At 45.1% G+C, this 57,671-nt stretch carries 61 protein-coding genes (2 of these 61 only partly in view); 11 read left to right on the forward strand and 50 right to left on the reverse strand.

Annotated elements, in window-relative coordinates; translation table 11 throughout:
• Positions 1–747, forward strand: the 3' portion of a protein-coding gene (zwf, locus tag NYE56_RS11575) for a glucose-6-phosphate dehydrogenase (protein ID WP_341283875.1). Its footprint begins 723 nt before the window's first position; only the last 747 of its 1,470 coding nucleotides appear in the window; its start codon lies off the left edge, out of view; the stop codon is at positions 745–747.
• 123 nt (positions 748–870) lie between these two features.
• Here the strand turns inward: zwf and gndA are convergent, their stop codons facing one another.
• Positions 871–2,280: an NADP-dependent phosphogluconate dehydrogenase gene (gene gndA / locus NYE56_RS11580; RefSeq protein ID WP_123373109.1), complete on the reverse strand. Its 1,410-nt coding sequence runs from the start codon at positions 2,278–2,280 to the stop codon at positions 871–873.
• A 109-nt stretch (positions 2,281–2,389) separates the two neighbouring features.
• Positions 2,390–3,634 carry a DNA polymerase IV gene (locus tag NYE56_RS11585; RefSeq protein WP_341283876.1) on the reverse strand — a complete coding sequence of 415 codons (1,245 nt, stop codon included), beginning with the start codon at positions 3,632–3,634 and terminating at the stop codon, positions 2,390–2,392.
• 72 nt (positions 3,635–3,706) lie between these two features.
• On the opposite strand from NYE56_RS11585, the gene mifM reads away from it, so the two are divergent.
• From mifM to NYE56_RS11600, 3 genes are all read left to right on the forward strand, one after another.
• Positions 3,707–3,994 (forward strand): membrane protein insertion/folding monitor MifM, encoded by a 288-nt coding sequence (mifM, locus tag NYE56_RS11590; RefSeq protein ID WP_129092867.1) that lies wholly within the window; start codon positions 3,707–3,709, stop codon positions 3,992–3,994.
• 29 nt (positions 3,995–4,023) lie between these two features.
• The gene (locus tag NYE56_RS11595; RefSeq protein ID WP_123373107.1) at positions 4,024–4,851 is read left to right on the forward strand and encodes a membrane protein insertase YidC; all 828 of its coding nucleotides are present in this window, start codon (positions 4,024–4,026) and stop codon (positions 4,849–4,851) included.
• Between the two features lie 181 nt (positions 4,852–5,032).
• Positions 5,033–5,761 (forward strand): YqjF family protein, encoded by a 729-nt coding sequence (locus tag NYE56_RS11600; protein WP_341283877.1) that lies wholly within the window; start codon positions 5,033–5,035, stop codon positions 5,759–5,761.
• A gap of 40 nt (positions 5,762–5,801) precedes the next feature.
• Here NYE56_RS11600 and NYE56_RS11605 read toward each other — a convergent pair whose 3' ends face one another.
• From NYE56_RS11605 to mce, 3 genes are read right to left on the reverse strand one after another with little or no spacing between them, the layout of a single operon-like run.
• Positions 5,802–6,917 carry a tripeptidase T gene (locus NYE56_RS11605; protein WP_003230352.1) on the reverse strand — a complete coding sequence of 372 codons (1,116 nt, stop codon included), beginning with the start codon at positions 6,915–6,917 and terminating at the stop codon, positions 5,802–5,804.
• Between the two features lie 17 nt (positions 6,918–6,934).
• Complete coding sequence (locus NYE56_RS11610; RefSeq protein ID WP_335451197.1) at positions 6,935–8,458, reverse strand: acyl-CoA carboxylase subunit beta; 1,524 nt, start codon at positions 8,456–8,458, stop codon at positions 6,935–6,937.
• On the reverse strand, positions 8,451–8,873 hold the full coding sequence (mce, locus tag NYE56_RS11615) for a methylmalonyl-CoA epimerase (protein WP_335450727.1): 423 nt from the start codon (positions 8,871–8,873) through the stop codon (positions 8,451–8,453). The genes NYE56_RS11610 and mce overlap by 8 nt, the downstream gene beginning before the upstream one ends.
• A gap of 89 nt (positions 8,874–8,962) precedes the next feature.
• On the opposite strand from mce, the gene prli42 reads away from it, so the two are divergent.
• Positions 8,963–9,055 (forward strand): stressosome-associated protein Prli42, encoded by a 93-nt coding sequence (gene prli42 / locus NYE56_RS11620; protein WP_003226489.1) that lies wholly within the window; start codon positions 8,963–8,965, stop codon positions 9,053–9,055.
• A gap of 19 nt (positions 9,056–9,074) precedes the next feature.
• On the opposite strand, the gene NYE56_RS11625 is transcribed toward prli42, so the two are convergent.
• The 6 genes from NYE56_RS11625 to brxB form a co-directional block, all read right to left on the reverse strand.
• Positions 9,075–9,605, reverse strand: coding sequence for a L,D-transpeptidase (locus NYE56_RS11625; RefSeq protein WP_134156383.1), 531 nt, complete (start codon positions 9,603–9,605; stop codon positions 9,075–9,077).
• Positions 9,606–9,656: 51 nt separating this feature from the next.
• Entirely contained in the window at positions 9,657–10,625 is a 969-nt protein-coding gene (locus NYE56_RS11630; protein WP_123373104.1) for an aromatic acid exporter family protein, read from the reverse strand.
• A gap of 70 nt (positions 10,626–10,695) precedes the next feature.
• Positions 10,696–11,418 (reverse strand): arginine ABC transporter ATP-binding protein ArtR, encoded by a 723-nt coding sequence (gene artR, locus NYE56_RS11635; RefSeq protein WP_003230342.1) that lies wholly within the window; start codon positions 11,416–11,418, stop codon positions 10,696–10,698.
• Complete coding sequence (gene artQ / locus NYE56_RS11640; RefSeq protein WP_003230340.1) at positions 11,411–12,070, reverse strand: arginine ABC transporter permease ArtQ; 660 nt, start codon at positions 12,068–12,070, stop codon at positions 11,411–11,413. Before artQ ends, artR begins: the two co-directional genes overlap by 8 nt.
• A gap of 79 nt (positions 12,071–12,149) precedes the next feature.
• Entirely contained in the window at positions 12,150–12,917 is a 768-nt protein-coding gene (gene artP / locus NYE56_RS11645; protein WP_004398706.1) for an arginine ABC transporter substrate-binding protein ArtP, read from the reverse strand.
• 266 nt (positions 12,918–13,183) lie between these two features.
• On the reverse strand, positions 13,184–13,621 hold the full coding sequence (gene brxB / locus NYE56_RS11650; protein ID WP_003226477.1) for a bacilliredoxin BrxB: 438 nt from the start codon (positions 13,619–13,621) through the stop codon (positions 13,184–13,186).
• 160 nt (positions 13,622–13,781) lie between these two features.
• Between brxB and NYE56_RS11655 the strand changes: the two genes are divergently transcribed.
• From NYE56_RS11655 to bmrR, 3 genes are all read left to right on the forward strand, one after another.
• Complete coding sequence (locus tag NYE56_RS11655) at positions 13,782–14,675, forward strand: diacylglycerol kinase family lipid kinase (protein WP_268555495.1); 894 nt, start codon at positions 13,782–13,784, stop codon at positions 14,673–14,675.
• A gap of 100 nt (positions 14,676–14,775) precedes the next feature.
• A complete protein-coding gene (gene bmr / locus NYE56_RS11660) occupies positions 14,776–15,945 on the forward strand; it encodes a multidrug efflux MFS transporter Bmr (protein WP_341283878.1) in 1,170 nt (389 codons plus the stop codon).
• A 72-nt stretch (positions 15,946–16,017) separates the two neighbouring features.
• Complete coding sequence (gene bmrR / locus NYE56_RS11665; protein ID WP_341283879.1) at positions 16,018–16,854, forward strand: multidrug efflux transcriptional regulator BmrR; 837 nt, start codon at positions 16,018–16,020, stop codon at positions 16,852–16,854.
• A 54-nt stretch (positions 16,855–16,908) separates the two neighbouring features.
• On the opposite strand, the gene bfmBB is transcribed toward bmrR, so the two are convergent.
• From bfmBB to NYE56_RS11705, 8 genes are all read right to left on the reverse strand, one after another.
• Positions 16,909–18,183, reverse strand: coding sequence for a branched-chain alpha-keto dehydrogenase complex dihydrolipoyllysine-residue (2-methylpropanoyl)transferase (gene bfmBB / locus NYE56_RS11670; protein ID WP_341283880.1), 1,275 nt, complete (start codon positions 18,181–18,183; stop codon positions 16,909–16,911).
• Between the two features lie 22 nt (positions 18,184–18,205).
• Positions 18,206–19,189, reverse strand: coding sequence for a 3-methyl-2-oxobutanoate dehydrogenase subunit beta (bfmBAB, locus tag NYE56_RS11675; RefSeq protein WP_004398638.1), 984 nt, complete (start codon positions 19,187–19,189; stop codon positions 18,206–18,208).
• A gap of 13 nt (positions 19,190–19,202) precedes the next feature.
• Positions 19,203–20,195, reverse strand: a complete 993-nt coding sequence (gene bfmBAA / locus NYE56_RS11680; RefSeq protein ID WP_004398565.1) for a 3-methyl-2-oxobutanoate dehydrogenase subunit alpha — start codon at positions 20,193–20,195, stop codon at positions 19,203–19,205.
• Positions 20,196–20,216: 21 nt separating this feature from the next.
• Positions 20,217–21,641, reverse strand: coding sequence for a dihydrolipoyl dehydrogenase (gene lpdA / locus NYE56_RS11685; protein ID WP_273797510.1), 1,425 nt, complete (start codon positions 21,639–21,641; stop codon positions 20,217–20,219).
• A gap of 20 nt (positions 21,642–21,661) precedes the next feature.
• A complete protein-coding gene (buk, locus tag NYE56_RS11690) occupies positions 21,662–22,753 on the reverse strand; it encodes a butyrate kinase (protein WP_049141231.1) in 1,092 nt (363 codons plus the stop codon).
• A gap of 18 nt (positions 22,754–22,771) precedes the next feature.
• A complete protein-coding gene (gene bcd, locus NYE56_RS11695; protein WP_003230309.1) occupies positions 22,772–23,866 on the reverse strand; it encodes a branched-chain amino acid dehydrogenase in 1,095 nt (364 codons plus the stop codon).
• A gap of 11 nt (positions 23,867–23,877) precedes the next feature.
• A complete protein-coding gene (yqiS, locus tag NYE56_RS11700) occupies positions 23,878–24,777 on the reverse strand; it encodes a phosphate butyryltransferase (protein ID WP_341283881.1) in 900 nt (299 codons plus the stop codon).
• A gap of 124 nt (positions 24,778–24,901) precedes the next feature.
• Positions 24,902–26,980: a sigma 54-interacting transcriptional regulator gene (locus tag NYE56_RS11705; protein WP_341283882.1), complete on the reverse strand. Its 2,079-nt coding sequence runs from the start codon at positions 26,978–26,980 to the stop codon at positions 24,902–24,904.
• Positions 26,981–27,132: 152 nt separating this feature from the next.
• On the opposite strand from NYE56_RS11705, the gene NYE56_RS11710 reads away from it, so the two are divergent.
• Positions 27,133–27,369: a DUF2627 domain-containing protein gene (locus tag NYE56_RS11710; protein WP_003230304.1), complete on the forward strand. Its 237-nt coding sequence runs from the start codon at positions 27,133–27,135 to the stop codon at positions 27,367–27,369.
• A gap of 40 nt (positions 27,370–27,409) precedes the next feature.
• On the opposite strand, the gene prpB is transcribed toward NYE56_RS11710, so the two are convergent.
• The 9 genes from prpB to NYE56_RS11755 form a co-directional block, all read right to left on the reverse strand.
• Positions 27,410–28,315, reverse strand: coding sequence for a methylisocitrate lyase (gene prpB, locus NYE56_RS11715; protein ID WP_268555501.1), 906 nt, complete (start codon positions 28,313–28,315; stop codon positions 27,410–27,412).
• A gap of 16 nt (positions 28,316–28,331) precedes the next feature.
• On the reverse strand, positions 28,332–29,750 hold the full coding sequence (locus NYE56_RS11720) for a bifunctional 2-methylcitrate dehydratase/aconitate hydratase (RefSeq protein ID WP_268555502.1): 1,419 nt from the start codon (positions 29,748–29,750) through the stop codon (positions 28,332–28,334).
• 14 nt (positions 29,751–29,764) lie between these two features.
• The gene (gene mmgD / locus NYE56_RS11725) at positions 29,765–30,883 is read right to left on the reverse strand and encodes a citrate synthase (RefSeq protein WP_268555503.1); all 1,119 of its coding nucleotides are present in this window, start codon (positions 30,881–30,883) and stop codon (positions 29,765–29,767) included.
• Between the two features lie 33 nt (positions 30,884–30,916).
• On the reverse strand, positions 30,917–32,056 hold the full coding sequence (locus NYE56_RS11730) for an acyl-CoA dehydrogenase (RefSeq protein ID WP_341283883.1): 1,140 nt from the start codon (positions 32,054–32,056) through the stop codon (positions 30,917–30,919).
• 27 nt (positions 32,057–32,083) lie between these two features.
• Complete coding sequence (locus tag NYE56_RS11735; protein ID WP_268555505.1) at positions 32,084–32,947, reverse strand: 3-hydroxybutyryl-CoA dehydrogenase; 864 nt, start codon at positions 32,945–32,947, stop codon at positions 32,084–32,086.
• Between the two features lie 24 nt (positions 32,948–32,971).
• The gene (locus NYE56_RS11740) at positions 32,972–34,153 is read right to left on the reverse strand and encodes an acetyl-CoA C-acetyltransferase (protein WP_341283884.1); all 1,182 of its coding nucleotides are present in this window, start codon (positions 34,151–34,153) and stop codon (positions 32,972–32,974) included.
• 126 nt (positions 34,154–34,279) lie between these two features.
• On the reverse strand, positions 34,280–35,011 hold the full coding sequence (locus NYE56_RS11745) for a glycerophosphodiester phosphodiesterase (RefSeq protein ID WP_268555506.1): 732 nt from the start codon (positions 35,009–35,011) through the stop codon (positions 34,280–34,282).
• A gap of 78 nt (positions 35,012–35,089) precedes the next feature.
• Positions 35,090–35,710 carry an N-acetylmuramoyl-L-alanine amidase family protein gene (locus NYE56_RS11750; RefSeq protein ID WP_341283885.1) on the reverse strand — a complete coding sequence of 207 codons (621 nt, stop codon included), beginning with the start codon at positions 35,708–35,710 and terminating at the stop codon, positions 35,090–35,092.
• A gap of 19 nt (positions 35,711–35,729) precedes the next feature.
• Positions 35,730–36,026: a hypothetical protein gene (locus NYE56_RS11755; RefSeq protein WP_014480225.1), complete on the reverse strand. Its 297-nt coding sequence runs from the start codon at positions 36,024–36,026 to the stop codon at positions 35,730–35,732.
• 307 nt (positions 36,027–36,333) lie between these two features.
• Here NYE56_RS11755 and NYE56_RS11760 point away from each other — a divergent pair, with 307 nt between their 5' ends.
• Together NYE56_RS11760 and NYE56_RS11765 are read left to right on the forward strand one after the other, a co-directional pair.
• A complete protein-coding gene (locus NYE56_RS11760; protein ID WP_014480226.1) occupies positions 36,334–36,486 on the forward strand; it encodes a hypothetical protein in 153 nt (50 codons plus the stop codon).
• A gap of 72 nt (positions 36,487–36,558) precedes the next feature.
• Positions 36,559–37,677: an NADH-dependent flavin oxidoreductase gene (locus NYE56_RS11765; protein WP_341283886.1), complete on the forward strand. Its 1,119-nt coding sequence runs from the start codon at positions 36,559–36,561 to the stop codon at positions 37,675–37,677.
• Between the two features lie 465 nt (positions 37,678–38,142).
• Here the strand turns inward: NYE56_RS11765 and spo0A are convergent, their stop codons facing one another.
• From spo0A to spoIIIAA, 22 genes are all read right to left on the reverse strand, one after another.
• The gene (gene spo0A / locus NYE56_RS11770) at positions 38,143–38,946 is read right to left on the reverse strand and encodes a sporulation transcription factor Spo0A (RefSeq protein WP_003226427.1); all 804 of its coding nucleotides are present in this window, start codon (positions 38,944–38,946) and stop codon (positions 38,143–38,145) included.
• Positions 38,947–39,221: 275 nt separating this feature from the next.
• Entirely contained in the window at positions 39,222–40,502 is a 1,281-nt protein-coding gene (spoIVB, locus tag NYE56_RS11775; protein WP_004398697.1) for a SpoIVB peptidase, read from the reverse strand.
• 174 nt (positions 40,503–40,676) lie between these two features.
• On the reverse strand, positions 40,677–42,407 hold the full coding sequence (gene recN / locus NYE56_RS11780) for a DNA repair protein RecN (protein WP_014477300.1): 1,731 nt from the start codon (positions 42,405–42,407) through the stop codon (positions 40,677–40,679).
• Positions 42,408–42,443: 36 nt separating this feature from the next.
• Entirely contained in the window at positions 42,444–42,893 is a 450-nt protein-coding gene (gene argR, locus NYE56_RS11785) for an arginine repressor ArgR (protein ID WP_015384067.1), read from the reverse strand.
• A gap of 97 nt (positions 42,894–42,990) precedes the next feature.
• The gene (locus NYE56_RS11790) at positions 42,991–43,836 is read right to left on the reverse strand and encodes a TlyA family RNA methyltransferase (RefSeq protein WP_326209661.1); all 846 of its coding nucleotides are present in this window, start codon (positions 43,834–43,836) and stop codon (positions 42,991–42,993) included.
• Complete coding sequence (gene dxs, locus NYE56_RS11795) at positions 43,833–45,734, reverse strand: 1-deoxy-D-xylulose-5-phosphate synthase (RefSeq protein WP_014477302.1); 1,902 nt, start codon at positions 45,732–45,734, stop codon at positions 43,833–43,835. The genes NYE56_RS11790 and dxs overlap by 4 nt, the downstream gene beginning before the upstream one ends.
• A gap of 174 nt (positions 45,735–45,908) precedes the next feature.
• Entirely contained in the window at positions 45,909–46,799 is an 891-nt protein-coding gene (locus NYE56_RS11800; protein WP_341283887.1) for a polyprenyl synthetase family protein, read from the reverse strand.
• Positions 46,789–47,043 (reverse strand): exodeoxyribonuclease VII small subunit, encoded by a 255-nt coding sequence (locus NYE56_RS11805; RefSeq protein WP_003226409.1) that lies wholly within the window; start codon positions 47,041–47,043, stop codon positions 46,789–46,791. The genes NYE56_RS11800 and NYE56_RS11805 overlap by 11 nt, the downstream gene beginning before the upstream one ends.
• Complete coding sequence (xseA, locus tag NYE56_RS11810) at positions 47,040–48,386, reverse strand: exodeoxyribonuclease VII large subunit (protein WP_268555511.1); 1,347 nt, start codon at positions 48,384–48,386, stop codon at positions 47,040–47,042. The genes NYE56_RS11805 and xseA overlap by 4 nt, the downstream gene beginning before the upstream one ends.
• Positions 48,387–48,523: 137 nt before the next feature.
• Positions 48,524–49,375 (reverse strand): bifunctional methylenetetrahydrofolate dehydrogenase/methenyltetrahydrofolate cyclohydrolase FolD, encoded by an 852-nt coding sequence (folD, locus tag NYE56_RS11815; RefSeq protein WP_003230259.1) that lies wholly within the window; start codon positions 49,373–49,375, stop codon positions 48,524–48,526.
• Between the two features lie 11 nt (positions 49,376–49,386).
• Positions 49,387–49,782, reverse strand: coding sequence for a transcription antitermination factor NusB (gene nusB, locus NYE56_RS11820; RefSeq protein WP_003230256.1), 396 nt, complete (start codon positions 49,780–49,782; stop codon positions 49,387–49,389).
• Between the two features lie 263 nt (positions 49,783–50,045).
• The gene (yqhY, locus tag NYE56_RS11825; protein ID WP_003230254.1) at positions 50,046–50,453 is read right to left on the reverse strand and encodes a fatty acid biosynthesis protein YqhY; all 408 of its coding nucleotides are present in this window, start codon (positions 50,451–50,453) and stop codon (positions 50,046–50,048) included.
• 20 nt (positions 50,454–50,473) lie between these two features.
• The gene (accC, locus tag NYE56_RS11830) at positions 50,474–51,826 is read right to left on the reverse strand and encodes an acetyl-CoA carboxylase biotin carboxylase subunit (RefSeq protein ID WP_003230253.1); all 1,353 of its coding nucleotides are present in this window, start codon (positions 51,824–51,826) and stop codon (positions 50,474–50,476) included.
• Between the two features lie 11 nt (positions 51,827–51,837).
• A complete protein-coding gene (accB, locus tag NYE56_RS11835) occupies positions 51,838–52,317 on the reverse strand; it encodes an acetyl-CoA carboxylase biotin carboxyl carrier protein (protein WP_341283888.1) in 480 nt (159 codons plus the stop codon).
• A gap of 155 nt (positions 52,318–52,472) precedes the next feature.
• Complete coding sequence (spoIIIAH, locus tag NYE56_RS11840) at positions 52,473–53,129, reverse strand: stage III sporulation ratchet engulfment protein SpoIIIAH (RefSeq protein WP_003230250.1); 657 nt, start codon at positions 53,127–53,129, stop codon at positions 52,473–52,475.
• The gene (gene spoIIIAG, locus NYE56_RS11845) at positions 53,130–53,819 is read right to left on the reverse strand and encodes a stage III sporulation protein AG (RefSeq protein WP_217019500.1); all 690 of its coding nucleotides are present in this window, start codon (positions 53,817–53,819) and stop codon (positions 53,130–53,132) included.
• Entirely contained in the window at positions 53,812–54,432 is a 621-nt protein-coding gene (gene spoIIIAF, locus NYE56_RS11850; protein ID WP_003230233.1) for a stage III sporulation protein AF, read from the reverse strand. The genes spoIIIAG and spoIIIAF overlap by 8 nt, the downstream gene beginning before the upstream one ends.
• 13 nt (positions 54,433–54,445) lie before the next feature.
• Positions 54,446–55,645 carry a stage III sporulation protein AE gene (gene spoIIIAE, locus NYE56_RS11855; protein ID WP_003230230.1) on the reverse strand — a complete coding sequence of 400 codons (1,200 nt, stop codon included), beginning with the start codon at positions 55,643–55,645 and terminating at the stop codon, positions 54,446–54,448.
• A gap of 18 nt (positions 55,646–55,663) precedes the next feature.
• Positions 55,664–56,065, reverse strand: a complete 402-nt coding sequence (gene spoIIIAD, locus NYE56_RS11860; RefSeq protein WP_003230228.1) for a stage III sporulation protein AD — start codon at positions 56,063–56,065, stop codon at positions 55,664–55,666.
• 6 nt (positions 56,066–56,071) lie between these two features.
• A complete protein-coding gene (gene spoIIIAC, locus NYE56_RS11865; protein WP_003153142.1) occupies positions 56,072–56,278 on the reverse strand; it encodes a stage III sporulation protein AC in 207 nt (68 codons plus the stop codon).
• A 22-nt stretch (positions 56,279–56,300) separates the two neighbouring features.
• On the reverse strand, positions 56,301–56,816 hold the full coding sequence (gene spoIIIAB, locus NYE56_RS11870) for a stage III sporulation protein SpoIIIAB (protein WP_014477309.1): 516 nt from the start codon (positions 56,814–56,816) through the stop codon (positions 56,301–56,303).
• Positions 56,810–57,671 carry the 3' portion of a stage III sporulation protein AA gene (spoIIIAA, locus tag NYE56_RS11875; protein WP_144483064.1) on the reverse strand. Its footprint extends 62 nt past the window's final position, so only the last 862 of its 924 coding nucleotides appear in the window; its start codon lies off the right edge, out of view — the gene reads right to left on this strand; it ends in the stop codon at positions 56,810–56,812. Before spoIIIAA ends, spoIIIAB begins: the two co-directional genes overlap by 7 nt.

The following is a 57,671-nucleotide window of genomic DNA, read 5'->3' on the forward strand; positions in this document are numbered from 1 at the left end:
ATTATGCAGATGGTTGCCCTTCTAGCAATGGAGCCGCCGATTAAATTGAACACAGAAGAAATCCGCAGCGAAAAAGTGAAAGTGCTGAGAGCACTGCGTCCTATTGCAAAAGACAAAGTGGATGAATACTTTGTGCGCGGACAATATCAAGCCGGTGAAATTGACGGTGTACCTGTTCCTTCTTATACAGAAGAAGATAATGTCGCTCCTGACTCCAATACAGAAACCTTTGTTGCCGGCAAGCTCTTGATTGACAACTTCAGATGGGCTGGTGTTCCATTCTATATCCGTACAGGAAAACGAATGAAAGAAAAGACCACAAAAATTGTCGTTCAATTTAAGGACATTCCGATGAACCTGTACTACGGCAATGAAAACAACATGAATCCGAACTTGCTTGTCATTCATATTCAGCCTGACGAAGGCATTACGCTTTACTTAAATGCTAAAAAGCTTGGCGGAGCAGCACACGCACAGCCAATCAAACTCGATTATTGCAGCAATTGCAATGACGAGTTGAACACCCCTGAAGCATATGAAAAACTAATTCACGACTGTCTTCTTGGCGATGCAACAAACTTTGCACACTGGGATGAAGTTGCCCTTTCTTGGAGCTTTGTCGACTCTATTTCTGAAACATGGGCAGCAAACAAAACCTTATCTCCTAACTACGAATCAGGCTCAATGGGACCGAAAGAATCTGATGATCTTTTGGCGAAAGACGGCTTACACTGGTGGAATATATAATAAGAAGAAAAAAGCCGAAAATGTTTACAAGCATTTTCGGCTTTTTTACGCTGTCACAAAGGTATAACAATCTCTTTAATAACAAAACCCCCAAAGCTTAAGAGCTTCGGGGGTTTCTATTGATTACTTCATCCATTCAGTATGGAAGATGCCTTCTTTGTCAGTACGCTCATAAGTATGAGCGCCAAAGTAGTCGCGCTGTGCTTGGATTAAGTTTGCAGGCAGTACGGCTGTGCGGTAGCTGTCATAGTAGGCTAAAGCGCTTGAGAATGATGGCACCGGCACACCTTGGGCAACTGCAAGTGAAATCACTTGGCGAAGCGCTCCTTGGTAGCTTTCTACAATATTCTTGAAATAGCTGTCAAGAAGCAGGTTGTCAAGCTCAGGCTCGCGATCGTAAGCTTCTTTGATCTTCTGAAGGAATGCCGCGCGAATGATGCAGCCACCGCGGAAGATCATAGCGATTTCACCATATTTCAGATCCCAGTTGTATTCTTCAGAAGCAGCTTTCATTTGGGCAAATCCTTGCGCGTATGAGCAGATTTTACTCATGAACAACGCTTTTCTGACCGCTTCAATCAGCTCTTCTTTATTTTCTGTAACAGGCTTCAATTCTGGTCCTGAAAGAAGTCCGCTCGCTTTCACACGCTCTTCCTTCATAGCTGAGATAAAGCGTGCGAATACAGATTCAGTAATAATCGGAAGCGGAACGCCTAAGTCAAGTGCGCTTTGGCTTGTCCATTTTCCTGTTCCTTTTTGCCCTGCTTTATCAAGAATCACATCAACAAGCGGTTTGCCTGTCTCTTCGTCTTTTTTTGTGAAGATGTCAGCCGTAATCTCAATCAGGTAGCTATCAAGCTCACCTTTATTCCATTCAGCGAAAACTTCATGAAGCTCATCAGCAGAAAGGCCCAGCACCTGTTTCAGAATGAAATATGATTCAGAGATCAGCTGCATATCTCCGTATTCAATTCCGTTGTGCACCATTTTTACGTAATGGCCGGCGCCGTCCGGACCGATATATGTCGTACAAGGTTCTCCGTCAACTTTTGCAGAAATGGCTTCAAGAATCGGTTTTACAAGCTCATGTGCTTCTTTTTGTCCGCCAGGCATGATAGAAGGTCCTTTAAGTGCCCCTTCTTCTCCGCCGGAAACGCCTGTTCCGATAAAATGAATGCCGCTTTCAGCGAGTTCTTTGTTACGGCGCTGTGTATCTTTATAGTATGTATTACCGCCGTCAATTAAAATATCATCCTTCTCTAGATGAGGAAGAAGAGATTGAATTGTCGCATCTGTTGCAGTTCCCGCTTTAACCATTAATAAGATTTTGCGCGGTGTTTCCAAGGATTGGACAAATTCTTCAATGCTGTATGTGCCAACAACATTTTTTCCTTTTGCCTCCTGTAAAAACTCCTCAGTTTTACTGCTTGATCTGTTGTAAACAGAAACAGAAAATCCCCGGCTTTCGATATTTAAAGCCAGATTTTTACCCATGACCGCAAGTCCGATAACGCCGATTTGTTGTTTTGACATATTCTAACGTCCCTTCTGCAAACGTTTAATCATTTTAAAATTTAAATTAAAATAAAATGATATTTATAATAAAGAAATTACCATACATTCACCCTTTTTTTCAAGCGATTCAGCTTTTCTTTTCATCTTGAAAAAAATCTTTATTAAAGCTTGTTCCCTTTGTTTTGCTCTCCTCTTTTTTTAACGTTGCCCCTTTTCTGATCAGTTTGGTACCATACTTTTTATTCAGCTTTTCCATCATCTGCTGAATGGGCTCATCCTTCGCATCCTCATTAAAGCTGAACAAATCGAGCTGCTTATAGGCCTGCTCTTTTTCTACTAAATCCGTTCCGGTAATGCCAAGCAGCCTGACAGGATTTTTATTCCAATGTTTAAAAAAGAGGTGCTCCGCTTCTTTCAAAATGTCATTTTTTTGATCAATCGGGTTTCTCAGCGTGGTGCTTCTTGTGATGGTTTTCCAATCCGCATATCTAATCATGATAAAAAGCTTCGAAGCCATGACTTCCTTGCGCTGTAAACGGTCACTCACAGAAGCGGCAAGCTTTCTAAAGACACCTAACAGCTCTTCTTCATCACTGGAATCATGGGAAAGTGTCGATGAGTTGCCGACGCTTTTAAATTCGTAAATGCGCTCCGGGTCAACCGGCGCATGGTGAATGCCATTTGCTTTATTTTTAAGGCGCGGACCGTTGATGCCAAGCAGGCGCTTCAGCGAGTGTTCATCAGCTGCAGCTAGCTCTCCGATTGTATGGATGCCGAGTCCCTTCAGTTTTTCCGCTGTCTTTTTGCCGATTCCGTGCATCTCTCCAACAGGAAGCGGCCACAGGATATCAGGCACTTGCCTCTTTCTTAAGATCGTAATTCCAAGCGGTTTTTTCATATCAGACGCCATCTTAGCAAGAAATTTATTCGGCGCGATCCCTATGCTTGACGGGAGCAGCAGCTCTTTTTGCAGCCTGCTTTGGATTTCTTTTGCCGTCTCCAGAGCGCGGCTGCTGTACGGTGTATCGGTCATATCCATATAGCCTTCGTCGATGGAGACAGGCTCCACCAGGTCAGTATATTCACGAAGAATGGTAAACATCGCTCGTGAAGAGTTTCTATAGCGGTCAAAGTTCGGCGGAAGAACGATGAGCTCAGGACAATGGCGCTTCGCTTGCCAAACCGGCATCGTTGTTTTGACGCCGCGCGCTCTTGCTTCGTAGCTGCATGTTACCACAATGCCCTTTCGCTCCTTTACGTTTCCGGCAACTGCGACCGGCTTTCCCCGGAGAGCCGGATCATATGCCATTTCAACCGACGCATAAAAGCTATTCATATCAATATGGAAAATAATTCGGCTCTTTCCCGGCATAAACAAATCTCCTTTTCGGTCATTAGACAACAGCTTGTACATATAGTAAAATGAAGCTATTGAATGGATGTGATGACAATGTTTGTGGAATCGATAAATGACGTTTTATTCTTAGTCGATTTTTTCACAATTATTCTTCCTGCTCTGACGGCAATCGGGATTGCATTCCTATTACGAGAGTGCCGTGCCGGCGAGCACTGGAAATCTAAACGAACAGATGAACATCAGACGGTCTTTCACATTAACCGAACAGACTTTCTTATTATTATATATCATCGCATTACAACTTGGATACGTAAAGTCTTCCGCATGAATTCGCCTGTGAACGATGAGGAAGACGCCGGTTCTCTTCTTTTATAAACCGCATTTATAAAAAGGAGGAGAACAAATTGGTAAAAACATATCAAAAACTTTTGGCTATGGGTATCTTTTTGATCGTATTATGCTCGGGCAATGCTGCATTTGCAGCGACTAATCAGGTGGGAGGCCTCAGCAACGTAGGTTTTTTCCACGATTATTTAATTGAACCGTTTTCCGCTCTGCTTAAGGGTGTTGCCGGGCTGTTTCACGGAGAATACGGACTCTCTATTATCCTCGTAACCATTATTGTGCGTATGGTTGTACTGCCTTTGTTTGTTAATCAGTTCAAAAAACAGCGCGTGTTCCAAGAGAAAATGGCCGTTATTAAACCTCAGGTTGACAGCATTCAGGCCAAATTGAAAAAAACGAAGGACCCTGAAAAACAAAAAGAACTGCAAATGGAAATGATGAAGCTGTATCAAGAGAACAACATCAATCCGCTTGCTATGGGATGCCTCCCAATGCTGATTCAGTTTCCTATTGTGATTGGGTTTTATTACGCGATTCGCTCTACACCTGAAATTGCGTCACACTCGTTTTTATGGTTCAGTTTAGGACAATCTGACATTCTCGTGTCTCTTAGTGCGGGAGCAATGTACTTTATCCAGGCCTATGTCGCTCAAAAACTGAGCGCGAAATATTCCGCTGTCCCGCAAAACCCAGCGGCACAGCAATCCGCAAAATTGATGGTGTTCATCTTCCCTGTGATGATGACGATTTTCTCGCTTAATGTTCCGGCAGCCCTTCCGCTGTACTGGTTTACAAGCGGACTGTTTTTGACAGTGCAAAACATCGTCCTTCAGATGACGCATCATAAAAGTAAAAAAACAGCCGCTCTTACTGAGTCGGTGAAATAAAAAAACAACCCCGCGCGAAAAGCCGGGGTTGTTTTTTGTTACTTGCAAAGCATACCGCGCCAAACAGTCTTGTTTATCATGGCTGAAGCAGAAATGGCCATCCTAAAAAATAGCCGTATCGTTTAAAAAGAAGGAAATCGGGAATACCTTTACTCACCTCCAAACGAAAGGAGCATATACGTTGACGGAACACTTTCAGCAAAAAAACATTTCTGTACCTGAAGGAATCTGGATCATGAGACAAACCTGGAATGATGTCTTATTTGCTCACTGGCCTGTTGATGTTTCTATCCTTCGCGCTTTGGTACCGTCCGTTTTAGAATTAGATACATATAACGGGCAAGCTTGGATCAGCATGCTTCCCTTTATGCTCACGAACCTGAGGGCGCGTTATCTTCCTGCCATTCCCGGTGCGCGTGCATTTCCTGAGCTTAACCTCCGCACCTATGTCACGTATAAAGGCAAGCCCGGCATTTATTTTTTTAGCTTAGATGCCGATCATCGTCTGGCGGTCCTTGGCGCTCGCACATTCTTTCATCTGCCTTATTTTTACGCGGATATGAAAGCCGAAAAAAACGGTGATGCCATTGACTATGTCAGCAAGCGGAAAGATGACAAAGAAGCAGCATTCCACGCCGCATACCGGTCCCTTTCAGCGCCTTTTACAGCAGAAAAGGATTCGCTCGATTACTGGCTGACAGAACGGTATAGACTCTATACTACCAATCAAAACAAACTCTATTCCGAAGACATCCATCATCATCCATGGCTGCTGCAAAACGCCGAAGCAGAAATTCCAGTCAATACGGTGACTGATGCTCACGGCATTACATTGCCAGAGTCAGACCCCTTGCTTCATTACGCTAAAAAACAGGATGTGTTATTTTGGCCGCTTAGGAAATGGAGCTAAAAAAACCCGATGCGGGAAATCGCACTCGGGTTTTCTTTGTTTATTTTGCCGCCTCTTCAATAATGGCAACAACCATTTCTGCCGTTTTAACGAGCTCTTCGATCGGCATTTTTTCATTTTTTGTATGGATTTGCTCATAACCGACAGCAAGATTGACCGTCGGGATGCCATGACCAGCGATTACGTTCGCGTCGCTTCCGCCGCCGCTCGTTTGCAGCTCGCTTGGACGTCCGATTTTAGCAGCCGCTTTTTTCGCGATTTCAACAACTTGGTCGCCGTCTTGATATTTAAAGCCCGGATACATAACCTCAATTTCGACTTCTGCGCGTCCGCCCATATCAGCAGCTGCCTCTTCAAAAGCAGCTTTCATTTTTTGAACCTGAGCTTCCATTTTCTCAGGAACTAAAGAGCGCGCTTCAGCAAGAATATGAACTTCGTCGCACACAATGTTTGTTTGTGTGCCGCCTTCAAACCGGCCGATATTAGCGGTTGTTTCTTCATCGATACGGCCCAATGGCATTTTTGAAATGGCTTTGCTAGCGATTGTAATCGCTGAAATGCCTTTTTCAGGTTCAACCCCGGCGTGAGCGGTTTTCCCGAAAATTGCCGCTCTTACCTTCGCCTGTGTCGGCGCGGCCACAATGATATTTCCAACTTTTCCGTCTGAATCAAGGGCATAGCCGTAGGATGCAGTGATCATAGAACGGTCAAGAGCCTTCGCTCCGATCAGACCCGATTCTTCCCCTACTGTGATGATGAATTCAATCGTGCCGTGTTCAATGTTTTCTTCTTTCAGCACCTTAATCGCCTCAAACATTGCAGCCAATCCCGCTTTATCATCAGCGCCTAAAATCGTCGTGCCGTCAGTTTTGACGTAACCGTTCTCTACAACTGGTTTTACGCCGTTTCCGGGTACAACTGTGTCCATATGAGATGTAAAATAGATCGTATCTGTTTGTTTTGTCCCTTTTAGCGTGCAAATCAGGTTACCGGCTCCGTGGCCCGTGATATCCATTGTATCGTCTTCTTTAACGTCCACACCTAAATCAGAAAATTTTCGTTTCAGCACTTTGCAGATTTCAGCTTCGTGCTTTGTTTCTGAGTCAATTTGGACAAGCTCTAAAAATTCTTCCAGCAGGCGTTTTTCATTCACCATTTGTAAGTCCCTCCATATTAAAGCGGTATGTTACCGTGCTTTTTTTTCGGTCTCTCTTCTGTCTTATGTGCAAGCATATGAAAAGCTTGAATCAGTCTTCCCCTTGATTCTTCCGGCAAAATGATGTCATCGACCATTCCACAAGCGGCCGCTTTGTATGGGCCGGCGTTTTGCTTTTTGTATTCAGCTGTTTTTTCGCGTTTCGTCTTTTGCGGGTCAGCTGAAGCTTTGATTTCCTTTTCATACAAAATCGATGCCGCACCTTCTGGACCCATCACTGCGATTTCAGCATTCGGCCATGCAAACACAAGGTCCGCTCCGATCGCTTTGCTGTTCATGGCCACATAGGCGCCGCCGTACGCTTTTCTAATGATGAGTGTGACTTTTGGGACAGTCGCTTCAGCATAAGCAAACAATAATTTTGCTCCATGCCTGATGATTCCATTGTGCTCTTGCTGAATCCCCGGCAGAAACCCCGGGACATCTTCGACAGTCAATAGCGGGATATCAAATGCGTCACAAAAACGGATGAACCTTGCTGCTTTATCAGCAGCGTCAATCGTCAGGCTTCCCGCCAGATGCTTCGGCTGGCTCGCCACGATGCCGATTGCTTTTTCACCCAGCCTTGCAAACCCAATGACAATGTTCTTCGCAAAAAATGGCTGAATCTCAAAAAAAGACTGTGGGTCGGCTAGTTCCCTAATCACCTTCCGAACATCATAAGGCTTTGTCGTATCAGCAGGGACAAGTTGGTTTAATAACGGTCTGGACGCCTCTTTCTCTGGCTTCGGCTCTGTTGTCCGGCCATTCAGCGGCAAATAAGACAGCAGTTTTCTCACCCCTGTCAGAACCTCCTTCTCCGTATGCCCGGAAAAGTGGGCGTTTCCGCTGACGGCATTATGTATCCCCGCTCCGCCTAAGCTCTCCGCATCAACCTGTTCCCCTGTCACTTTTTCAATCACCTTCGGGCCGGTAATAAACATCCGGCCGGTCTGTTCAGCCATAAATATAAAATCTGTGAGTGCCGGAGAATATACAGCGCCTCCAGCGCACGGCCCTAAAATAACCGATATTTGCGGAATGACTCCGGAATATAAGACGTTTCGGTAAAATATGTGACCGTATCCATCTAATGATACCACACCCTCTTGAATTCTCGCACCACCTGAGTCATTCAGCCCGATAATCGGCGCCTTATTTTTTGCTGCCAGATCCATCAAAGCGCAGATTTTCCTGGCATGGGTTTCGCCAAGCGCCCCTCCGAACACTGTGAAGTCTTGCGCAAATACATAAACTGAGCGGCCGTCAATTGTGCCGTACCCTGTCACGACCCCATCCCCTAACATGCGCTGTTCTCTTGTTAACACTTGACTTTCCATGAAGGGATGTAATTCGATAAAGCTGTCCTGATCTAGAAGAAATATAATCCTTTCCCGAGCAGTGAGCTTGCCCTTTTGCCGCTGCTGAGCCAGCTTTTCCTGTCCTCCGCCTTCTTCTGCCTGCTTGCGTTTCGTGTATAAATGATCCATGTGCTCATTCATGTTCATTGTGTTGGTCTCCTTTCGGTTCACAAAGCTCTACAAGAACACCGTTTGTTTCCCGAGGGGAAAGAAACGCGATCTTTTTCCCATTTGCCCCCTGTCTTGGATACCTGTCAATCAATCGAACATGCCGGTCAGACAATGCTTGAAGCTGTTCAGATAGGCCGTTGCACAAAAACGCAATATGATGCAGTCCCTGCCCTTTCTTCTCCAAAAATAAACGGACGGGGCTGTCAGCTGTCAACGGCTCTATCAGCTCAAGTTTGACGCTACCAGCTTGAAAAAAAGCAACATTCACCTTTTGCTCTTCAACCGTTTCTTGATGAAGAAATGCAAGCCCCAATACATTTTCATAAAAGCTTCTTGCATCTTTTATCGAAAAAACGGCTATCCCGATATGGTCAAGCCTGTTCATTTGCATCCCTGCTTTCGCTAATAGATATCGCTTGTCCGCCCATTCAAAACACGCTAAAATATAGACAGATTGTTTAAGGAGTGAAAATCATGTCTCAAAAACTGATGAAAAGCGTTTTGATCGTGATTTTGGGAGTTTTTATTCTTTCAACTGTACTCTCAGGAATCGTCATGTTTCTATAACGATAAAAAAGCAGGCGCCTTATTCATTGGGAATATCCTGCTTTTTTATCAGAGCTTTATGCTCGATGGCAATCTCCTCAAAAGAGCGGTTGTCGTCCGTGATCAGCACTCTCGTTCCTACTGGTATCGTTTGAAACAAATGAACAACCTCATCGTTATGCATACGTATACAGCCGTTAGACACAAATTTTCCTACTGATTCTTCTCGGTTTGTCCCATGAATTCCATAAATCCGCCCGTCCGTTCCTTTCGCGTCAAATCCGATCCATCTTGCCCCAAGCGGGTTATCAGGAGATCCCCCTTCAATATTTTTCTTTCTGTAGTAAGGATTTTCCGCTTTTACCGTTACCGAAAACTCTCCTTCAGGCGTCAAATCATCTGTTTTTCCAGTCGCCACACTGTACACGCCTTCTACTTTGTTGTCGAGGATAACAGCAAGTTCATTTGTTCGCTTGTTGACAATAACATATGGATCACCCGGCAGCGGATTTTCGCCGAGCGGCCAAATCGGTGAAATCATCATGAAAATCGAACATAAGAAAAAACGCATAAGCTCCTCCTTTTTCATTAGGTTGACCAATGAAGGAAGAGCTCATGCGAATTATCCGAGTGATTTTTGCGCTTTTATTCCTTTAAAATAACTTTTAATCACTAAATATTGTTCCATTTCGCCGAGAAGGTGGAAGAGAGCGGCCCTCGCTTCAAATTCCTCTCTAGTCGCCGGAAGCGGCATCTCCTCAAATTCTTTTCTCATGTCAGCAAGTCTTTTCAGAAATTTGTACGCTGTATTCCCAGGGTGTATCGCCTCCCGCAAATCATGAATAAATTCAGCGATCATTTTTCCCTGATCTACCGTGATGGAGATCGATGTCACTTTAGGGAGAAGGCGTTCGATAATTTCAAATTGCTTTTCTCTCATTTTAAAATAATGATAATGCAGATTTTCATAACGCAAAATGTGGTTTTGCACATCTCGATATGCCAGGTTTTTAGCCTCCGTAATGAGCTGGTGCGTTTCCGGAATTTCTTTTCCTGACCAATCTTGCTCACCAGTTAACAAATACCGTTCGATTTCTGCAAAAATGACAGCAAAGTTATCCTCTATCTTTTTGCGGTAGGCAACCAGTTTCCGGTCAAGACTAGGCATATACAAATTCATCAATAGAGCGACGCCGATGCCAACCGTAATCAGCTGAACTTCATTCCAGATGAAAGCAAGCGTAATGCCGCCGGACATGTATAAATGAAGGATAATAACGGAACTGGTGACAATACCCTCGTTAATTTTTAACAGAACCGTTATCGGAATGAATATCAAAAGAAGCGCTCCGATCACAAACGGGTGGTAGCCAATAAGCTCGAAAAAGAGATAAGAAAAAACAATTGCCAGACAGCATGCCGCAAAGCGGGCCCATGAGGCCTGAAGCGACCGTTTTTGTGTGATTTGTATGCACAAAATGGTGATGATTCCTGCTGATGCGAAGTTTTGCAAATGCAATAACTGGCTTATATAAATAGCCAAAGCTGTTCCTAGCGCGGTCTTTATTGTGCGATAACCAATTTTAAACATGTCGGACTCCATTTCTATTTGTTTCTTCAATAAAAAAGAAGAGGCGGCCAGCCTTCTTCTTTTTTATATTCTATAATATTTTCTCTAAAAAGTCCTGCGCTCTTTTGGATTTTGGCGACATAAAAAATTCCTTCGGATTGCCGTCTTCGACAATCATTCCTTGGTCCATAAACAGCACGCGGTCTGCCACTTCTTTTGCGAAGCCCATTTCATGTGTGACAATCACCATGGTCATGCCGGTTTCGACCAGCTCTTTCATCACCTGTAGCACTTCTTTAACCATCTCTGGATCAAGGGCGGAGGTCGGCTCGTCAAACAGCATGATGTCCGGATTCATCGCAAGAGCCCTGGCAATCGCGACACGCTGTTTTTGTCCGCCAGACAAACGGTTTGGATAGTCATTTCGCTTTTCAAACAAACCGACTTTGCGGAGCAGGTCCTCAGCTTTCTCCTGTGCAGCCTGTTTTGTTTCTTTTTTTACATTGACAGGCGCGTACATGATGTTTTCGAGAACCGTTTTGTGCGGAAAGAGATGAAAATGCTGAAAAACCATCCCGATGTTTTCCCGGACCTTTAATGTGTTGGTTTTTGGCTTCGTAATCTCTGTGTCTTTTATTGTAATGGTTCCGCCGTTAGGCTTTTCCAACAGGTTTAAACAGCGTAAGAACGTTGATTTGCCTGAGCCTGAAGGACCGATCACGGCAACAACCTCACCCTCAGCGATTGTTGTTGAAATGTTTTTTAATACTTCGTGTTTCCCAAATGATTTTGACAGCTTTTCAACCTTAATCATTGGATTTCAGCTTCCTTTCTACAGCCTTGCCGATAAACGTTAAAATCAGGACAAGCACATAATAAATCAATCCCGCGATAATGAGCGGCTCAAGGTAATTGTAAGTGGCGGCGCCAGCTTGATATGCGCGTCTCATGACATCACCAAGCCCGATGACGGTAACGATCGCCGATTCTTTTGTTAACGTAATTAATTCATTCACAATTGCAGGTGATATATTTTTGAAGGCCTGCGGCAGCAGCAGATCCTTCATCATTTTTCCATACGGGACACCGAGTGCAACAGCAGCTTCTTTTTGCCCTTTATCAATGGCATTGATTCCGGCTCTGATAATTTCCGATACATAAGCGGCGGAATTCAAAGACAATGCGACAACCGCAGCCCAAAACTGGTCAATTTGAAATCCGAGCAGCTGAGGAAGGCCAAAATAGACAATCATAAGCTGCAGCACTAAAGGCGTGCCTCGGAACACTGATGTATAAAAATCAGCGATCCAGATAAACGGGCGGAATGTGCTGATCTTGCATAAGCTTAGCACAATACCGAGTATAAGTCCGATAATAGCAGATACAACAACAATTTTTAATGTAATTGCCAAGCCTTCTAATATAAAAGGAATTTGGGGGATCGTTGCTGAAAAATCCAAATTCATAGCCTTTGTCTCCTTTTCTTACAGGAAAAAAGTTTCCTATTCAATAAAAAGGCTCAACGAAAAAGTTGAGCCGCTTTTTTTACTTCTCGCCAGTGAACCATTTTTTCTTCAATTTCTCAAGCTCTCCGTTATCTTCCATTTCCTTGAGCGCTTTATTGAATTTGTCTGTCAGTTCACTGTCCTTTCTGAAAGCAATTGCTGAACCGGCTTCTTCCGCTTTCGCATCAGGAATCACAAAGCCTTGCAGGTCATCATTTGATTTGAAATACCCTTCTGCAACAATGTCTTCAATAATCGCGGCATCGAAGCGGTCAGATTTGATTTCCTGCACCAAATCAGAAATTCTGTTGCGGTCTTCTGTTTTAAAACCATATTCCGGAGAAAGCTCTTTCCCCTTCTCTTCCTGAATAGAGCCAAGCTGAACGCCAACTGTTTTTCCTTTCAGGTCTTTCAAAGATTGAATGCCGCTGTCTTTTTTGCTGACAATCATATGGTTCGCTGTGTAATACACATCTGAAAAATCAACTTGTTTTTTACGCTCAGGCGTTGGTGTCATTCCTGACAGAACGAGATCCACCTGTTTTGATTTAAGCGCTGTAATTAAGCTGTTGAAGTCCATATCCTGCACTTCAATTTCATAGCCTGCCTTCTTTGCCAGAGCTTTTGCCAGCTCTACATCAAAGCCGACAATATTATCTCCTTCTTTATATTCAAACGGTTTGTAATCCGCCGAAGTACCCATAATTAATTTTTTCTTTCCGCTTTCTGAACCTGAATTGCTTGAGCCGCACGCAGTTAATGCAAAGGTGATGCAAGCAGCTACAAGTAATAAGAGCCATTTTTTCATGATCCATTTCCCCCGTATTCATTACTTTTGGTGTATTTGAATATTTATTCGTTAATTTGTATTTTAAACAGTTTCTCATTTTTATGCAATACTATTTTTAAAAATTATCTTTAAGCTTATCTTTCCAGTGATCTCTTCTGATATTACTAGATAAAAATTAAATCGCTGTACAATCCGATTGAATAATCCCTTAATATTTATTCATATATCCTTGGAAATTTATGCACAAAAAAACCCGGGCCGCTTGGGCATCCGGGTTGTTCGTCTTATACTTCTTCACAATATTCTTCAAAGGCTTCCTGCAGCTTTGCCACTACGGCCATCGGCTCGTGGCCTTCAATTTCATGGCGCTCTACCATTTTCATGATCTTTCCGTCTTTCAAAATCGCAAAGGACGGAGAAGATGGCGGATAACCTTCAAAATAGTCACGCGCACGCGCTGTCGCTTCTTTATCCTGTCCGGCAAAAACGGTGACGAGCTGATCAGGTCTTTTATCATAGTGAACGGAATGGTAGGCTGCCGGTCTTGCAATTCCTCCGGCGCAGCCGCAAACAGAGTTTACCATGACAAGCGTCGTTCCTTTTTTCGTAAGTGCCTCATCCACCTCTTCGGCTGTTTTAAGCTCGGTGTATCCGGCAGCTGTTATTTCTTGTCTCGCTTGGCGGACAATATCATTCATAAATAAATTAAAGTCCATGTTCAATGAAGACCTCTCCTTTTTCATCATCTGTTCTTATGATAGCAAGGAAACGTCCATATCGGCAAATGACTTTGCTTCGCCGTGCACTTTTTTTGCTCTTCGTTTACTGCTTACAGAAAAAGGGGATTATATAACCAGAAGTAAAATAAAGGAGCAGTTGTATATGAGCCACCGGAAAGCGTTACTGATTCATAACGGAAATGCCGGCAACAAAAATATAGAAAAAGCACTTGGTGCTGTGGTGCCGGTTTTATCTCACCATTTAGATGAGGTGATTATTAAGCAGACAAAGAAAAAGGATGATGCGTATCATTTTTGCCAATCCATTGATGATTCTATCGACACCGTCTTCATTCTCGGCGGCGACGGCACGATCCATCAATGCATAAATGCTATCAGCGCTCTAGAAAGAAAACCCGCTGTCGGAATTTTGCCAGGCGGCACGTGCAACGACTTTTCAAGAGTGCTTGGCATCCCTCAAAATCTTGCAAAGGCTGCGGAAGCACTTATGGCAGGAAAAAAAACCAGCGTAGACGTATGTCAGATGAATGACCGTTATTTTTTGAATTTCTGGGGGATCGGCTTAATTGCAGAAACGTCGAATCAAATCAACGAAACGGAAAAAGCATTATTGGGAAAAATCAGCTATTTTACAAGTGCCTTGCGAACCGTCTCATCCGCTGCATCGTTTCCGATGACATTAAAAATTGATGGAGAAGAAATTAAAGAAGAAGCCGTTATGCTGCTTGTGATGAATGGCCAATACATTGGAACGAATCGAATTCCTCTGCCTGATGCCAGTATTGAAGACGGCTTACTTGATGTTCTCATATGCCGCAATACCAACCTCACCGCGCTGCGGGAGCTGATGAGCATGGAACAGGGTTCAATTGATCGTTTTACCGGAGAGTTGTCCTATGTCCAGGCTTCCCGTATCGAGATTGAAACAGACACTGCCAAAAAGGCGGATATGGATGGAGAAGTTTATACACATACACCCGCAGTCATTCAGGTCCTGCCGCAGCATATCGACATGCTTGTTCCCGCAAATGAATAACTGTCATAAGGCTTTAGAAAGATTTTGCAAATCCGTTGACTCTCCCCTAGGAGGAGGTCTTACAGTATAAGGGATACACACTTGAAAAAGGGGAAGTCATATGGAGAAGAAAAATATTACCTTAACTATATTATTAACCAATTTATTTATTGCTTTTTTGGGGATCGGGCTTGTGATTCCAGTAACGCCGACCATTATGAATGAATTGCATTTATCGGGGACCGCGGTCGGCTATATGGTTGCCTGCTTCGCTATTACACAGCTCATTGTCTCACCAATAGCCGGACGATGGGTTGATCGCTTCGGGCGCAAGATCATGATCGTAATCGGCCTGTTGTTCTTTAGTGTGTCGGAGTTTTTGTTCGGCATTGGAAAAACAGTTGAGATGTTATTTATCTCCCGTATGCTGGGCGGTATCAGCGCAGCCTTCATTATGCCCGGGGTCACGGCTTTTATCGCAGATATCACGACCATTAAAACACGGCCAAAAGCGCTCGGTTATATGTCAGCCGCTATTTCAACAGGATTTATTATCGGCCCCGGCATCGGGGGATTTTTAGCAGAAGTCCATTCCCGGCTGCCTTTTTTCTTTGCGGCAGCTTTTGCACTGTTAGCAGCCCTTTTATCAATCCTCACGCTGCGCGAACCGGAACGAAACCCTGAAAATCAGGAAATAAAAGGGCAGAAGACAGGCTTTAAACGAATTTTTGCCCCCATGTATTTCATAGCTTTTCTTATTATCTTAATTTCGTCTTTTGGTTTAGCATCATTTGAATCTTTATTTGCATTATTCGTGGATCATAAATTCGGATTTACGGCCAGCGACATTGCCATTATGATTACAGGAGGAGCGATTGTTGGCGCCATTACGCAAGTCGTCTTATTCGACCGCTTCACAAGATGGTTTGGCGAAATCCATTTAATTCGGTACAGCTTAATTCTCTCGACGAGTCTGGTATTCTTGCTGACAACGGTCCATTCATATGTTGCGATTCTGCTGGTTACAGTCACCGTATTTGTCGGATTTGATCTCATGCGGCCTGCGGTAACGACTTACCTGTCAAAGATTGCGGGAAATGAACAAGGGTTTGCCGGCGGTATGAATTCAATGTTTACAAGTATCGGCAATGTATTCGGGCCTATTATCGGCGGAATGCTGTTCGATATTGATGTAAACTATCCCTTCTACTTTGCAACGGTCACCTTAGCCATAGGGATTGCACTGACCATTGCTTGGAAAGCGCCTGCACATCTTAAAGCCAGCACGTGATAAGAAGCGTATTCTTTGTGTACTGCAAAGAATGCGCTTCTTCTTTATACTGATGACAGAAGGAGTGATGGCATGAAGGAATCGTATTACTCAATTGGGGAAGTTTCAAAACTGGCAAACGTGTCGATTAAAGCGCTCCGTTATTACGATAAAATTGATTTATTTAAACCAGCCTACGTCGACCCGGATACCAGCTACCGCTATTATACAGATTCTCAGCTCATTCATCTGGATTTGATCAAATCATTGAAATATATCGGCACACCTTTAGAAGAGATGAAAAAAGCACAGGACTTAGAGATGGAAGAACTGTTTGCTTTTTATACCGAGCAGGAGAGGCAAATCAGGGAGAAATTAGACTTTTTATCAGCACTGGAGCAAACCATTTCATTGGTGAAAAAGCGGATGAAACGGCAGATGGAATATCCCGCGCTCGGTGAGATTTTTGTTTTAGATGAAGAAGAAATACGGATTATTCAGACAGAGGCAGAAGGAATCGGGCCTGAAAACGTGCTCAACGCCTCCTACAGCAAATTAAAAAAATTTATCGAGTCAGCAGATGGATTTACGAACAATAGCTACGGCGCTACTTTCTCTTTTCAGCCCTACACCAGCATTGATGAAATGACTTACCGTCATATTTTCACGCCTGTATTGACGAATAAACAGATTTCATCAATTACGCCGGATATGGAAATCACAACGATCCCTAAAGGGAGGTATGCGTGTATCGCGTATAATTTTTCGCCTGAACATTATTTTCTCAACTTACAGAAGCTTATCAAGTATATCGCAGACCGCCAATTAACAGTTGTCAGTGATGTATACGAGTTAATTATACCGATTCATTACTCCCCGAAAAAACAAGAAGAATATCGTGTCGAAATGAAAATACGAATCGCTGAATAATAGAAAAAGAGCATTTTTTGAAACAAAACTTCAAAAAATGCTCTTTTTTCTTATTTAGTAAACAGATGTCTTCTCGTCAATCGATTCTAAAATTTGTTTCACTCGTCCGAGGAATCGTCCGCACACGAGACCGTCAAGCACTCTGTGATCTAAGGACAGACACAGATTAACCATGTCTCTGACAGCAATCATGCCATTCTCCATGACAACCGGGCGTTTGACGATGGATTCTACTTGAAGAATCGCAGCCTGAGGGTAGTTGATAATGCCCATCGACTGAACAGAGCCGAACGAACCTGTGTTGTTGACGGTAAACGTGCCTCCCTGCATGTCATCTGCAGTGAGTTTTCCGTCTCTTACTTTTTTAGCTAGGCCGGTAATGTCTTTCGCAATGCCTTTAATTGTTTTTTCATCAGCGTTTTTAATCACCGGAACAAATAAAGAATCTTCTGTGGCTACTGCAATTGAAATATTGATATCCTTTTTCTGAATAATTTTGTCCCCCGCCCACATGCTATTCATTTGCGGGAATTCTTTTAACGCCTGAGCGACCGCTTTTACAAAAAAGGCGAAGAACGTTAAATTAAAGCCTTCTGTCTTCTTAAAGGAATCTTTTATACTGTTGCGATATGCAACCATATTTGTGACGTCGACTTCCATCATCGTCCAAGCATGCGGAATTTCTGTTTTGCTTCGCTTCATATTGGAAGCAATTGCTTTTCTTACACCTGTGACAGGAATTTCTTTATCACCGGCTGCAGACGCAGGATATGACGTCTCTTCTTTTGGCTCAGGTTTTGATGCAGACTTCGGTGCAAGAGCTGCTGTTTTCGGCTCCTCAGCCTTCTGTTCTTGTACGCCGCCTGTTTCAATTAAGCGCTGAATATCTTTTCGTGTGATGCGCCCGCTGGCACCTGTTCCTGTTACTTGTTCAAGATCAATGCCATGCTCTCCGGCCAAACGGAGTACAGCTGGCGAGTAGCGCTTTTTATTGGGCTGATCAGTTGCTTCGGCACTTTTTGCAGCAGGCGTCTCAGCGGCTTCTGAAGCAGCTGGCTGTTCTTGTTTTTGTTCAGCCGGATTCGCGCCTTCTGTTTCAATTTTGCAAATCACTTCTCCGACTTGCAGGGTTTGGCCTTCTTCTCCCACAAGCTCTGTTATCGTACCAGTAAAAGAAGACGGAACCTCCGCATTTACCTTATCTGTCATGACTTCCGCGATCGGATCGTATTTGTTCACTTTATCACCGGGGGCGACAAGCCATTTGCTGATTGTCCCCTCTGTTACGCTTTCTCCAAGCTGCGGCATCGTCATTTGTTCAATTGCCATGATTGTATCCTCCCTTACGTCTTTAAAACTCCGCTAATTCTCTCATCGCCGCTTCCACTTTATCAGGGTTGACCATAAAGTATTTTTCCATTGTCGGCGCATAAGGCATAGCCGGAATATCAGGACCTGCAAGCCGTTTGATCGGCGCGTCTAAGTCGAACAGACAATGCTCGGATATAATTGCGGCTACTTCGCTCATGATGCTGCCTTCTTTTGTATCTTCTGTAACCAAAAGAACCTTTCCAGTTTTGGACGCAGCTTCGATGATGGCTTCTTTATCAAGCGGGTAAACTGTTCTTAAATCCACCACATGCGCTGAAATGCCATCTTTTTCGAGACGTTCTGCAGCTTGTAAGGCGAAGTGGACACACAGGCCGTATGTGATCACTGTGATGTCGTCGCCTTCCCGTTTTACGTCAGCCTTGCCGATTGGCAGGACATAATCATCAGCCGGAACCTCTCCCTTTATCAGACGGTACGCCCGCTTGTGCTCAAAAAACAGCACTGGGTCTTCGTCACGAACTGCGGCTTTTAATAGACCCTTGGCGTCATATGGTGTTGATGGCATGACAATTTTCAGTCCGGGCTGGTTGGCGAAAATTGCTTCGACTGATTGAGAATGATACAAGGCTCCGTGCACGCCTCCGCCGTATGGCGCTCTGACGACAATCGGACAGCTCCAGTCATTGTTGCTGCGGTAGCGGATTTTAGCCGCTTCAGAAATAATTTGGTTGACTGCCGGCATAATGAAATCAGCAAACTGCATCTCAGCAATCGGTCTCATTCCGTACATTGCCGCTCCGATACCGACTCCTGCGATCGCAGATTCAGCAAGCGGCGTATCCATAACGCGCTCTTCCCCAAATTGTTCATAGAGTCCGGCTGTCGCTTTAAACACACCGCCTTTTCTTCCTACATCTTCCCCAAGGACGAAAACGCGAGAATCTCGTTCCATTTCTTCTTTCATCGCCAAATTGATTGCATCAATATATGACATTACTGACATTTGTTCTTCCTCCCTACTTCGCATACACATAATCAAGCGCTGACTCAGGAGCTGCATATGGGGCGTTCTCCGCTTCATCCGTCGCTTCATTTACGATTGCCATAATTTCATCCAGCATGGTTTGTTCTATCTCATCGGACAGCAGGCCTGTTTCCTTTAAGTAAGCTTGATAAGTAAGCAGGGGATCACTTTTTTTCGCTTCCTCTACTTCTTCACGGCCTCTGTAGCTGCTGTCATCGTCATCACTGGAATGTGGTGTAAGGCGGTAAGAAATCGTTTCAATTAATGTCGGGCCTTCTCCTCTGCGTGCCCTTTCGCGTGCTTCTTTGACCGCTTGATAAACTTCCAGCGGATCATTTCCATTCACAGTTACGCCAGGCATCCCATAGCCTATGGCACGGTCGGAAATATTCTCACATGCGACTTGCTTATCGTAAGGCACTGAGATTGCGTATTTGTTGTTTTCACACATGAAAATAACCGGCAGCTTATGGACAGCGGCAAAGTTTGCCCCTTCGTGGAAATCGCCTTGGTTTGAAGACCCTTCCCCAAATGTAACAAAGGCTGCGATATCCTTTTTCTCCATACGTCCCGCAAGCGCAATACCGACTGCGTGCGGCACTTGCGTTGTAACCGGAGATGATCCCGTCACAATGCGGTTTTTCTTTTGTCCGAAATGTCCCGGCATCTGGCGGCCTCCTGAGTTCGGATCTGCTGCTTTTGCAAACCCGGACATCATTAAGTCCTTTGCTGTCATGCCAAACGCGAGCACGACACCCATGTCTCTGTAGTACGGCAATACATAATCCATTTCACGGTCAAGTGCGAAAGCCGCTCCTACCTGTGCTGCTTCCTGTCCTTGACAAGAAATTACAAATGGAATTTTGCCAGAACGGTTTAACAGCCACATTCTTTCATCGATTTTTCTTGCTAACAGCATGGTTCTATACATATCAACGGCTTCCTGATCAGTCAGCCCTAGTGCTTGATGTCGGTTTGTACTCATTCAAGCCCCTCCTTTATGCTTTTAAAAATGAATGGCTTTGCCATCTGCGGCAAGCGCTGCTTCCCCAATTGCTTCAGAAAGCGTTGGATGCGGGTGAATCGTTTGCCCGATCTCCCACGGCGTTGCGTCCAGCACTTTGGCAAGACCAGCTTCAGAAATCATGTCGGTGACATGCGGGCCGATCATATGAACGCCGAGAATATCATCTGTATCTCGGTCCGCCACGATTTTGACAAAACCGTCGCTTTCACCGTATACAAGCGCTTTTCCAATCGCCATAAATGGGAACTTGCCGATTTTGACATTATGCCCGTTCGCCTTTGCTTCGTCTTCGGTTAAGCCGACACTGGCAGCTTCAGGGCTTGAGTAAATGCACTTCGGCACAAGCGTCGGATCAAGCGGATGCGGATTGAGACCTGCAAAATGCTCAACAGCAATAATTCCCTCATGTGAAGCAACGTGAGCTAACTGCAGGCCACCGATTACGTCTCCGATTGCATAAATATGAGATTCCTTCGTCTGGCAGCTTTCATTGACTGAAATCATGCCATTTTCAGTAACAATATCGGTGTTCTCTAGGCCAATGCCTTCGATATTTGCCTGTCTGCCGATGGAAACAAGCATTTTCTCAGCAGAGTAGGTAACGGTTTCTCCGCCTTTTTCCGCTTGTATGCTGATATCATCTGATGTTTTTGTCATTGTGTCAGGCAGCACTTTTGCCCCTGTTATGAACTGAATGCCTTTTTTCTTAAGAAGACTTTCCATTTCTTTTGAAATCTCTAGATCTTCAGTCGGCAATATGCGATCCGCGTATTCAATAACCGTTACCTTCACACCAAAATCATGAAGCATAGACGCCCATTCGATACCGATAACTCCTCCGCCGACAATGATGATTGATTGTGGCAGCTCCTCCATTTGGAGCGCCTCATCTGAAGTCAGTACAGACTTACCGTCCGCTTCAAGACCCGGAAGCATTCTCGGTCTTGATCCTGTTGCAATGATCACTTGTTTCGGGATCAGCATGTCATTTTCTTCGCCATTTCCCCGCTCAACAGAAATTGTTCCCGGCAGAGGAGAGAAGATTGACGGTCCAAGGATACGTCCATATCCGGTGTACACGTCAATTTTTCCTTTTTTCATTAAATGATTTACACCCGCTGCAAGCTTATCAACAACGGCTTGCTTACGCTGCTGCACTTTTTCAAAGTTGAGGGACACGCCAGCCGTTTCCACCCCGAATTGATCGGCTTCACGAGCTGTCCGGTATACCTCTGCGCTTCTAAGCAGCGCTTTACTCGGGATACAGCCTTTATGCAAACATGTTCCTCCGAGTTTTTCCTTTTCCACAACGGCTGTTTTTAAGCCGAGCTGAGCGGCTCTGATGGCCGCAACATAACCGCCGGTACCGCCGCCCAGAATGACTACGTCATACTCAGTTGCCATGGTGACTCACTCCTGTCTGTCTATTCAATACGATATTGTTTGGATTGCTCTTCGCCCAGCAACACTCTGAGCGCCCCTTGGGCAAGAGACTGCAGTTCATTTTCACCCGGATAGACTAAAACGTCTGAAATCCAATCTATGTATGATCTGATAGCAGAAACAAAGCTTTTGCCGTACGCAAGGCCTCCCGTCAGCACAATCGCTTCAACTTCGCCTTTTAACGCCGCGCTGGCTGCCCCGATTTCCTTTGCTACCTGATATGCCATGGCATCATAAATGAAGCGGGCTTTTTCATCGCCCCCCTGAATCATCTGTTCCACTTTTACTGCATCATTTGTACCGAGATAGCCTAAAAGTCCGCCGGTGCCAACAAGCTTTTTCATGATTTCTTCTTTTGTATATTCCCCTGAAAAACATAAATCAACAAGATCTCCCGCAGGCACTGTTCCTGCTCGTTCAGGACTGAATGGTCCCTCGCCGTGCAGGCCGTTATTGACATCTACCACTCGCCCGCGGTCATGGACGCCAATTGTAATACCTCCGCCCATATGGGTAATAATCATTTTCATGTTCTCATATCGTTTGCCAAGGGAGGCTGCCGCTTTACGAGCGACAGCTTTTTGATTTAATGCGTGAAAAATGCTTTTTCGTTCAATTTCAGGCATGCCTGAAACTTTCGCAAGCACTGACATTTCGTCTACGACAACAGGGTCGACGATATACGAAGGGATATTCAGGCCATCAGCGATTTCCCGCGCGATAATGCCGCCGAGATTAGAAGCATGCTGACCGGCGTAGCCGCTTTTCAAATCCTCAATCATCTCATCATTCACTACGTAGGTCCCGCCTTCAATTGGCCGGAGAAGGCCGCCTCTTGCGCAGACTGCATCAAACTTTGAAATATTGATTCCCTGTTCATGAAGCGTTTCGAGAATATGGTTTTTACGAAATTCATACTGATCAATAATTCGGTCAAATCGCTGCAGCTCTTCTATGTTGTGTCTCAATGTTTTTTCAAAAATGCTTCTTTCGTTATGAAAAACACCGATTTTCGTTGAAGTTGAGCCTGGATTAATTGTGAGAATGCGTTTTTCGTCATGTAGCACTTTCATAACCTCCAGATCAATTTCTTAACGTCTGCTTAATACACTGTGGCCGTTTTGCAAAAACTGGCTTCTTGAGCGGCGCATGCGTTCAATTCGTTCCTCTGCCAAGCGGTCAGCCGCTAAATATGCAGGAATGCCGTCACGCTGAGAAATCTCTAGTACACGCTCGATATTGCCGTAAATGCCTTCAACTTTTTTCAATGCACGTTCTGCATTATAGCCGTAAAGCTCATCTGCCACGTTGATAACACCGCCCGCGTTAATCACGTAATCCGGTGCATAAACGATGCCCATTTCGTGAATTTGATCACCATGGCGTGTCTCTTTTAATTGGTTGTTAGCCGCACCTGCGATCACTTTCGCCTTCAGCTGTTTAATGGTGTCGTCGTTAATAGTCGCACCAAGGGCACACGGCGCATAAATATCGCAGTCTTGTGAATAAATGTCATCAGGATCTACAGCACGGGCGCCAAAATCTTCAACTGCACGCTGTACAGATTGTTTGTTGATATCCGTAACGATTAAGTTTGCTCCTTCTTCATGCAGGTGGCGGCAAAGGTTATAGGCTACGTTCCCAACACCCTGTACAGCAATGGTTTTTCCTTCAAGAGAGTCTGTTCCGAAAGCAGCTTTAGCTGCTGCCTTCATTCCTCTGTACACCCCGTACGCTGTGACTGGGGACGGATTTCCAGAAGAGCCGAAAGCAGGAGAAATCCCTGTGACATAGTCTGTCTCATCATGAATGATATCCATATCCTCGACCGTTGTGCCCACATCTTCAGCCGTGATGTATCTGCCATTCAGCCCTTGAATATAGCGGCCAAACGCGCGGAACATTTCCTCATTTTTGTCTTTGCGCGGATCGCCGATAATGACTGTTTTTCCGCCGCCAAGGTTTAAGCCTGCCGCCGCGTTCTTATAGGTCATGCCTCTAGCCAATCTGAGCGCATCTTCAATTGCCGCTTCTTCATTTTCATATGTCCACATTCTCGTTCCGCCAAGCGCCGGACCAAGCGTTGTATCATGAATGGCGATAATCGCTTTTAATCCAGATTGTTCATCCTGGCAGAATACCAATTGTTCGTAATCGTATTTCTCCATATATTTAAAAAGTTCCATGTTCGTTCCTCCTAATGTGTGTATTCTTCAGATGCGCATATTGCCAGCGCAATGGAATACAGTTTATTTTCAGCAGAGTCCGCTCTGCTTGTTAAGGCAATCGGTGCTTTTGCTCCTGTAATGACAGCCGCCACGCTGGCCTTGGCAAAATAAATCAGTGATTTATATAAAATATTGCCGGCCTCAATTGTTGGGACGAGAAGGATATCTGCGTTGCCCGCTACGTCTCCCGAAATTTTTTTCTGGGCCGCGGCAATTTGTGAAACTGCGTTATCCAAAGCAAGCGGTCCATCAACAATGCAGCCTTTGATCTGGCCCCTTTTGTACATTTGAGCTAGAGCAACTGCATTCACGGTCGCTTCCATTTTAGGGTTCACCGTTTCGACCGCTGCAAGGGCAGCTGCTTTTGGCATATTGTTCCCCACTGCATGGGCCACATGAACGGCATTTTGCAAAATCTGCCGGAGCTCTTCCAGCGAAGGAGCAATATTCATTGCCGAATCTGTCACAAACATCAGCCGGTCAAAATCCGGTATATCGAAGACAGCCACGTGAGAAAGGACACTTGCTGACCGAAGCCCCTCCTGTCTGTTCAATACCGCTTTAAGCAAAACAGAAGTCGGCACATTCCCTTTCATTAAAACGTCCGCTGTTTTATGATGTACAGCACGAACCGCTAATTTCGCCGACTCCTCAGGTGTTTCGGCATGGACGATTTCCACTTGATGCCCTTGCATGGATGATGTCAGCTCGTTCAGTTTTTTGCTGTCGCCCGTTAACAAGAAACGGGCGGATAGGTGCTCGGCAGCCAGCTTTACAGCCCGGATCACTTCCTCATCCTCAGCATGAGCAACCGCAATGGTCTTGTTTTTGTGCATCGACGCTTTGCCGATTAAATCTTTCAGCTTCATCTGCTACCACCTTTCTTGTTTCGACTCCGCCTTTTATTATGCAAGTTCCGTGCCAGCTCTTAAGGGTGCTGTCATACCAGATATATTGAAACATTCGTGCAGATGTTTGCGTTTATTCTGCAAATTATTGCATGCCTTCATTTGCAAGGCCATATTTATCCATTTTGTAATATAAATTCCGAATGCTGACACCGAGGGCTTTCGCTGTTTTTGTCCGGTTAAAATGATGCTTTTCGAGCGTTTGCTGGATCAAATGCGCTTCAAATTTTTCTACTGCGACAGACAGCTTTTCCCCTTCAATATCCGGAAAATCAAAATCTGTCCCCTGATCTGTGTCATTTTCTTTTTGCTCAAGTTCAAATATAGGCAAATGATCTTTTTCAATCCATTCCATATGCGGATTGAGAAAAATCATGGCTCGTCCAAGGACATTTTCAAGCTCGCGGACATTCCCAGGCCAATGGTAAGCAGATAAGGCGCGCAAGGCTTGCTGCGAGAGCCCTTTTACATTCCTGCCGTAATCCCGGTTGATCTTTTGGATAAGTCTGACGCTTAGTGCTTCAATGTCCTCCAACCGCTGACGCAAAGGCGGAATGGAGATGGGATAGCGGTTGATCCGGTAATACAGGTCTTCGCGAAACTTTTCATCCGCCATCGCCTTTTCAATATTTACATTTGTCGCCGCGATCACTCTGACGTTGACAGGGATCGCTTTCGTGCCGCCCACTCTGACGATTTCCTTTTCTTGAAGGACGCGTAGCAATTTGGCCTGCATATTTTGTGTCAGCTCACCGATTTCATCTAAGAAAATACTGCCGTTATTTGCTTCCTCAAATAAACCCTTTTTACCGCCGCGCTTCGCTCCTGAAAACGCACCATCCTCATAGCCGAACAATTCTGATTCGAGCAGGTTTTCAGAAAGGGCTGCACAATTCACGCGAATAAATTTATTGTATTTCCGGTCACTTTCGTTATGGATGGCATGGGCGAACAGTTCTTTCCCTGTTCCTGATTCCCCGCGCAGCAAGATGGTTGCCGGTGTTTTCGCACCGAGCTTCGCCTGCTCAAGCGCAACCAGCATTTGCTCGCTTTTGCCGATAATGTCGTCAAACGTGTATTTCGCTTCAAGCGTGCGAATAATTTGTCTGGCGCGGTTAAGCTCCGCTGTCAGCATTTTAATTTCGGAAACATCGTGAATCACGCCGACGCTGCCTTTCAAAATCCCGTCCACAATCACCGGTGCTACATTAACGATGACCTCTTTTTCATTCGGGCCGACCTTCATTCTGACACCGCGGACAGGACGTCTTGTTTCAAGCACCTTTAAATGCATGCTTTCGCCTTCGGAAATATCAGTGTTTGCAGGCTTGCCGATGACTTCTTTTTCAGAAAGCCCCGTCATTTTCGTATACGCTTTATTGATTAGCAGGCCGATGCCGTTTTCATCAACGACAGAAATCGCCTCATCGGAGGATTGAATAATCGCCTCCAGCATCGTACGGACCTGCTTTAAGTTGGTCACTTCCTCTGCCAGCTCGACCGCATCAGTGATATCTTTAAACACACAAAGAGCCCCGAGCAGACGTCCGCCTTCATCAATAATCGGCAGTCTTGTGGTCACAATTTGCAAATGATCGCCTAACAGTTGCTTCTGGTTATATTCAGGCACTCTTGTTTTTAAAATCCGCGGCATCTTAGTGCTCGGAATCACTTCTTTTATTGGGCGCCCAATGACTTCCTCACGTTTTTTCCCGACCATTTTTTCGGCCATATGGTTAAAGAGAATGATTTCTTCATTGATATCAATAAAAATCATTCCATCATGGGTGGAATTAAAAATTCTGTCATATTTATAGGTTTGCTCTTTTAGCATTTGAATCAGGTGCTGCTTTTCTTCCATCAGCTGAAAAACGATGTATGCCATTTTTCCCGGCATGACAATGGTATCTTCATGCTTTCTTTGAAGGAGCTCGTCAAACACGGCTTGATCGCCGGTAGTATGAATGACGATATCCGGTTTTTGTTGTATGTAAGGTTTCCAATCAGATGATACGGCAATCCCATACTGTTCTGCTTCTTTCAATCCCGGCGCCTCGGGGTCTTTGTCAACTACGGCAATGATATCTATGATGGCTGTTTTAATCAGAATATGTAATAACGCCGTTCCCCTTTTGCCGGCACCTACTATCAGTACCTTTTGCATCCCGATACCCCTTTGCATGAAAAAATTTGCACACCTATTTATTCCGTTGCAATAATTTGCACAACCCTATGTTACCACGTTTTCTTCTCTTGACAAAATATTTTTTCCGCTGGACAATAAAGGAAATGAAAAGATAAAGGGGTTTTCTGAAGATGAGCCGACTTCTTGCGCTGTTAATATTAGTCATCCCCGGGGCTATTTCTGCTTTAGGCATTAAACTGATGAGAGATACACTTTTCGGCCATACAATCAAGCCATTTTCAGCTCTTTGGCTCCAAGGGTTGTCAGGATTCATCTTTTTTGCGATCGGCCTCTATGTGCTGGCCGGGTTCATTTTATACAGAGACAGAAAACGCAATCAAGTCAGCCCGCGATTCAGAAAACGATAGCTGAAAAAAAGCCGGAGAATGCTCCGGCTTTTTTGTTGCACTATTCGTCAGGCAAAACGGTCTTGGCAATCGTTTTGTCTAACGCTTCATAGTCATAATAAGAAATCGTATCGTACAGTTCTTTTCGTGTCTGCATATCATGAAGTCCTTCTTTTTGTGAGCCGTGCTCCTTCATCAAACCAAACATCCGCTCACAAGCTTTTGCCGCCGCTCGAAGCGAGGTGACAGGATATATCACCATGTGAAACCCCATATCTTCGAATTCATCGGCACGATAATACGGCGTTTTCCCAAATTCAGTCATATTCGCAAGGAGCGGAACGGGGATACGCTCAGCAAACTGGCGGAATTCATTCTCCGCCTGTAGCGCTTCCGGGAAAATTACGTCCGCTCCCGCCTCAATGTAAGCCTCTGAACGTTTTATTGCGGCATCAAGCCCTTCCTGCGCCCTGGCATCAGTACGGGCAACAACAATAAGGGAGGGTGCCGCTTGTTTAATGGCTTTTATTTTTTGCGCCATTTCCTTTATCGGAACTAGCTGTTTGCCATTTAAATGTCCGCATTTTTTTGGGAGCTGCTGGTCTTCTATTTGAACGGCTGCTACCCTGGCTTCAAGCATCTCCCGGGCTGTTCGGGCGGCATTTAAGACACCGCCAAATCCCGTATCGATATCCACAAGCAAAGGCAGATCAGCTGAACGCACAAGATCTTTGGCCCGTTCAGCTATCTCTGCCGATGTGATGATCCCTAAATCAGGCAGCCCCCTGCTGGCTGTATAGGCAGCACCGGACAAATAAATAGCAGAAAAACCGGCTTCTTTCGCAAGCAAAGCGGCCATCCCGTCATGGGCGCCGGGAATTTGAAGAATGTCCGGTGCTGACATCAGCTTGCGGAAACGCCCGGCAAGCTCCTCTTGTGACGATTGCTTATTGACGATCCACGACATGAAACAAATCCCCCTTTTACATGCAGAACATGTCTACGAATTCATTTACGCGCATCGTTTGTAATGTCTCATAGCTGGTACAGCGCTCATAAATGTGTTTGTGCTGTTTATCAGGAAAATGGGTTTTGAGATTGTCAGAAAACTTTTCCAGCAGTTTCGGCACTGCTTCCTCTCTTCGAAAACGATGGCCGAGGGGAAACTCACATTCCACCATTTCCGTGCTCGTTCCGTCTTTAAAATGAACCTGAACGGCATTTGAGATGGAACGTTTATCAGGTTTTAAATAATCCTCGGTATATGTTTTATTTTCAGTCACTTCCATTTTATCACGAAGTTTATCTATTCTCGGATCACTCGCTGTTTCAGCTTCATAATGCTGTGCGGTGATATCACCAAAAAGCAAACCGATTGCTGTAATGTATTGGAGACAGTGATCGCGGTCTGCCGGATTGTGGAGCGGGCCTTTTTTATCAATGATTCGGATAGCGGATTCATGCGTTCTGATGACAACACGGTCAATCTCGTCAATCCGGTTCTTTACCTGCGGGTGAAGAATGACGGCGCACTCCGCCGCTGTCTGGGCGTGAAATTCCGCAGGATAAGACACTTTAAATAACACATTTTCCATGACATAAGCGTCGAGCGGACGGGCAAGCTTGATCTCTTTCTTATTGAATAAAACGTCTTGGAACCCCCAATCCGGTGCACTCAGGGCTGTCGGATAACCCATTTCCCCTTTTAACGACATCAGCGCCAAATGAACACCTCTGCTCGTTGCATCTCCTGCCGCCCATGATTTGCGTGAGCCCGTATTCGGTGAATGGCGGTATGTCCTCAATGCTGCATTGTCAATCCATGCATTCGAAAGCGCATTTTTGATTTCTTCTCTTCCGCCGCCCAAAAGCTTTGCCGCAACAGCAGTTGTCGCAACTTTGACAAACAGCACATGGTCAAGGCCAACTCGATTTAAGCTGTTTTCTAACGCCAGCACACCTTGGATCTCGTGTGCTTTGATCATCATCTCAAGTACGTCGCGTACTGTTAACGGCTCTTTTCCTTCAGACAGCCTCACTCTTGATACATAATCAGCAGCGGCAAGGATTCCTCCCAAGTTATCGGATGGATGCCCCCACTCCGCCGCCAGCCACGTATCGTTGTAATCGAGCCAGCGAATCATGCAGCCGATATTAAACGCCGCCCTCACAGGATCAAGAACATATGACGTTCCCGGCACTTTGCTTCCATTCGGCACAGTCGTTCCTGGAACAATCGGGCCAAGCAGCTTTGTGCATTCCGGATACCGTAGCGCCAAGATCCCGCAGCCCAGGGTATCCAGCAATACATGCCCCGCTGTTGTATACGCTTCGGCACTAGTAATCTCTTTCTCAAGCACATAGTCTGTGATTTCTTCGATAACACGATCCGTTTTCGGCATTCTACCAGTTCCTTTCATGGTTTTGTTTGATATCGCGGGCCCATGTAACTGACACGGGGACGGAAGAGCCGATTATTGGCATGCTGTTCAATCACATGGGCGCATAAACCGGACGTTCTCGCGCTGAAAAAGACCGGCGTATATAAAGGAATCGGTATGCCGAGCATCCAATACACCGGGGCAGCATAGTAATCCAAATTCGGGTAAAGCCCTTTTTCCTTCTCCATCAGCCGCTCACCCGCTTCGCACATCTCATATAAACGATGGTCACCGGCTTTATCGCATAATTGCTGCAGCGCCTCTTTCATCATGAGTGCTCTTGGGTCCATTTTTTTCATATACACCCGGTGGCCGAAGCCCATGATTTTTTCTTTTCTTTTCAGTTTTGTTTGCAGAAGCTGCTCAAAATCAGATGTCGTTTTTGCCTCCAAAAGCAAATACATCACAGCTTCGTTTGCTCCTCCGTGAAGATTCCCTTTCAGGGAAGCGACAGCCCCAGTCAAAGCCCCATAAAGATCTGAATGTGTAGATGCAATGACCCTGGCCGCAAAGGTTGAATTCGGCATCTCATGCTCACTGTACAGGACGAGCGACCGGTCAAAAATCTGTTCTTCCAATGAAGACGGCAATTTCCCTGTCATCATGTATAGAAAATTCGCACTGTAGGATAAGGTATGAAGCGGAAGAATCGGTTCTTTCTTATTAATGATCCTGTAGCTGGCAGCAGTGAGGGCAGGCATTTTCCCAAGAAGCTGATAGGCGCGTTCTTTGTTTGCAGAAGGAGACCGATCATCAATTTGCCGATCATAGCCAGCAAGTGCCGACAGGCCGGTACGCAGACTATCCATTGGATGAGTGCCCTCAGGGAGCAGCTCAAGCAGACGGAGCTGATCAGCAGGCAGGCTTGAGGCACTGTTTATTTTATGTTCCAGCGTCTCCATTTCACTTTCTTCTGGCAGCCTGCCCTCCAGCAATAAATGGACAAGCTCCAGATAGCTTTTTGTTTCAGAAAGTTCTATTAAATCATAGCCTCGTATCAAAATCTGGCTGGACTGCGTGTCAAGATAAGAAATATGAGTTTCTGCCGCAATCACACCGTCCAACCCTGGAGAATATTGCTGTTTCTCCTCCATATCCTCAACCTCCGTTTTTGCGTTTTTTGTCTATCAGGTTCCGCCAAGCAAATACTTGGAAATAATCAGTCTTTGAATCTCATTCGTCCCTTCATAGATTTGCGTCACCTTTGCATCGCGAAGCAAGCGCTCAACCGGATAATCCTTCATATAGCCATATCCCCCATAAATTTGAACGGCGTCTAACGCCGCCTTCACGGCTGCATCGGAAGCAAATTGTTTAGCCATAGACGCTTCTTTTCCACAGTTTAGGCCACGGTTATGAAGGTCTGCAGCGTGGTAGACAAGATGTCTTGCCGCCTCAGCTCTAGTCGCCATATCAGCCAGCTTAAATGAAATGGCTTGATTGGCTGCGATCGGTCTTCCAAATTGCACTCGCTGCTTCGCATAATTAACGGCATGATCAAGAGCCGCCTCTGCAATTCCGAGGGCCTGTGCCGCAATGCCGATCCGGCCGACATTTAAATTCGCCATGGCAATGTGAAAGCCATCCCCCTCTTTGCCAAGCAAATTGGCTTCAGGCACTTCTGCATTATCAAAAATCAGTTCCGTAGTATTGGAACCATAAAGCCCCAGCTTTCTTTCTTTTTTTCCAACGGTAAAACCGGGTGTGTTTTTTTCAACAATAAAAGCCGAAATCCCGTGCCTGCCTTGATCTGGAGCTGTTAAAGCAAATGTGATATAGATATCAGCTGCTCCGCCATTCGTTATGAATATTTTCGATCCGTTTAATAGATATTTGCCGTTCTTTTTGATTGCTGTTGTGCGGAGGCTCCCGGCATCCGACCCCGAGTGAGGCTCCGTCAGTGCAAATGCGCCCAAATGGTCTCCTGACGCGAGCTTTGGTATATATTTCATCTTTTGTTCTTCATTGCCGAAGTACAGAATCGGATTTGTGCCGACTGAGGTATGTACGGAGAGAATTACGCCGACAGCCGCGCTGATTCTAGAAATCTCATGAATTGCCAAAATATAAGAAACAACGTCCGCTCCGGCACCGCCGTATTGTTCCGGCACCGGTATTCCCATCAGGCCGTGTTCGCCCATTTTTTTGATCAGCTGAAAGGGAAATTCGTCCGTTTTCTCCATGATTTCCGCAGCGGGAGCAATTTCTTTTCGTGCAAAATCACGCACCATTTTCCGCATCATGACTTGCTCTTGGGTTACATGCAACTCGGCCACCCCCGGATGGAATAGACTTCAGGAAGTCCTCTCCTCATAGTCATAAAAACCGCGTCCGCTCTTTTTGCCAAGCCAGCCTGCTTTGACATACTTGCGGAGCAGCGGGCAAGGACGGTATTTGGAATCGCCAAGGCCTGAGTGAAGGACTTCCATAATTGATAAACACGTATCCAGTCCGATAAAATCCGCTAATGCAAGCGGACCCATCGGATGATTCATGCCCAGCTTCATCACCTCGTCTATTGCCTCCGGTTTCGCCACTCCCTCATACACGCAATAGATGGCTTCATTAATCATTGGAAGAAGCACACGGTTGGAAACAAACCCAGGAAAATCATTGACTTCTACTGGTGTTTTCCCCATCTTTTCCGCTAATGCCATAACATCTAAGGCCGTTTCTTCTGATGTAGCCAAGCCGCGAATCACTTCAACCAGCTTCATTACAGGGACGGGATTCATGAAATGCATGCCAATAACCCGTTGAGGCCGGTTTGTTACAGCAGCGATTTCGGTAATAGGCAAGGAAGATGTATTGCTGGCCAAAATCGTATGAGGCGGGCAAATGCGATCAAGTGTTTTAAACATCTCAGTTTTTGCCGCCATGTTTTCTGCGATAGCCTCAATCACAATGTCCGCATGCTCTGCCTCCTCAAGCGTTTGAGAAATCGAAATGCGGCTGATTACGCTCTTCACTTCCGTCTCGGTCCTTTTCCCTTTCTCAGCATCACGGTCCAGCTGTTTCTTCAGCCGTTTCAATCTTGCCTCAGCGGCCTCTGGATTCACATCATACATCCGCACATAAAAGCCCGCGTCGGCAGCTGTTTGAGCAATTCCGCTTCCCATCTGACCTGCGCCAGCTACCATGATTTGTTTGATTTCCATTCAAATCCCCTTTTTCATCATGTTTTAATGAACCTGCACTAAGACGGCGTCTCCCTGTGCTGCCCCGCTGCAAATAGCGGCAACGCCCAGACCCCCTCCCCGCCGCTTTAATTCATAAACAAGCGTCATGAGAATTCTCGCCCCGCTCGCGCCGATCGGGTGGCCGAGCGCGATCGCACCGCCATTTACATTTACTTTTTCAAGATCGAAACCTACGATTTTTTCACATGTCAAAACAACTGAAGCAAAAGCTTCATTTACTTCAAACAAGTCAATATCTTGGACAGTTAAACCGTTCTTTTTCAGGAGCTTGTTAATGGCAAATCCCGGCGCTGCCGCCAGCTCGTGCGCTGGCATTCCCGTAGTTGAAAAACCAAGAATTGTAGCCAGAGGCCGTTTGCCAAGCTCAGCAGCTTTTTCCTCAGACATCAGCACGAACGCGCCGGCTCCGTCATTGACCCCAGGAGCATTGCCGGCTGTGATAGAACCGTCACTTGCATAAATCGGGGCAAGTTTCGCGAGCTGATCCAGACTTGTGTCACGGCGAATCGCTTCATCTTTATCAAAAACGTTTGGTTTTCCTTTTCGACCGATCCAGTTGACGGGAACAATTTCATCCTGAAACTTCCCTTCATCGGCTGCCTTAGCTGCCCTTGCATGACTTCTCAACGCCCATTCGTCCTGCTCCCTTCGTGAGATTGTATATTCCTTGGCAGCTGTATTTCCGTGAACAGCCATGTGCACCTCGTCAAACGCGCACGTTAATCCGTCATACACCATTAAGTCCCTAAGCTCGCCGTCTCCCATCCGTGCTCCCCAGCGCCCGGCGGGAACGGCATACGGAATATTGCTCATGCTTTCCATTCCCCCGGCAACAAGTATATCCGCATCCTGCGCCCGAATCATTTGATCACATAAAGTGACAGCGCGAAGGCCGGAAGCACAGACTTTATTCAGTGTTTCTGACGGCACACTCCAAGGCATTCCCGCCAGACGGGCAGCTTGACGGGAAGGTATCTGCCCTGAGCCGGCCTGGACAACCATGCCCATGACGTTTCCTTCTACATCATCTCCAGAGACTCCAGCCCGTTGCAGCGCCTCCTTCATCACAATGCCCCCAAGCTCAGCAGCTTTCACCTCTTTCAAAACTCCGCCGAATTTGCCAAATGGAGTTCTTGCAGCACTTACAATGACTGTTTTCCTCATGGTTTCACCTCATTCAGAAGATAGACAGCGCTTACAATTTCTAGTTGTCTTCTATGAATGTATGCTTTGAAACGGGCATGAATGAATGAAAAAAGAAGGCTGCGTCAAACAGCCTCCTTCTAACAACTATTCATTTTTCAGCAATGCCGAAGCCTTTTCTGGAAAGTCGGTAAACATGCCGTCTGCTCCCGCTTCAATGAGACGCTTCATATCTTCCGGACGATTGACTGTATACGGCCTTACCTTAATCGAACTGCTCCTCATTTTCTTTAGCACTTCATCTGTGACCCCTGGGCTGTTTAACTTCGGGTGATAGCCGGAAGCCGGAATAGACGCGATATATCGATCTGCCTGGTAAAGCACATCTGAAGTTAATACTGCCCGTTCGATATGCGGCGCAAGCCGGGCGCATAGCGCCAAGCTGTCATGATTAAACGTGGATAGGATGACTCTCTCCTCCACATTGAATCGCTTCACTGCCTCCAGCACTTTTTCTTCCATTCCCTCATAGCGGATCACGCTGTTTTTTAATTCAATGTTGATGAGAAAATCCTTTTTTACCGCCCACGAGAGCACATCTTCTAGCAGCGGTACTTTTATATCGCTGTACGCTTGATCGTGACCAGCGGCCGCATTCGCAGTCTTTACCTCATCATAGGCTGTATCCTTCACGAATCCTTTAAGTGATGTCGTGCGATTAAGTCTTTCATCATGAATCACAACAATGCGTCCGTCTTTCGTCAGCTGTACATCAAGCTCTATCCCATCCGCTCCGGCTTCAATTCCTTTTTCAAATGCAAGCATTGTATTTTCGGGAAATTGACCTGAGGCCCCCCGGTGGGCAAAAATCTTTGTCATCGTTTCACCTCAAACCCTAAAGTTTTCTCCATTATACTTATTTTGTCGGCTCCACTCTAGGATTAAGGCTGTATCAATCTACTGATCATAATAAGAATCAATGCCGTTGACAATCGCATCTGCGGCCTTTTGCTGGTATTCTTCACTTCCCAGCTTGTCCGCATCAGAGCTGTTAGTGATAAACCCAAGTTCCGCCAACACACTTGGCATTTGTGAATATGTAATGACGTAAAAGTCTGATTCTTTCACGCCCCTGTCTCTCGTTTGTAAGGAAGAAACGAGCTGTGACTGAATATCGGATGCGAGACGCCGGCTGTTCTCCCCTGCATAATCAGATTGAAAATACGTTTCTGTTCCTGAAGCTGAAGCAACCCCTGAATTCACATGAATGCTGACAAAAAGGTCAGCCTGATTGGCACTTGCCTTAGCCACTCTTTCCTCCAAGGTCAGAAAATGATCGTCAGACCGGGATGCAACAGGATTGGCTCCCTCCTCTTTTAGTTTGTCTGTCACATGCTCTGAGACAGACAAATTAATATCCTTTTCAAAGAGCCCGTTTCCGACCGCTCCACTGTCTTCACCGCCGTGTCCGGCATCAATATACACTGTTTTTCCTTCTATCGGCTCTGCTGCCTGTGCACAAGGCGCGAGCGTCAAAGCCAATCCGCACAGCGCCAAGCTCCTCCATAACATTCTCAACTTACTCCCTCCGGTCTTTTTATGACGAGTTCTTTCGCAGCTGAATATCTTCCAGCTGTAAAGTTCCATTATCCTTCTTTGTATATTTCACCAGGACATGTGTCTGATCTGGCAGTGATTCACATTCATCACGTTTATCCTTCGGAACTTGTATCATGGTTTCTTCTCCATTAAGAGAAACCGCAATCGTATGAGGATCAGCCGAGCCAATGTATTTTCCCTCTTCGGTAAACCTTGGCACTGAGTCATCCGCACTTGCAACACTGCACCCCGAAAGAAAGAGCGCAGTAAACAGCAAAAGAACCGTTTGTTTCACATGACCACCTCTTCCTGATGTTTGGCTTTTATCTTTGACCAGAATGGCGAATTTGTAAAGACAACGCGAATGCAGGCGAGCAAGTTCCATGATTTTCAAAAGGGCTATACGACCCGATCATTTCCTGTTGTTAGAAAGATAACGAGCAGATTTGTCTATGAAGATGGCTCTAATTGAGGCGCCAATTAGAAAAAATTAGCGGAAAGAAGCAACTTTTTATTCATTTTAAAAAATTTGAGAATAGGGTGAGCAAATCGTTTGACGGGTGGGTCAGCCAAGCGTAACCTTTTAAAGGATATTTACTTTATTGAAAGAAGTTAAAGCCATGAAAAAATTCGTTCTGCTGCTGGCGGCAGCTGTCATCACATGCTCCATCGGCCACCAAATCAGCGGCGGCTACAAAGGCCCCGAAAAAGAGCGGCGAAAACATCACTCTGCACTCAAGATATTCAGTCGGTAAAGCAGATCAATTGCATTAATTTTTACATATAGGCTAGAATATGTGCGAATCCAAACGAAAGAAGATGATCAAATGAATCCTAAGTATAAGCCTCTGTTTGAACCATTTACGTTTAAAAGCGGCGTTACAATCGACAACCGGATCGCAGTAGCACCAATGACTCATTACGCTTCTAATGAAGACGGTACAATATCTGAAGCGGAGCTCGACTACATCATCCCCCGTTCAAAAGAGATGGGAATGGTGATTACAGCCTGCGCAAATGTTACACCGGACGGAAAAGCATTCCCCGGGCAGCCGGCCATCCATGACGATTCCAACATTCCAGGTTTAAAAAAGTTAGCACAAGCTATTCAGGCACAAGGCGCTAAAGCCGTTGTACAAATTCATCACGGCGGCATCGAATGCCCATCTGAGCTCGTTCCTCAACAGGATGTTGTGGGGCCAAGTGACGTGTTTGATAACGGCAAACAAATTGCTCGCGCATTAAAAGAAGAAGAAGTGGAAAACATTGTAAAGGCGTTTGGAGAAGCGACAAGACGTGCCATTGAAGCCGGCTTTGACGGTGTCGAAATTCACGGTGCAAACGGCTACTTAATTCAGCAGTTTTATTCTCCGAAAACCAACCAGCGCACGGATCGCTGGGGAGGAAGCGATGAAAAGCGATTAGCCTTCCCGCTCGCTATTGTCGATGAAGTGAAAAAAACCGCTTCAGAACATGCGAAGGGCGCGTTCTTAGTCGGCTACCGTCTGTCTCCGGAAGAACCTGAGACACCGGGATTGACAATGACTGAAACTTATACGCTTGTTGATGCTTTAGGGGATAAAGAATTGGATTATCTTCATATCTCACTGATGGACGTGAACTCAAAAGCGCGCCGCGGTGCAGATCCGACTCGCACACGCATGGACTTATTGAATGAACGTGTCGGAAACAAAGTGCCGCTGATCGCCGTCGGTTCCATCCATTCCGCTGATGACGCGCTTGCCGTCATCGAAAACGGTATTCCGTTAGTCGCTATGGGACGCGAAATTCTAGTTGACCCTAACTGGACGGTAAAAGTAAAAGAAGGCCGTGAAAAGCAAATCGAAACAGTGATCAAAGGCACAGATAAAGAAAAATATCATTTGCCTGAACCGCTTTGGAAAGCAATTGTGAACACGCCAGGCTGGGTGCCTTATAAAGATTAATGTGCAAAAGACTGCCGAAACGATTCGGCAGTCTTTTTTCCCTTTATATAAATAGTTTATGTACACATCTAAACAGCAAAAGAAAGAGCTCCCCACCAACTTCGAAAAGAAAATCCAGGAAAAACCCCTCACGCTTTCTTGCTTTTTTCTTTTTCATTCGTACGTCTCCTTTTTACATGAATACGCCTTACTTACGATTTTGCAGGAGAAAGGTTTCATTTTATAACGGACACATCTAGAGTCGATCATGCTTCGTGATCCTATAAGATGTATGAATGGACCAAGAGTGCAGGTAATACCGCCATTTGCTTTCCTTACTTTTCAAACCTATCCTTTACTATATGCGGATACTTACTATTCTTCTCCCATACTACAAATGTCCCCAAAACAAAACGCCTCCTATTTATCAGCGCAAACTAATAAATAAAAGACGTTTGATTTAATGACCACTTAATAAGCTCATGTTTAAGAAGCCTTATGTTCTAATCTCAGCTTATCCGCAACCATTGCAATGAATTCCGAATTTGTCGGTTTAGCTTTTGTCATGCTGACAGTATAACCGAACAACGAGGAAATGGAATCAATGTTTCCTCTGCTCCATGCCACTTCAATTGCATGGCGGATCGCTCTTTCTACACGGCTTGCGGTTGTGTTAAATTTTTTGGCGATGTCCGGATAGAGGACTTTTGTAATGCTGCCGAGCAATTCGATGTCATTGTATACCATTGAGATTGCTTCGCGCAGATAGAGATAGCCTTTAATATGGGCTGGGACGCCGATTTCATGGATAATGCTTGTGATGCTCGCGTCGAGATTTTTCTTCTTTGGTTCAGGCTGGCTGCTGCGTATAATACTGCTTTGCGATGATGGCGCACGATGCGTCACACTGCTGGCATTTCCGCTGACCTGGCGGATATGACCGACAAGGTTTTCCATATCAAACGGTTTGAGAATAAAGTAGGACGCGCCTAAATCGACGGCCTTTTTCGTGACATCTTCCTGTCCAAAGGCTGTCAGCATAATGACATTCGGCTGTTTTTTCAGATCTGATTCCCTCAGCCTCTCTAAAACCGCAAGTCCGTCTAAATGCGGCATAATAATATCTAATACGAGCACATCGGGATCTTTTTCTTTAAACAGCGACAGGCATTCCTGTCCGTTATAAGCAACGCCGATCACTTCCATGTCTTCCTGTCCTTCTATATATTCACTTAACAGGCTTACCAGCTCTCGATTATCATCAGCAACACAAACTTTAATTTTCTCCACGTTTCTTCCTCCCCAAATGTAGTTAACAGGATTCACCCTTGCTACATGTTTACATTCGACAAAACCGCTATATACCCTCTAAAAAAATCATAATCACCAATATTAGTGGCATATCTTTGTTATTCTATGTTTTTCTCTGTTTTTCGACTAAAAATGAAATTTGACAAACAAGGAAACGTGAATTTGTCGAAAAATCTTCTTTTGTATATTTTACCGTATGTATTCTGAGAAGTGAAGAGGGATCAAAATAAAAAAACTGCCGGAAACTCCGGCAGTCAGCTTGCTTTTTCTTTTCCGTAAATATCGATTCCTGCTTCTGACAGCATCCATTCAATATGAACACCGTAGCCGCTTGTCGGGTCATTAACGAATACATGGGTGACAGCGCCGATCACTTTTCCATTTTGAATGATCGGGCTTCCGCTCATCCCCTGTACGATGCCTCCTGTTTCTTTCAACAGCCTTGGATCAGTAATTTTCAACACCATTCCTTTTGTCGCAGGGAATTTTTGCGGCGTTGTGCTGACGATTTCAATATCGAATTTTTCTACTTTGTCATCATCAATAACGGTTAAAATTTCAGCCGGCCCTTTTTTGACTTCGGTAGAAAACGCAACCGGCAATGCTTGATCTGATATGTTGTTTTGAATCGGCTGATGCAGCGTGCCGAAAATCCCAAACGGGCTGTTTCTGTTAATATCCCCGATCGTTTTGCGTTCTGAGGAAAATCGCGCCAGTTTTTCTCCCGGATTACCGCCTGTCCCTTTTTCAATTGATGTCACAGTGGATTTAACAATTTCTCCATTCTCCACCACAATTGGTTTCTTTGTGTCCATATCGGAAATCACGTGGCCAAGTGCTCCGTATTTTTTTGTTTTCGGTTCATAAAAGGTCATAGTGCCGATGCCGGCAGCAGAATCTCTGATATATAACCCGATTCTGTATTTGCCTTCTCCTTCATCCTTTTCTGGGATCAGCTTCGTTTTGATTTTCTGTTTATCACGTTTGATCAGTAAGTCTAAAGATTCACCAGTTTTTCCAGCCTTTTGAATAAATGGGGCTACATCATTCATTTTTTCAATTTTCTGTCCATTCATCTCAATAATGATGTCGCCCGCTTCAATTCCGGCCGTTTCTCCCGGAGATTTTTTGCCTTCACTTGTATTGATTTGATGAAATCCGACGACAAGAACACCGACGGAATGAAGTTTTACGCCTATTGATTGTCCGCCAGGTATAACTTTTAAATCAGGAAGAACGTGCACTTTTGTTTTTTTAATTGGAAATCCGGCAAGATCGTATACTAATTCTGACTCACCAGATTTTTTGCCCGTCACCTTGATTTCATGCGGATCTTTCTTTACTGTAAACGCTTCTGAGGATTCTGATGTCTGAGCGTTTACCGATAAACTCGTTTCAATCGCTTGTGTTTGGGTTTCAAATACTCTCATTTGCGTTGGAATCAGTAAATATTCTTTTAGCGGTTTGCATAAACCTACACTTAATAACGAAACAAGGAGAATTAAACCTACTGCTTTTCTGATGTTATCGGGCATTCACTACTTCACTCTCCTCGCTCCTATCCCACACCTTCTTTATGACTTGCTGCTACATCATTTAATTTTGCCTTCTGACGGCTTATTTATAACTGTCATATGAAGAAAAACATTGGATATACTGATGAACGAATGGATGTGCACGAAAAAAATAAGCTGCGCTTCTCACGCAGCTTACCCAGTTGTTTTGACTTGATCCGCTTGTTTTAAAAGTTCTTTCGCATGGCGTTTCGTTAAGTCGGTTACTTCGACACCTGCAATCATGCGCCCGATTTCCGCTACCTTTTCCTGCTTAGACAGCGGCTTGACACGTGTTGTCGTTCTGCCGTCTTTTAACTCCTTCGCAATATAAAGATGCGTATCGGCCATGGCAGCCACCTGAGGGAGGTGTGTAATACACAGCACTTGTGAACCTATTGACACCTTATGGATCTTCTCAGCGATTGCCTGTGCGACCCTGCCGCTTACACCGGTATCAACCTCATCAAAAATGATCGATGTCACATCCTGTTGTGAGGAAAAAATACTTTTTATGGCAAGCATCACCCGTGACAGCTCTCCACCTGAAGCGACTTTCGAAAGAGATTTCAGCGGCTCGCCTGTATTGGTTGAAATTAAAAATTTCACCAGGTCAATCCCTTGTTCAGTCAGTTGAACGGGCTGGCCGTTTACAAGCGGAGCCTCTTCATTGCGTGACGCTGTTCTGACCTTAAATTCCGTATCAAAAGTTGATTTTTCCATGTACAGGCTTTTTAATTCCCGATGAATCTCATCAGCCAGCTTTTTCGCCCATGTTTTTCGGATTTGTGACACATTTGCCGCTTCCACTGCGACATCTTTGCCGACGGAGTCAAGCTCCTTTTTCAAGCTTTGAAGGTGGCTGTCCCTGTTTTCAATTTGGTCAATCTCTTCTTCAATTTTAGAAGCATATTCCAAAATGTCTTCAACAGTGGCACCATATTTTCGTTTCAGCTGTTTGATTTCATTAAGTCGCGTCTCAATATAGTTCAGGCGTTCCGGATCAAATTCAAGCTCATCCAGCATATTTCTCATCTGAAATGTGGCATCCTCAAGCAAATAGTAGGAGTTCGAAACACTTTCAGACATTTTTTTCAGCGGTTCGTTTATATCAGATATATCTTCAAGCTGCGCTGATGCCATTCCAACCCAGTCCAATCCGCCCTGCTCACTGCGAAGCGCGTTATATGCATTTTGCAGCGACTCATATATCTTCTCAAAGTTTGAAATTTGCTGGCGCTCTTCTTGGAGCTGTTCATCTTCGTTAAGCTCAAGCTTTGCCGATTCGATTTCTTCGAGCTGAAATTGAATAAGATCAAGACGATGGGCCATTTCCTGTTCGCTTTCAGAAAGCTGCTTAAGCTTTTTGAGCAGCTTCATATACCGCTGGTACCCTTCCTGATACGTTTTGAGCGCGCTTTCCACTTCGGCCCCGGCAAACTTGTCCAAAAGCTGGAGATGATTTTCGTCTTCCATTAACAGCTGGTTATCGTGCTGCCCGTGAATATCTAATAAAAGCCTGCCGATCTCTCTTAGCGAGGCAATCGTGACAAGCTTGCCATTGACACGGCAAACGCTTTTCCCGCTCGTGCTGATATCCCTTCTCATGACGATCATTTCGTCTGAAACGTCGATTCCCTGCTCAGCGCATACGTCTAAAACAGGATGGCCGCTCTCCAACAGAAACAGCCCTTCAAGTTCGGCTTTTGCTTCCCCATATCTAACAAATTCAGATGATCCGCGGCCTCCGACTAAAAGAGAAATGGCATCTATGATAATGGATTTGCCGGCACCGGTTTCTCCTGTTAAAACCGTAAGCCCGCGTTCAAAAGAAACCGTCAGTTCCTCAATAATGGCAAAGTTTTTAATCGATAGTTCAGCTAACAAACAGCATTACACCTCTTATCTTTGTTAGATTTTCTGTTACAGCAGTTCAAGGAGCCTGTTTTTTACACCGTCTGTATCTCCAGGAGTCCGGCAAATAATTAAAATCGTGTCATCTCCGCAAATGGTCCCCATAATTTCATCCCAGTCCAAATTGTCCATCAGTGCCCCGATTGCCTGAGCATTGCCCGGCATCGTTTTCAGTACGATCATATGGCTTGCTGAGTCTATTTTCACAAATGCGTCCATCAATGCCCGCTTTAGCTTAGACAGCGGATTGAAACGCTGGTCCGCCGGAAGACTGTATTTGTAAGAACCATTATTTGTAGGCACTTTTACAAGGTGAAGTTCTTTAATATCCCGTGATACCGTGGCTTGCGTTACTTTGTATCCATCCTGCTTTAGCATGTCGACCAATTCATCCTGCGTTTCGATTTCATTGCTTGTAATGATCTCTCTGATTTTAATATGCCTCTGGCCTTTGTTCATGTAAGCACCTCTATTTCCAAGCTTATCTGTTCTTTTATGTTATATGATTCTCTGCACATTGTACATGAATGCAGAAAAAAGGAATAATAGCGCCCTATTATTCCGGTACATCTGCTTTTTTTTCTTTTAACGTCTTATGTGCTTCTTCTACAACGCGCATGATCTCTTCTTCCGGCAGCTCCTGGCCTTCCTGTCCCTCTCCCGGCCAATGCAAATGAAGGAGAAACTCAATATTTCCGTCTCCTCCGGTGATTGGAGAAAATGACAAGCCTTTACAGATATAGCCTTCAGCGGCAGAAAAACTGATCATTCGCTTGAGCACATCAGTATGCACTTTAGGATCTCTGACAATCCCTTTTTTGCCGACGGATTCCCGTCCCGCTTCAAACTGAGGCTTAACTAGAGCCATGCAGTCGCTGCCCGGTACGAGTAAAGTCCTTAGGACAGGCAGGATGAGCCGCAGTGAAATAAAGGACACATCAATTGTGGCAAACTCCGGCATGCCCTTTGTAAAGTCTGCCGGTGTTGCATAACGAAAGTTCGTCCGTTCCATCACGACGACCCGTTCATCCTGTCTAAGCTTCCATGCAAGCTGATTATAGCCTACATCCACAGCGTATGACTGTTTAGCTCCATTTTGCAAAGCGCAGTCCGTAAAACCGCCGGTGGAGGAGCCAATATCAATCATAATTTTATCTTTGACAGAGACGGGAAATTCCTTCAACGCTTTTTCGAGCTTTAAGCCGCCCCTGCTCACATACCTCAGCGGGTTTCCTTTGACGGTTAACGGAAGGTCGCGGTCAATTTTTTCTCCAGGCTTGTCCAAGCGGTTTTCGTTTGAGTAGACGATCCCCGCCATAATGGCTCTTTTGGCTTTTTCACGCGTTTCCGCCAGCCCTCTTTCCACTAATAATACATCTAATCGTTCTTTCTTTGACGTCATGATCCAATTCCTTTGTGTGTCTTTGGCGGCATCAGTAATCTAATACGATTTGCCACCTGCTGTTTTGTCAGTCCAATTTCCTCAAGAAGTGCCGTTACGCTTCCGTGTTCAATAAACCGATCAGGTATACCCATTCTGTCGATCGGAGTATGATATTCACCTTGATCATGAGCGAATTCTAAAATCGAGCTTCCGAAACCGCCTTCTAAGACCGCTTCTTCAATTGTTAAAATTGGCAAGCCTTCTTTTAGAATACTCTTCATCATCTTTTCATCAATCGGCTTAATAAAACGCGCATTCACAACGCGCACGGAAAGGCCTTCTTTCTGCAGCTCTTCGGCTGCTTCAATCGCCATTTCGATTGTTGTGCCGAATGTTAAGATGACAGCATCGTTCCCTGGACGCAGCACCTCCCACGTACCGATCGGAATCGTTTTCAACTGTTCATCCATTTTTACGCCGAGTCCGTTTCCGCGCGGAAAACGCATCGCTATCGGGCCTTCGTCATAGCTAAGTGCTGTATGAACCATGTGCTGGCCTTCATTTTCGTCTTTCGGCATCATTAAGACAATGTTTGGAATGTGGCGCATAAACGCAATATCAAACACGCCTTGATGTGTCTCTCCATCAGCGCCAACGAGTCCTGCACGGTCAATTCCAATAAACACATTGGCGTTTTGGCGGCAGATGTCATGAACAACTTGGTCATATGCCCTTTGCAGGAAGGTTGAATAAATCGCCAAAAACGGCTTCATACCCTGCATTGCCATAGCTGCCGCCATCGTTGCGGCATGCTGTTCTGCGATTCCTACGTCGAACATCCGGTCAGGGAATTCCTTTGCGAAACCTTCAAGCTTTGAACCGACAGGCATAGCCGGCGTAATGGCTACAATGCGTCCGTCCTCGCGCGCCATTCGCTGCACAGTTCCGCTGACAAGGCCGCTCCACGAAGGAGCTGCGGCTTTCGGCTTTACAAAGTCACCGGTATTAATTTTATATGGTCCGGTACCATGCCATGTCCCAATCGTATCGGTCTCAGCCGGTTTGTACCCCTTCCCTTTTTTCGTGATGACATGCAGAAGAACAGGGCCTTTCGTTTTTTTGGCGTATTGAAGATTCTCAATCAGCTCATGATAAGAATGTCCGTCCACTGGGCCCAAATACGTAAAACCGAGCTCCTCGAAAAACATTCCGGAGACGAGCATGTATTTCAGGCTGTCTTTGACTCGTTCCGCCGTGGCGGCAAGCTTGCCCCCAACTGCCGGAATCTTTTTAAATAAGTATTCAAGCTCATCTTTGACCCACTGGTATTTCCCCGCAGTACGGAGCCGTCCGAGCATAGAGTGAATGGCACCGACATTTGGCGCAATACTCATTTCATTATCATTAAGGATGACAATCATGTCTTTTTTCTCGTCGCCGATGTGGTTAAGGGCTTCGAGCGCCATACCGCCGGTCAGCGCGCCGTCACCAATGATCGGAATAATATATTCATCCGTTCCTTTAATATCACGGGCAGCTGCCATTCCCATCGCGCCTGACAGAGAGGTCGAGCTGTGCCCGGTTTCCCAAACATCGTGCTCGCTTTCACTCCGCTTTGGAAATCCGCAAAGCCCTTTGTACTGGCGAAGCGTCGCAAATTCTTTTCCGCGTCCTGTCAGCAGCTTATGGACATACGACTGATGGCCTACATCCCATAAAAATTTGTCTTTCGGGCTGTTAAATTCCTTATGCAGGGCAACAGTAAGCTCTACGACACCTAAGTTTGGGCCGATGTGGCCGCCGGAAGCGGATAAACTTGTAATTAAAAACTGACGGATTTCATCACTTAATTTCTCTAATTCATCAATGGACATGTTTTTTAAAAACGACGGGTCCTGTATTGATAAAAGATCCAAAGCGGATCAACTCACTTTCAGCATGAATTTCTGCAATGATACATGTCTTTTGCATGCCGAGCTGACAATAATCTCAGACATAAAAAAAGACAAACGCGCTTTTCCTTTTCATTTTTCATATAAACTGCTTACATTTTACCATATCTCGTGCAGCCGCTTCAAATTAGGATCGTTTTAGTGATCTCTTGCCGCAATTAAATCACAAAGCTCATATAAAAGGTCTTTTTGAAGAGAGAGTCCGCCGATCAATCGCTTCGCCTCTTTTATATGAACATCCAATTTATGTTTGGCCCCTTCCAATGAAAGAAGCGACGGGTATGTCGATTTGTCATTTGTGGTATCCGAGCCGACACGTTTGCCGATTTTCTCTTCACTGCCTTCTAAATCCAAAATATCGTCTCTGATTTGAAATCCGATTCCAATGTGGCTGCTGAAGGTACGCAGTGTTTCAATGTCTTCCTCAGGCGCATCAGCCAAAATAGCACCGGCGATTACACAAAAGCCAAGAAGCTTGGCAGTTTTCCGTTCATGAATGGATTCGAGCTCTTCAAGCGTGACTTGTCGGTTTTCCGCTTCCATATCAGCTACTTGCCCCCCGACCATGCCTTCGGTGCCTGCCGCTGAAATCAGTTCATTCACAAGCCGCAGGCGCTTTTCTGCTGACACCTCGTCTGACACGTAGGAGGTAATCAGCTTAAAGCTTTCTGTGAGCAGCCCGTCACCCGCTAATACTGCCGTCGCTTCACCAAACACTTTATGGTTTGTCGGCTTCCCGCGGCGCAAATCGTCATCATCCATGCATGGAAGATCATCATGAATTAACGAATACGTGTGAATCATTTCGACAGCACAGCCCACCGGAATGCCGTCTTTTTCGCTTTTTCCATATGCGTTTAAAACAGCCAGTACAATCAGAGGCCGCAACCGCTTTCCGCCGGCTTGTAGAGAATACAGCATAGATTTCTTTAATGAGTCCGGCATATCAAGCTTTTCTGTATAGACAGAAAGCTGATTTTCAATTGTTTTTTTCCGGTCCGCCAGAAAGCTCGTTAAGTTATTTGTCACCTTCGTCTTCCTCCTGAACACTGAAAGGTGCCAGTTCGCCGTCTTCTTTTAAAATGAAGTCCATTTGCTTTTCGACTTTTTGCAGCTTTTCATGGCACATTTTTGACAGAGCCATGCCTTCTTGGAAATAGTTAATGGCTTGCTCTAGAGGCACATCTCCCTCTTCAAGCTTTGATACAATGCTCTCAAGCCCTTTCATCGCTTCTTCAAATGTCATGTTTTCATTTTTTTTCACGTCTGTCATTTTTCTTCCCCTCTCTTTTCTAATACTTCACAGGTCAGCACGCCATCCTTCAGCTTGACTTCAAGCCGGTCCTGCTCTTCTATTTGACTGACACTTTTAATGAGTTTATCTTCTTTATAAGCCAAGCTGTATCCTCTTTCCATCACTTGAAGAGGACTTAGTGCATTCAGCTTGCCAAGAACGGTTTGAAATTGGGAATGCAGCTGCTTCATTTGGATATTCATATTTTTTCTCAGCTGATTTGTTTGTTCCTGGTATCGTGTTCTCGCTTGTTTCAGCTGTTCATGAGGATGCAGTGCCTCTAATCTGTACGTTTCACGCTCCAGCTGTCTGCTTTTCCGATCTAAAAGAGCGGTCAGCTGTGCTTGAAACTGCTGGTACGCGAGGTCAAACTGCTGCTCTTTTTGCGCATACAAACGCTTTGGAAAACGAAAGGCATAGGACGATTGCAGCGTTTGAATCCGTTCTTTTTTCTGGCCGAGATGCTGCTGCATCGCTCTTGTCATTCTGACTTCCGCTGTTTTTGTCCGTTCGATTAAATCAGTGGTATGAGGCACAGCAATCTCAGCTGCTCCTGTCGGCGTCGCGGCTCTGAGATCGGCGACAAAATCACTGATCGTAAAATCCGTCTCATGTCCGACTGCCGATATAATCGGAATATTGGAAGCAAAGATGGCGCGTGCTACAATTTCTTCATTGAATGCCCAAAGTTCTTCTATCGAACCGCCGCCTCTCCCGACAATTAATACGTCGCAAATCTCTTTTTCATTTGCCTCTTCAATGCGCGTAACGATGGATCTGCTCGCATTTTCACCTTGTACGAGCGCTGGAAGAACAATGACTTTTACAAGGGGATATCTTCTTTTTAGAGTTGTAATAACGTCTCTGACAGCGGCACCCGTTGGAGATGTCACAACCCCGATTGTGGCTGGAAATGCGGGGATTTGTTTTTTGTAGCGGTCGTCAAATAAACCTTCTCCGGCAAGCTTCTTTTTTAATTCTTCGTACGCTAAATAAAGCGCTCCAACCCCGTCAGGCTGCATTTCTTTGGCATATAATTGATAGTTTCCGCTCGGTTCATATACGGAAATTCCGCCTCTTACCAGCACTTTCATTCCGTTTTCAGGTTTAAAAGGCAGACGCTCGCTTTGTCTCGCGAACATCACCGACTGCATTCTTGCGTTTTCGTCTTTTAAAGTGAAATAAATATGCCCTCGTGTGTGTATCTTTACATTCGACAATTCGCCTTTAATCCAAATATTTTCAAGGTGAGGATCTACATCGAATTTTCGTTTTATATACTTTGTCAGCGCTGAGACGGTCACATACGCTGCTTCACCCATGTCTAAAAACTCCTCTCCTAAGCATTCCTGCACCATAACTAAAGAAAACCCGCCCTGGCTTTAGGAGCCTGAAGAAGCGGGTATCGTGCTCATATTCAAGGCGGGCAAACATTTCGCCTGTGAATATCTCCAATTATCTATGATAACGTACGTTTCGCAGATTTAACAGTATTATGCGCAAGCATCGTGATGGTCATCGGACCTACTCCGCCCGGAACCGGCGTGATGAAGGACGCTTTTTCCTTTGCCCCTTCAAATTCAACGTCTCCGCAAAGCTTTCCGTTTTCCAGACGGTTAACGCCGACGTCAATGACAACAGCGCCCTCTTTGATCTGGTCTGCACTGATGAAGTTGGCTCTGCCGACTGCCACCACCAGGATGTCCGCTTTTTTCGTATGTTCAGTAATATTTTCTGTTCTTGAATGACAGTAAGTAACCGTCGCGTTTTCATTTAATAAAAGCTGGCCGACAGGTTTGCCGACAATGTTGCTTCGGCCGACTACAACAACCTCTTTACCGGAAAGGTCAATATTGGTTTTCTTCAAAAGCTCAACAATTCCATGAGGCGTGCAAGGAAGAAACGTATCTTCGCCAAGCAGCATTTTCCCTACGTTTAACGGATGAAAACCGTCTACATCTTTATCAGGGGAGATACGTTCGATCACCGCTTTTTCAGAAATATGGTCTGGGAGCGGAAGCTGAACGAGAATGCCATGAAACTCAGGGTCTTGGTTATATTGATCAATAATGGAAAGCAGTTCAGCTTCTGTGAGGCTGCTGTCAAATTGATCGAGCTTGAAATTCATTCCCATTGTTTCTGCCGCTTTTTTCTTTCCTCGCACGTAAGAGTGAGAAGCAGGATCATCTCCAATCAAAATAACCGCCAGTCCGGGAGTGACGCCTTGCTTTTTAAGCTCTTCTACCTCTTTTGCCAATTGTTCGCGTTTTTCTCTAGCCGTTTCTTTTCCGTCGATGATTGTTGCAGTCATTTTCTTTCCTCCTATGATTGTTCAATATCAGATTTAATGTTAGAAAGAACCCCGTTTACAAACTTTGTCGCTTTGTCATCACCAAACCGTTTTGCCAGCTCAATCGCTTCGTTCATGGAGACATTCACCGGAATGTCTTCGGCATATGCCATTTCATATGCTGCCAGGCGCAAAATCGCACGGTCAACATTGGCAATCCGATCGAGCTTCCAATTCACCAGATGCTTGGAGATCATTTCATCCAGCTGGTCTTGGTGTTCCAATACCCCGTGTACAAGCTGTTCAAAGAAAGGATCTGTTTTTTCTTCATCCAGTGCGTGTTCTATGGCTTCATTCACTGCAATATCGCTGACATCAATTTGAAATAGTGCCTGCAAAGCTTTTTCTCTTGCTGTTCTTCTTTTCATTTTCTTTCTCCTTTGATCCTCTTTATCCGCTTGTCGTTAAGCCACAAAGAGATCATAACATATTTTTTTCGTATCCGCATATTGAAATCAAGGTTTTTTTACCCTATTGCCGAATATTTTCACACACCTTAATATGATTATTCGGATTTCACGTTCATGAAGAAACTCGGCTATGTAAGCCGGCTTTCTTCATGCTTTGAAATAAAGGGTAACGTGTAAAAAAACCAAAGGGCCGCCCTCCCCTTGGTTTCGTGTTAAGCCATTTACATTTCTTCGTCGATTTGGACTTCTTGGGCTTTTGTGTCAAATTGAATGCCGACGATGTGAATATTGATCTCGTTAATCGAAAGAGACGTCATATTTAATAAGGTTTGACGAATGTTTTCCTGAACGGATGCTGCAACTTTCGGAATCGAAACGCCAAATGTAACGACACAGTATACATCGATCGTAATTCCGTCATCCGCCAGGTCGACTTTGACACCTTTGCCATGATTCACTTTGCCAAAGCGCTCAACGACGCCTGTCGCAAAGTTTCCGCGCATTTCGGCAACCCCATCAACTTCTGATGCTGCAATGCCGGCAATGACCTCAATGACCTCCGGTGCAATCTCAACCTTACCCAAATGCGTATCTTCGTGATCCATTTTAAGCAAGCTGTTGTCTTTCATTCAATTCACCTCCGTAAAAATTATGAGCCCATTACATCATATGTTTCTAAAAATTTCGTATTAAACTCTCCGCTCACAAATGTTTCGTGTTCAAGCAGTTTTAAATGGAAAGGGATTGTTGTCTCAATGCCTTCGATGACGAATTCGCTCAATGCGCGCTTCATGCGGGCAATCGCTTCATCCCTCGTTTTTCCGTATGTGATTACCTTTGCAATCATGCTGTCATAGTACGGTGGGATGGAATAGCCAGGGTACGCAGCTGAATCGACACGGACACCAAGACCGCCAGGAGGCAGGTACATTTTAATTTCACCAGGTGACGGCATGAAATTTTTACTTGGGTTTTCTGCGTTGATTCGGCATTCGATGGCCCAGCCTTCAAATTCAACATCTTCTTGCTTGAGGCTCAGTTCCATTCCTGATGCCACTTTGATTTGTTCCTTGATCAGGTCAGTTCCCGTCACCATTTCTGTGACTGGGTGCTCTACCTGAATTCTCGTGTTCATTTCCATGAAGTAATAGCGCTGTTCATTGTAGTCATAGATAAATTCAACTGTTCCAGCACCTGTATAGCCAACCGCTTTTGCAGCCTTTACTGCTGCATCTCCCATTTGCTCCCTGATTTCTGAATCAAGGGCAGGAGATGGTGATTCTTCCAAAAGCTTTTGCAGGCGTCTTTGGATCGAGCAGTCGCGTTCGCCCAAATGGATCGTATTTCCGTAGTTATCAGCAAGCACTTGGATCTCAACGTGGCGAAAATCTTCTATGTATTTTTCGATGTATACACCTGGATTTCCGAATGCAGTTGCCGCTTCCTGCTGTGTAATCTTAATGCCATTAATCAGTTCCTCTTCAGTGCGGGCAACCCTAATTCCTTTTCCGCCTCCGCCTGCGGTGGCTTTTATAATTACAGGATACCCAATTTCATTAGCAAGCGAAACCGCTTCTTCCACATTTTCTATAATTCCCTGTGAACCCGGTACGATTGGCACGCCGGCCTGTTTCATCGTTTCCCGCGCAACGTCTTTTGTTCCCATTTTTGAAATGGCGTCAGCGCTCGGGCCGACAAACGTGACATTCACTTCTTCACATAATTCAGCGAAATCAGCATTTTCAGCTAAAAATCCGTATCCCGGATGAATGGCGTCCGTGCCAGTCAGCTTTGCAACACTCACAATATTTGTAACGTTTAAATAGCTGTCTTTTGATGCTTTCGGTCCGATACAAAAAGCTTCATCGGCCATTTGAACATGAAGGGCATCTTTATCAGCTTCTGAATAAACAGCGACAGTCTCAATTCCGAGCTCTCTGCAGGCTCTGATGATTCTGACAGCAATTTCTCCTCTGTTGGCGATCAATAGCTTTTTAATCATGTTCAGTCTCCTTACTCCGCTTTTACAAGAAATAGAGGTTGTCCGTATTCGACCAGCTGGCCGTTTTCTACTAATACTTCAACGATTTCGCCTTTCACTTCTGCTTCGATTTCGTTGAAAAGCTTCATCGCTTCTACAATGCAGACAACTGTGTTTTCATTTACTTTTGAACCGGCTGTTACATACGGGCCAGCTTCCGGTGATGAAGAAGCATAAAATGTTCCTACCATTGGTGAAGTGATTTTATGCAGATTCTCATCTTGCTTTGGTGCTTCTTGGGCAGGTGTCGCTGCTTGCTGCGCTTGCGGCTGAACTGCCTGCGGAGCCTGTGCTTGTACAGGTGCTGCCGGTGCCTGCTGCATGACTTGAACCGTGTCTGCTTCGTGTTTTTTCAGTTTTAAGGATACACCTTCATTTTCATATACGAATTCGTCAATTGTAGACTCGTCAATTGCTTTAATCAGCTCGTGGATTTCTTTGATATTTAACATTCAATCGCACTCCTATGTATGAAATTTCTTTTTTATAGGTTACTACTAAAAGTACATACTATGTTCATCTTACAGGAGCGGACTTTTGAATTCAACTCTAATATGACAGCAACGCAAAAAGCCCGCTTGTTTAGCGGGCTTCTTTTTCCTCTTTCTTACTTGGATGGTTCAAATGTGACAGCGACATCTTTCATTGTTTTGATTTCTTTTGCGACAAGGTCTATAATGGCTGTCGCCTTCGATTTAGAGTGTTTGTCTGATTTGACTGTAATATTGATTTTATCTCCTTCAGCATTAACGAGCGCATCCTCGTAACCTTGTGTTTTAATCAGCGTTTCCAGCTGTTTTTCTGTTCCTTCCACTTCACTGAGAGCCGTCATTTTATCGTATGCTTCGCTTTTCTCCTTGGCTGTTGCATCATCGCTTGACACAATCGCATTCAGCTCTTCTCTTTCTTTGCTTCTGGCATCTTCTAAATCAAGACGGTACGTTGTAAACAGATCATCATCGGCTGTTTCCGTAACAACAGTTCCTTTTTCACTGGCTTCAGCGGATGTTTCCTTGTCTGCTGATGAATCTTTCGTTCCCTTTGTTCCATCTTCTTTTCCTTTTTCAGTTTCTGTACCGCTTTTTTCCTTCGTGTCTTGCTTGGCAGGCGCTTTTTCAGTTGCGACCTCTCCGCTGTCAGACGCGCTTTTTTCACTTTGCATCTGCACGGCGTTTTTGCTTTCCGGCGACATGATATAGTAGACGCTTAACACCACGACAAGACTGAGCATTGTTAATAGCCAAACGGTTTGTTTTTTAAGCATTTATGAATCCTCCTTTATTTTTTTAGGGGCAACCGCAACCCGGTGGCTTGGAACATCCAGGACCCGTGTCACCGCTTCGATAATGGTTTGTTTTATTTGAACGTTGTCCACTCCTTGAGCAACAACGAGTACACCGCGTATATCAGGTTTTTTCGTTTGGACGACGACAGGTGTTTCTTTATCGCCGTTTTTGATCATGACGATTTCTTCCTCCGATGTTTGGTCTGTAACGCTTCTTGTTCCGCCTTCTTTGTCAGTTTCTTCAGTGGTTGTATTTTTGTTTGATTTGTTTTTTTCGTATACTTTCAGCGACGTTGCATCTACATTCACGACAACCGAGACATCGTCCACACCAATGATTGTTTCAAGAATTTCTTTCAGCTGATTTTCGTATTCTTTTTCATAGTCATCGATCGAGTCTTTAGGTTTATCAGATTTTGAGGCTTTAAACACTTCAGCTGTTTTCTCTTTGCTGTCTGCGGAATGTTGCGGTGATACGGCCGTTATCGTTTTTGCGTTTTCTGTTTTCTCAGGTGAAGAAAACAGCTGGCTGACAAGCATAAAGGAAACTCCGAGAACAAAAACGAATAGAAAGTAATGATATTTGGTCAGCTTCGGCTTTTCGCCGTCCTTCGTTTGTCCCGGAAGAAACTGCTTTTTCAATACATTCCATAATCCGTTTTTATTCATTGCCGACACTCTCCCCGCCTTCCATATGAACCGTAATTTTCTCACTTCCGATTTCCCAAATGTCCGCGAGCTGCGTTTGTATCTGTTTGGCTTCTTTTTGTTCGGCTGCTTCTTTCGTTACGTATGCATGATCTGTGTCAATGTGGACCGGCGCGACCGTTTGGACCGTTTTTTCAGAAGACGGGGCCATATACACGCTGATTGTTTTAATATCCTCTTCTGAATCTACCTTTTCTCCTGCCGTGAGTTTGATGCGGCCTACTTTATATTCATCATGACTGAATCTCTCCTCCGCTTTCTTTTTTAGTTGGACAGCCATTTCTTCTAGAATATATGCGCGCTGGGAAGCTTGTATTTCTATTTTTTTTGAATTGATTTGATTTTTTATGTCGGCAGACTCTGACTGCCCGTTTTTTGTGAGATATTCAAAGATGACTTCGGGGTCTGTCTTGAAAAGTTTAAAAATCGGCGTAAGCATGACGACAATCAAGAGCAGGCTGACTACCATTTTTGCGTACTTTTGCATGCTGGAGCTCGGCAGCAGCATATCAATCACAATTGCAAATAGGATAAACAACACGATGGTGGTAAGCCATTCCGTTAAAAAACTCATTCGCCTGCCTCCTTCATTTCATCATCATCGTGAGGTTTCCGGCTGTGATTATGACAGTAAGGCTTAAAAAAAACATGAGAGACACAATGGCGAGAGCTGCAAAAATATAAATGACGCTTTTGCTGATGACGTCGAGGCAGGTGATGACGGGCCCGCCTCCTAGCGGCTGAAGAATCGCGGCTGCCAGCTTATAAATAAAAGCGAGGGAAAGCACTTTGATTGCTGGAAATGCCGCGATACAGATCAAAATAGCGACACCGAGAATCCCTACCGTATTTTTCAGCAGTAAAGAGGCGCTGATTACTGTATCTGTTGCGTCTGTAAACATTCGGCCAAGCACAGGAATAAAATTTCCGGTTATAAATTTAGCCGTCCTGAGCGTAATGCCGTCTGTCACTGCAGCTGAGGCTCCCTGAACAGAGATGACGCCGAGAAAGATGGTAAGAAAAACAGCCAGTGCTCCGATGGCGATATTTCTGAGCAGGTTAGCCAGCTGCGTTACTTTGTATTGTTCAGTCATCGTGCTGACAATGCTCAGAATCGCTGATAAAAAAATCAGCGGCATGACGATATTCTGAATCAAGAGACCGCTCGTGTTCATCAGGAAGAGGATAACAGGATGAAAGAAGGCAGCAGATACAGCTCCGCCTGAGGAAGCCAAAAGCGCCAAGAGGAGCGGAATGAGCGCCAGGATAAAGCTGGTCATCGTCTGAATCGCCTCAGTTGCATAGTTAATTGCCACATGAAAGCTATTAAGCGCAAGGATAATCAGCACCATGTACACAATTGAGTAAGCGACCTTACTGACGGTGCTTTGCTGAAAAGCATTTTGCAGAAGCTGCAGAATGACGCAAAAAATCGTGAGCAAAATCAATGTGCCCAGCAGCTTTCCGTTGGCAAGCACTTCATGAAACAAATAAGAAAAGAGAGCTTTCAGCCATTCTTGCGGTGAGAATGATTTATCGCCATTGATAAACTCCATTAAGCTGCCTTTTTGGCTTTCCGGCAGCAGTCCGCCGTATTCTGTCATAATGTCATTCCAAAATTCCCCGATCTTATCTGTTTCAAGCGAGGCTGCTGTCCTTTCCGCTAATTGCTCGGCTGTTTCAGCATGGTCTTCCGTTTGTTCTGCATTACCAGCTGCTTGTACAATTTCTGCACGGCCTGCTATGATCAGCACGGCCAAAAGCAAAACCCATTGAAAGCGCTTCAATCTACCGCCTCCTTTCGGTTATGACATAGAAGGTATAAGTCCGAGAATCGTTTCGATAATGACGGTTAAAATAGGCACAGCCATTACGAGTATTAAAATTTTCCCCGCCAATTCTATTTTCGAGGCGATGGCTCCTTGACCGGCATCTTTTGTGAGCTGTGCCCCGAATTCAGCAATATAGGCGATTCCGATAATCTTTAAAATGGTTTCAACATAGACCATGTTGACATTTGCATTAATCGCAATTTTTTCTATCATTCGAATAATGTCGTAGATTTGGTCTACCAAATAAAGAAAAATGGCACATCCGGCAAAAACGACGATTAAAAACGCAAAAGTCGGCTTTTGTTCTTTTACAATTAAAGAAAGGAAGGTGGCGATCAGCCCTAAACCTACAATTTGAACAATGTCAATCTGCAAGCCCCCCTATCCTTGGAATAAAAACACAGCTTTTATCTTTTTAAATAGGTCATCTACAATCGTGGCGACCATAAATAAAATATAGATAAAACCTAACAGCGTCACCCACTGAGCATATTCTTTCTTGCCCATCTGATCCAATATCGTGTGTAAAAAAGCGACCACGATTCCCACTCCGGCGATTTGAAATATGACATTCACGTCTACTCCCATTTTATTTTTGCTCCCCTCACGTTTACATCAATAGAAGAATGAGTAACAAGCCCGCTAAAAAGCCCAAACTTTTTATCATCTTTTCATTTTTCGCTTGCGCCTGCTCAGCATCCGCTTCAGAGGCTTCCAAATGTGTCAGCGCCAGCTTGATGTGCTTTTGCTGAGAGATTCGATCATGAATCCCGAGCGTCTCGCCAAACTGCTTCAGCACTTCGTATTCGCTTTTTTTCAAAGACAGGGTATCCCATACCTTCTTTAAGCTTTGCTCCCACGCCGTTTTCGCGGAATCACTTCCCTTGTCCAGCTGATCACTGAATGCGGAAAAAAGAGCTGAAACAGGCTGTGCGAGCTGTTTGGCAATCTGCTGTGAAGCAGTATGAAGCGGTGTATGGCCGTACATGATTTCAGCCTCGAGGGATTGAAGCGCCGCACGCAGCTGGCGGATTTGCCGCGGCCGTTCTGTATAAATCTTCGCCATCTCAAAACCTGTCCATGTTGTCGCTACCACAATGAATACAGCGCCCAGCAGCTTCAGCATGTTTTCACGCCCGTCGTCCTAGACAGCACATTTCCGTCTTTGTCATAAATGCGGCTCACTGTGCCCGGCCCCTTCGCTCTCGATAATTCCAAATAGCGGTCAAAGGCTCTTTCTTCCCACAAACGCTTCAATGAAGGCCGCTTCATCAGGTCGGATATGCTCCAGCCATGCGCCGATACGATTACTGAAACACCCGCATGCAGTGCCTCCAGAAGTGCATCTGTATCTTCCATACGCCCGATTTCATCGACAATCATCACCTCAGGGCTCATGGATCGAATCATCATCATCAGCCCTTCAGCTTTTGGACAGGCGTCTAACACGTCAATTCTCTGACCAAATTGATGCTGCGGAATGCCGCGAAGACATCCGGCAATTTCTGACCGTTCATCGACGATTCCTGTCTTTACGGGCAGCATGGGTTTTTTGCCGGTGCTTGAGAGCCTCGCAAGGTCCCGGAGAAGTGTTGTTTTGCCTGTTTGGGGCGGTCCGATAATCAGCGTATTCAGCCAGCTGTTTTGATATAAGTATGGAAGCAGCGGCTCCGCAATCCCCAGCTTTTGCCGGGCAATTCGTATATTAAAAGATGCGATGTCACGGAGGCCTTTCACACCTCCGTTTTCCGTAATGACTCTGCCCGCCAGTCCGACTCTGTGGCCGCCTCTGATCGTGACATACCCTTTCTTCAGCTCTTCTTCAAGTGTATACATACTATAGTTGCTGAGCCGGCTCAGGATCAGATGGGCATCCTCGGCCGTGCCCGCATAGGACAAATAAACAGGTTGTCCTCTTCGAATCAATTCAACAGGGCGGTTGATCCGAATTCTGACTTCTTCGATTTCCAGCCATTGTTGT

It is taken from the genome of Bacillus sp. FSL R5-0603 (genome assembly GCF_038050295.1).
Taxonomy (GTDB): domain Bacteria; phylum Bacillota; class Bacilli; order Bacillales; family Bacillaceae; genus Bacillus; species Bacillus subtilis.

Bases quoted from the DNA above. Each gene is read 5' to 3' on its own strand.
- gndA (WP_123373109.1), bottom strand. From the start codon at position 2,280: ATGTCAAAACAACAAATCGGCGTTATCGGACTTGCGGTCATGGGTAAA.
- NYE56_RS11585 (WP_341283876.1), bottom strand. From the start codon at position 3,634: ATGCCGGGAAAGAGCCGAATTATTTTCCATATTGATATGAATAGCTTT.
- mifM (WP_129092867.1), top strand. From the start codon at position 3,707: ATGACAATGTTTGTGGAATCGATAAATGACGTTTTATTCTTAGTCGAT.
- NYE56_RS11605 (WP_003230352.1), bottom strand. From the start codon at position 6,917: ATGGTGAATGAAAAACGCCTGCTGGAAGAATTTTTAGAGCTTGTCCAA.
- NYE56_RS11610 (WP_335451197.1), bottom strand. From the start codon at position 8,458: ATGAATGAGCACATGGATCATTTATACACGAAACGCAAGCAGGCAGAA.
- mce (WP_335450727.1), bottom strand. From the start codon at position 8,873: ATGAACAGGCTTGACCATATCGGGATAGCCGTTTTTTCGATAAAAGAT.
- prli42 (WP_003226489.1), top strand. From the start codon at position 8,963: ATGTCTCAAAAACTGATGAAAAGCGTTTTGATCGTGATTTTGGGAGTT.
- NYE56_RS11625 (WP_134156383.1), bottom strand. From the start codon at position 9,605: ATGCGTTTTTTCTTATGTTCGATTTTCATGATGATTTCACCGATTTGG.
- NYE56_RS11630 (WP_123373104.1), bottom strand. From the start codon at position 10,625: ATGTTTAAAATTGGTTATCGCACAATAAAGACCGCGCTAGGAACAGCT.
- artR (WP_003230342.1), bottom strand. From the start codon at position 11,418: ATGATTAAGGTTGAAAAGCTGTCAAAATCATTTGGGAAACACGAAGTA.
- artQ (WP_003230340.1), bottom strand. From the start codon at position 12,070: ATGAATTTGGATTTTTCAGCAACGATCCCCCAAATTCCTTTTATATTA.
- artP (WP_004398706.1), bottom strand. From the start codon at position 12,917: ATGAAAAAATGGCTCTTATTACTTGTAGCTGCTTGCATCACCTTTGCA.
- NYE56_RS11655 (WP_268555495.1), top strand. From the start codon at position 13,782: ATGAGCCACCGGAAAGCGTTACTGATTCATAACGGAAATGCCGGCAAC.
- bmr (WP_341283878.1), top strand. From the start codon at position 14,776: ATGGAGAAGAAAAATATTACCTTAACTATATTATTAACCAATTTATTT.
- bmrR (WP_341283879.1), top strand. From the start codon at position 16,018: ATGAAGGAATCGTATTACTCAATTGGGGAAGTTTCAAAACTGGCAAAC.
- bfmBB (WP_341283880.1), bottom strand. From the start codon at position 18,183: ATGGCAATTGAACAAATGACGATGCCGCAGCTTGGAGAAAGCGTAACA.
- bfmBAB (WP_004398638.1), bottom strand. From the start codon at position 19,189: ATGTCAGTAATGTCATATATTGATGCAATCAATTTGGCGATGAAAGAA.
- bfmBAA (WP_004398565.1), bottom strand. From the start codon at position 20,195: ATGAGTACAAACCGACATCAAGCACTAGGGCTGACTGATCAGGAAGCC.
- lpdA (WP_273797510.1), bottom strand. From the start codon at position 21,641: ATGGCAACTGAGTATGACGTAGTCATTCTGGGCGGCGGTACCGGCGGT.
- buk (WP_049141231.1), bottom strand. From the start codon at position 22,753: ATGAAAGTGCTACATGACGAAAAACGCATTCTCACAATTAATCCAGGC.
- bcd (WP_003230309.1), bottom strand. From the start codon at position 23,866: ATGGAACTTTTTAAATATATGGAGAAATACGATTACGAACAATTGGTA.
- yqiS (WP_341283881.1), bottom strand. From the start codon at position 24,777: ATGAAGCTGAAAGATTTAATCGGCAAAGCGTCGATGCACAAAAACAAG.
- NYE56_RS11705 (WP_341283882.1), bottom strand. From the start codon at position 26,980: ATGCAAAAGGTACTGATAGTAGGTGCCGGCAAAAGGGGAACGGCGTTA.
- NYE56_RS11710 (WP_003230304.1), top strand. From the start codon at position 27,133: ATGAGCCGACTTCTTGCGCTGTTAATATTAGTCATCCCCGGGGCTATT.
- prpB (WP_268555501.1), bottom strand. From the start codon at position 28,315: ATGTCGTGGATCGTCAATAAGCAATCGTCACAAGAGGAGCTTGCCGGG.
- NYE56_RS11720 (WP_268555502.1), bottom strand. From the start codon at position 29,750: ATGCCGAAAACGGATCGTGTTATCGAAGAAATCACAGACTATGTGCTT.
- mmgD (WP_268555503.1), bottom strand. From the start codon at position 30,883: ATGGAGGAGAAACAGCAATATTCTCCAGGGTTGGACGGTGTGATTGCG.
- NYE56_RS11735 (WP_268555505.1), bottom strand. From the start codon at position 32,947: ATGGAAATCAAACAAATCATGGTAGCTGGCGCAGGTCAGATGGGAAGC.
- NYE56_RS11740 (WP_341283884.1), bottom strand. From the start codon at position 34,153: ATGAGGAAAACAGTCATTGTAAGTGCTGCAAGAACTCCATTTGGCAAA.
- NYE56_RS11745 (WP_268555506.1), bottom strand. From the start codon at position 35,011: ATGACAAAGATTTTTGCCCACCGGGGGGCCTCAGGTCAATTTCCCGAA.
- NYE56_RS11765 (WP_341283886.1), top strand. From the start codon at position 36,559: ATGAATCCTAAGTATAAGCCTCTGTTTGAACCATTTACGTTTAAAAGC.
- spoIVB (WP_004398697.1), bottom strand. From the start codon at position 40,502: ATGCCCGATAACATCAGAAAAGCAGTAGGTTTAATTCTCCTTGTTTCG.
- argR (WP_015384067.1), bottom strand. From the start codon at position 42,893: ATGAACAAAGGCCAGAGGCATATTAAAATCAGAGAGATCATTACAAGC.
- NYE56_RS11790 (WP_326209661.1), bottom strand. From the start codon at position 43,836: ATGACGTCAAAGAAAGAACGATTAGATGTATTATTAGTGGAAAGAGGG.
- NYE56_RS11805 (WP_003226409.1), bottom strand. From the start codon at position 47,043: ATGACAGACGTGAAAAAAAATGAAAACATGACATTTGAAGAAGCGATG.
- xseA (WP_268555511.1), bottom strand. From the start codon at position 48,386: ATGGGTGAAGCAGCGTATGTGACCGTCTCAGCGCTGACAAAGTATATA.
- folD (WP_003230259.1), bottom strand. From the start codon at position 49,375: ATGACTGCAACAATCATCGACGGAAAAGAAACGGCTAGAGAAAAACGC.
- nusB (WP_003230256.1), bottom strand. From the start codon at position 49,782: ATGAAAAGAAGAACAGCAAGAGAAAAAGCTTTGCAGGCACTATTTCAA.
- yqhY (WP_003230254.1), bottom strand. From the start codon at position 50,453: ATGAAAGACAACAGCTTGCTTAAAATGGATCACGAAGATACGCATTTG.
- accC (WP_003230253.1), bottom strand. From the start codon at position 51,826: ATGATTAAAAAGCTATTGATCGCCAACAGAGGAGAAATTGCTGTCAGA.
- accB (WP_341283888.1), bottom strand. From the start codon at position 52,317: ATGTTAAATATCAAAGAAATCCACGAGCTGATTAAAGCAATTGACGAG.
- spoIIIAH (WP_003230250.1), bottom strand. From the start codon at position 53,129: ATGCTTAAAAAACAAACCGTTTGGCTATTAACAATGCTCAGTCTTGTC.
- spoIIIAG (WP_217019500.1), bottom strand. From the start codon at position 53,819: ATGAATAAAAACGGATTATGGAATGTATTGAAAAAGCAGTTTCTTCCG.
- spoIIIAF (WP_003230233.1), bottom strand. From the start codon at position 54,432: ATGAGTTTTTTAACGGAATGGCTTACCACCATCGTGTTGTTTATCCTA.
- spoIIIAC (WP_003153142.1), bottom strand. From the start codon at position 56,278: ATGGGAGTAGACGTGAATGTCATATTTCAAATCGCCGGAGTGGGAATC.
- spoIIIAB (WP_014477309.1), bottom strand. From the start codon at position 56,816: ATGCTGAAGCTGCTGGGCGCTGTATTCATTGTGGTAGCGACAACATGG.